Origin of the sequence: Dyadobacter sp. CY261, assembly GCF_021440085.1 — a bacterium.
Classification (GTDB): domain Bacteria; phylum Bacteroidota; class Bacteroidia; order Cytophagales; family Spirosomataceae; genus Dyadobacter.
The window spans coordinates 288,358-346,028 of record NZ_JAKCPW010000001.1; the positions used below are offsets into that span (position 1 = coordinate 288,358).

43 protein-coding genes (1 of these 43 running past the window's edge) are annotated in these 57,671 nt (G+C 50.4%); 24 read left to right on the plus strand and 19 right to left on the minus strand.

The window, feature by feature from the left end:
* The 7 genes from LZD49_RS01220 to LZD49_RS01250 all read left to right on the plus strand — a co-directional run.
* On the plus strand, positions 1–339 hold the end of the coding sequence (locus LZD49_RS01220) for a TonB-dependent receptor (protein WP_234665485.1). It extends 2,892 nt beyond the left edge of the window; the window shows 339 of its 3,231 coding nt (coding positions 2,893–3,231); its start codon lies beyond the left edge, outside the window; its stop codon occupies positions 337–339.
* 10 nt (positions 340–349) lie between these two features.
* Entirely contained in the window at positions 350–2,230 is a 1,881-nt protein-coding gene (locus LZD49_RS01225) for a RagB/SusD family nutrient uptake outer membrane protein (protein WP_234665486.1), read from the plus strand.
* 243 nt (positions 2,231–2,473) lie between these two features.
* Positions 2,474–2,812, plus strand: a complete 339-nt coding sequence (locus LZD49_RS01230; RefSeq protein ID WP_234665487.1) for a hypothetical protein — start codon at positions 2,474–2,476, stop codon at positions 2,810–2,812.
* 114 nt (positions 2,813–2,926) lie between these two features.
* Positions 2,927–4,648 (plus strand): PQQ-dependent sugar dehydrogenase, encoded by a 1,722-nt coding sequence (locus tag LZD49_RS01235; protein ID WP_234665488.1) that lies wholly within the window; start codon positions 2,927–2,929, stop codon positions 4,646–4,648.
* A 106-nt stretch (positions 4,649–4,754) separates the two neighbouring features.
* Positions 4,755–5,117: a hypothetical protein gene (locus LZD49_RS01240; RefSeq protein ID WP_234665489.1), complete on the plus strand. Its 363-nt coding sequence runs from the start codon at positions 4,755–4,757 to the stop codon at positions 5,115–5,117.
* 43 nt (positions 5,118–5,160) lie between these two features.
* A complete protein-coding gene (locus tag LZD49_RS01245) occupies positions 5,161–5,865 on the plus strand; it encodes a hypothetical protein (protein ID WP_234665490.1) in 705 nt (234 codons plus the stop codon).
* A gap of 11 nt (positions 5,866–5,876) precedes the next feature.
* The gene (locus LZD49_RS01250) at positions 5,877–6,767 is read left to right on the plus strand and encodes a hypothetical protein (RefSeq protein ID WP_234665491.1); all 891 of its coding nucleotides are present in this window, start codon (positions 5,877–5,879) and stop codon (positions 6,765–6,767) included.
* A 3-nt stretch (positions 6,768–6,770) separates the two neighbouring features.
* Here the strand turns inward: LZD49_RS01250 and LZD49_RS01255 are convergent, their stop codons facing one another.
* Both LZD49_RS01255 and LZD49_RS01260 read right to left on the minus strand, forming a co-directional pair.
* Positions 6,771–7,496: an esterase family protein gene (locus LZD49_RS01255; protein ID WP_234665492.1), complete on the minus strand. Its 726-nt coding sequence runs from the start codon at positions 7,494–7,496 to the stop codon at positions 6,771–6,773.
* Positions 7,497–7,510: 14 nt separating this feature from the next.
* On the minus strand, positions 7,511–8,128 hold the full coding sequence (locus tag LZD49_RS01260; RefSeq protein WP_234665493.1) for a GDSL-type esterase/lipase family protein: 618 nt from the start codon (positions 8,126–8,128) through the stop codon (positions 7,511–7,513).
* A gap of 231 nt (positions 8,129–8,359) precedes the next feature.
* Between LZD49_RS01260 and LZD49_RS01265 the strand changes: the two genes are divergently transcribed.
* The gene (locus tag LZD49_RS01265) at positions 8,360–8,785 is read left to right on the plus strand and encodes a hypothetical protein (RefSeq protein WP_234665494.1); all 426 of its coding nucleotides are present in this window, start codon (positions 8,360–8,362) and stop codon (positions 8,783–8,785) included.
* A 136-nt stretch (positions 8,786–8,921) separates the two neighbouring features.
* Positions 8,922–9,854 (plus strand): aldo/keto reductase, encoded by a 933-nt coding sequence (locus tag LZD49_RS01270; protein ID WP_234665495.1) that lies wholly within the window; start codon positions 8,922–8,924, stop codon positions 9,852–9,854.
* Here the strand turns inward: LZD49_RS01270 and LZD49_RS01275 are convergent, their stop codons facing one another.
* Together LZD49_RS01275 and LZD49_RS01280 are read right to left on the minus strand one after the other, a co-directional pair.
* Positions 9,855–11,999: a PQQ-binding-like beta-propeller repeat protein gene (locus LZD49_RS01275; protein WP_234665496.1), complete on the minus strand. Its 2,145-nt coding sequence runs from the start codon at positions 11,997–11,999 to the stop codon at positions 9,855–9,857.
* 30 nt (positions 12,000–12,029) lie between these two features.
* Entirely contained in the window at positions 12,030–13,985 is a 1,956-nt protein-coding gene (locus LZD49_RS01280) for a sialate O-acetylesterase (protein ID WP_234665497.1), read from the minus strand.
* A gap of 126 nt (positions 13,986–14,111) precedes the next feature.
* On the opposite strand from LZD49_RS01280, the gene LZD49_RS01285 reads away from it, so the two are divergent.
* Positions 14,112–15,026 carry a glycosyltransferase gene (locus LZD49_RS01285; RefSeq protein ID WP_234665498.1) on the plus strand — a complete coding sequence of 305 codons (915 nt, stop codon included), beginning with the start codon at positions 14,112–14,114 and terminating at the stop codon, positions 15,024–15,026.
* Here LZD49_RS01285 and LZD49_RS01290 read toward each other — a convergent pair.
* The 3 genes from LZD49_RS01290 to LZD49_RS01300 are packed head-to-tail and all read right to left on the minus strand — an operon-like array spanning position 14,956 to position 18,758.
* Positions 14,956–16,002 carry a glycosyltransferase family 2 protein gene (locus tag LZD49_RS01290; protein ID WP_234665499.1) on the minus strand — a complete coding sequence of 349 codons (1,047 nt, stop codon included), beginning with the start codon at positions 16,000–16,002 and terminating at the stop codon, positions 14,956–14,958. The two genes, LZD49_RS01285 and LZD49_RS01290, sit on opposite strands and share 71 nt — an antisense overlap.
* A complete protein-coding gene (locus LZD49_RS01295; protein WP_234665500.1) occupies positions 15,999–16,934 on the minus strand; it encodes a glycosyltransferase family 2 protein in 936 nt (311 codons plus the stop codon). Before LZD49_RS01295 ends, LZD49_RS01290 begins: the two co-directional genes overlap by 4 nt.
* Positions 16,935–18,758: an ABC transporter ATP-binding protein gene (locus LZD49_RS01300; RefSeq protein WP_234665501.1), complete on the minus strand. Its 1,824-nt coding sequence runs from the start codon at positions 18,756–18,758 to the stop codon at positions 16,935–16,937.
* A 262-nt stretch (positions 18,759–19,020) separates the two neighbouring features.
* Here LZD49_RS01300 and LZD49_RS01305 point away from each other — a divergent pair, with 262 nt between their 5' ends.
* A complete protein-coding gene (locus LZD49_RS01305) occupies positions 19,021–20,205 on the plus strand; it encodes a putative sensor domain DACNV-containing protein (protein WP_234665502.1) in 1,185 nt (394 codons plus the stop codon).
* Here the strand turns inward: LZD49_RS01305 and dinB are convergent.
* On the minus strand, positions 20,200–21,318 hold the full coding sequence (gene dinB / locus LZD49_RS01310; protein WP_234666666.1) for a DNA polymerase IV: 1,119 nt from the start codon (positions 21,316–21,318) through the stop codon (positions 20,200–20,202). The two genes, LZD49_RS01305 and dinB, sit on opposite strands and share 6 nt — an antisense overlap.
* A 168-nt stretch (positions 21,319–21,486) precedes the next feature.
* Between dinB and LZD49_RS01315 the strand changes: the two genes are divergently transcribed.
* The gene (locus tag LZD49_RS01315) at positions 21,487–23,628 is read left to right on the plus strand and encodes a M43 family zinc metalloprotease (protein WP_234665503.1); all 2,142 of its coding nucleotides are present in this window, start codon (positions 21,487–21,489) and stop codon (positions 23,626–23,628) included.
* Positions 23,629–23,760: 132 nt separating this feature from the next.
* On the opposite strand, the gene LZD49_RS01320 is transcribed toward LZD49_RS01315, so the two are convergent.
* Positions 23,761–24,156, minus strand: a complete 396-nt coding sequence (locus LZD49_RS01320; protein ID WP_234665504.1) for a hypothetical protein — start codon at positions 24,154–24,156, stop codon at positions 23,761–23,763.
* 364 nt (positions 24,157–24,520) lie between these two features.
* Here LZD49_RS01320 and LZD49_RS01325 point away from each other — a divergent pair, with 364 nt between their 5' ends.
* The 4 genes from LZD49_RS01325 to LZD49_RS01340 are packed head-to-tail and all read left to right on the plus strand — an operon-like array spanning position 24,521 to position 31,472.
* On the plus strand, positions 24,521–28,120 hold the full coding sequence (locus LZD49_RS01325; protein WP_234665505.1) for a SusC/RagA family TonB-linked outer membrane protein: 3,600 nt from the start codon (positions 24,521–24,523) through the stop codon (positions 28,118–28,120).
* Between the two features lie 20 nt (positions 28,121–28,140).
* A complete protein-coding gene (locus LZD49_RS01330; protein WP_234665506.1) occupies positions 28,141–29,730 on the plus strand; it encodes a RagB/SusD family nutrient uptake outer membrane protein in 1,590 nt (529 codons plus the stop codon).
* A gap of 49 nt (positions 29,731–29,779) precedes the next feature.
* Positions 29,780–30,538 (plus strand): 5'-nucleotidase C-terminal domain-containing protein, encoded by a 759-nt coding sequence (locus LZD49_RS01335; protein WP_234665507.1) that lies wholly within the window; start codon positions 29,780–29,782, stop codon positions 30,536–30,538.
* On the plus strand, positions 30,513–31,472 hold the full coding sequence (locus tag LZD49_RS01340; RefSeq protein ID WP_234665508.1) for a metallophosphoesterase: 960 nt from the start codon (positions 30,513–30,515) through the stop codon (positions 31,470–31,472). The genes LZD49_RS01335 and LZD49_RS01340 overlap by 26 nt, the downstream gene beginning before the upstream one ends.
* 30 nt (positions 31,473–31,502) lie before the next feature.
* Here the strand turns inward: LZD49_RS01340 and LZD49_RS01345 are convergent, their stop codons facing one another.
* The 3 genes from LZD49_RS01345 to LZD49_RS01355 form a co-directional block, all read right to left on the minus strand.
* A complete protein-coding gene (locus LZD49_RS01345; RefSeq protein WP_234665509.1) occupies positions 31,503–33,116 on the minus strand; it encodes a Na+/H+ antiporter in 1,614 nt (537 codons plus the stop codon).
* 21 nt (positions 33,117–33,137) lie between these two features.
* Complete coding sequence (locus LZD49_RS01350; RefSeq protein WP_234665510.1) at positions 33,138–34,463, minus strand: cytochrome P450; 1,326 nt, start codon at positions 34,461–34,463, stop codon at positions 33,138–33,140.
* 110 nt (positions 34,464–34,573) lie between these two features.
* Positions 34,574–35,053 carry a Dps family protein gene (locus tag LZD49_RS01355; RefSeq protein ID WP_234665511.1) on the minus strand — a complete coding sequence of 160 codons (480 nt, stop codon included), beginning with the start codon at positions 35,051–35,053 and terminating at the stop codon, positions 34,574–34,576.
* Between the two features lie 213 nt (positions 35,054–35,266).
* On the opposite strand from LZD49_RS01355, the gene LZD49_RS01360 reads away from it, so the two are divergent.
* Positions 35,267–35,944 carry a lipid-binding SYLF domain-containing protein gene (locus LZD49_RS01360; protein WP_234665512.1) on the plus strand — a complete coding sequence of 226 codons (678 nt, stop codon included), beginning with the start codon at positions 35,267–35,269 and terminating at the stop codon, positions 35,942–35,944.
* Positions 35,945–35,953: 9 nt separating this feature from the next.
* On the plus strand, positions 35,954–36,151 hold the full coding sequence (locus tag LZD49_RS01365; protein ID WP_234665513.1) for a KTSC domain-containing protein: 198 nt from the start codon (positions 35,954–35,956) through the stop codon (positions 36,149–36,151).
* Between the two features lie 22 nt (positions 36,152–36,173).
* On the opposite strand, the gene LZD49_RS01370 is transcribed toward LZD49_RS01365, so the two are convergent.
* The 3 genes from LZD49_RS01370 to LZD49_RS01380 all read right to left on the minus strand — a co-directional run bounded on the left by LZD49_RS01370 (position 36,174) and on the right by LZD49_RS01380 (position 40,176).
* Complete coding sequence (locus LZD49_RS01370; RefSeq protein WP_234665514.1) at positions 36,174–37,886, minus strand: GMC oxidoreductase; 1,713 nt, start codon at positions 37,884–37,886, stop codon at positions 36,174–36,176.
* 26 nt (positions 37,887–37,912) lie between these two features.
* Positions 37,913–39,097, minus strand: a complete 1,185-nt coding sequence (locus LZD49_RS01375) for an esterase (RefSeq protein WP_234665515.1) — start codon at positions 39,095–39,097, stop codon at positions 37,913–37,915.
* A gap of 68 nt (positions 39,098–39,165) precedes the next feature.
* Positions 39,166–40,176: a LacI family DNA-binding transcriptional regulator gene (locus LZD49_RS01380; RefSeq protein WP_234665516.1), complete on the minus strand. Its 1,011-nt coding sequence runs from the start codon at positions 40,174–40,176 to the stop codon at positions 39,166–39,168.
* A 335-nt stretch (positions 40,177–40,511) separates the two neighbouring features.
* Here LZD49_RS01380 and LZD49_RS01385 point away from each other — a divergent pair, with 335 nt between their 5' ends.
* From LZD49_RS01385 to LZD49_RS01405, 5 genes are all read left to right on the plus strand, one after another.
* On the plus strand, positions 40,512–43,535 hold the full coding sequence (locus LZD49_RS01385; protein ID WP_234665517.1) for a TonB-dependent receptor: 3,024 nt from the start codon (positions 40,512–40,514) through the stop codon (positions 43,533–43,535).
* Positions 43,536–43,556: 21 nt separating this feature from the next.
* Positions 43,557–45,008, plus strand: coding sequence for a RagB/SusD family nutrient uptake outer membrane protein (locus LZD49_RS01390; RefSeq protein WP_234665518.1), 1,452 nt, complete (start codon positions 43,557–43,559; stop codon positions 45,006–45,008).
* Between the two features lie 18 nt (positions 45,009–45,026).
* Positions 45,027–47,294 carry a hypothetical protein gene (locus tag LZD49_RS01395; protein ID WP_234665519.1) on the plus strand — a complete coding sequence of 756 codons (2,268 nt, stop codon included), beginning with the start codon at positions 45,027–45,029 and terminating at the stop codon, positions 47,292–47,294.
* A gap of 89 nt (positions 47,295–47,383) precedes the next feature.
* Entirely contained in the window at positions 47,384–49,255 is a 1,872-nt protein-coding gene (locus tag LZD49_RS01400) for a heparinase II/III family protein (RefSeq protein ID WP_234665520.1), read from the plus strand.
* A 16-nt stretch (positions 49,256–49,271) separates the two neighbouring features.
* The gene (locus LZD49_RS01405) at positions 49,272–51,143 is read left to right on the plus strand and encodes an esterase family protein (protein ID WP_234665521.1); all 1,872 of its coding nucleotides are present in this window, start codon (positions 49,272–49,274) and stop codon (positions 51,141–51,143) included.
* 9 nt (positions 51,144–51,152) lie between these two features.
* Here LZD49_RS01405 and LZD49_RS01410 read toward each other — a convergent pair whose 3' ends face one another.
* The 3 genes from LZD49_RS01410 to LZD49_RS35450 form a co-directional block, all read right to left on the minus strand.
* Positions 51,153–52,676, minus strand: a complete 1,524-nt coding sequence (locus LZD49_RS01410) for a DUF1501 domain-containing protein (protein WP_234665522.1) — start codon at positions 52,674–52,676, stop codon at positions 51,153–51,155.
* A 2-nt stretch (positions 52,677–52,678) separates the two neighbouring features.
* A complete protein-coding gene (locus LZD49_RS01415; protein WP_234665523.1) occupies positions 52,679–55,903 on the minus strand; it encodes a DUF1553 domain-containing protein in 3,225 nt (1,074 codons plus the stop codon).
* A gap of 141 nt (positions 55,904–56,044) precedes the next feature.
* Positions 56,045–56,176, minus strand: coding sequence for a hypothetical protein (locus tag LZD49_RS35450; RefSeq protein ID WP_255720889.1), 132 nt, complete (start codon positions 56,174–56,176; stop codon positions 56,045–56,047).
* A 395-nt stretch (positions 56,177–56,571) separates the two neighbouring features.
* Here LZD49_RS35450 and LZD49_RS01420 point away from each other — a divergent pair, with 395 nt between their 5' ends.
* Positions 56,572–57,417: a neutral zinc metallopeptidase gene (locus LZD49_RS01420; protein ID WP_234666667.1), complete on the plus strand. Its 846-nt coding sequence runs from the start codon at positions 56,572–56,574 to the stop codon at positions 57,415–57,417.
* A gap of 23 nt (positions 57,418–57,440) precedes the next feature.
* On the opposite strand, the gene LZD49_RS01425 is transcribed toward LZD49_RS01420, so the two are convergent.
* Positions 57,441–57,671 (minus strand): DUF4287 domain-containing protein, encoded by a 231-nt coding sequence (locus LZD49_RS01425; RefSeq protein ID WP_234665524.1) that lies wholly within the window; start codon positions 57,669–57,671, stop codon positions 57,441–57,443.

Below are 57,671 nucleotides of genomic sequence, written 5' to 3' on the forward strand. Positions count from 1 at the left end.
TACGACCACCGTTGGACGATCGACAATCCAAGCTCGACTGATCCTCGTCTGGCTAACCGTAACAACACCTATTATACCAACTTTGATAATGCAGGTGCCAACACTTACTATCTCAAAAACAATAATTATCTGCGTCTGAAAAATATTGAATTGGGCTACAACCTGCCTTCGGAAATCGGTTCGAAGATCGGTTTGGGCAACCTGCGCGTGTATGTGAACGGGTTGAACCTGTTTACCCTGGACAAAATAAAGATCTGGGATCCGGAAGCGACTTCTTCCAATGGACAATACTATCCGCAGTCGCGAGTTCTTAATGCAGGTGTACGTGTAACTTTCTAAGACTAAAAAAATGAAACTGAGTTATAAAAATTGGATTTTTCTAGCGGCGCTGGCTACAACCGGGCTGGTGTCTTGCGACACTGACTTTCTGGATGTAACGCCACCCACCGAAATTCCGACGGAAGAGGTCTGGAAGGAGGGTGCATTGGCCGAAGGTTTTGTGACAGGTATTTACCAGGGACTTCAACAAGGCGGTTTCAGCGAGCAGATGTTGGCGTCGCTGACCGATGAAGCGGTATTTACCCACACAGGCCGTAACATCAATACCGTGAATGAAGGTAGTTTGAGCCCTTCCAACCTGGGTTGGGTGGACGATACTTATGGCTGGGGACCTATGTACACCCGTATCCGTGCCGCCAACCAGGCGATTCAGGAGCTGCCGAAGTCTACTTTCACAGATCAGACTTTGAAAGACCGTCTCAAAGGCGAGGCGCACTTCCTGCGTGCTTATTATTACCAGCAATTGGTGCGTTACTACGGTTCGGCACCTATTATTACAAAAGTGTATGCGTTGAACGAAGATTACTCGGTAACACGGAACACTTATGAAGAATGCGTGAATTTCATCGTTGCGGATCTAGACAGCGCTGCTGCCTTGCTAAAAGGAAAAGCGGAACAAAAAGGCCGTGCAACCGAAGTGGCCGCTTTGGCGCTGAAATCACGGGTGTTGCTGTACGCTGCGAGTGACCTGCACGACATTCCAACCGCAAAAGCGAAATCGGCATTGATCGCGGCTTATCCAAACCCTGAGTTCCTGGGTTACACTTCGGGCGACCGCAAGGCTCGCTGGCAAGCTGCCCAAGCTGCCGCAAAAGCAGCTTTGGACGCGAAGCCAGGTTACAAGCTGAATCTCACTGCACCTGTCACCGGCGAGCAAGGTAAGATCAATTATATTTCTATCGCAATGGCTGGGTACAGCGCAGACAAATCCCTGGATGCAAGTGGTGGCGATGATATTATCTTCGGCCGCTATTTTACTGCCAGCCAGACTTCGGATGGTGCCCGTCAGACAGGTTTGAACAACGGTCCTAACGGCTATCACAACTGGGCAGGTAACACGCCGATCGGTTTGCTTGTGGATGACTATCAAATGATGGACGGAACTTCGTTCTCATGGACGAACCCGACTCACAAGGCAAGTCCCTACGTGAACCGTGATCCGCGTTTCTACGCCACGGTGATGTACGACGGCGCAACGTGGAAACCACGTCCTTCGGATGCGAAAGATCCCGCCAACCAGATCCAGACTGGTGCTTACGACTTGCTGGATGAAAAAGGCGCATTGTTCAACCGTAAAGGTCTGGACACCCGTAGCAGCAGCATCGAAGACTGGAATGGAAGCCGCACCGGTTATTACATGCGTAAGTTCATCGATCCAAACCCTGGATTGTACGACAACACCGATCGCCAGAATATCCCCTGGCCATTCATCCGCGTAACCGAGGCCGCATTCAACTACATCGAAGCAAGTATCGAGCTTGGTCAGGATGCGGTAGCGCTGGAATTGCTGAACAAAATCCGTTTTCGTGCCGGTATGCCTGCATTGAAAGCGTCGGGGGCAGCTTTGAGAGACGCATACCGTCATGAAAAACGCATTGAAATGGCTTTCGAAGAGCAACGTTACCACGATGCACGTCGCTGGATGATCGCCCCTACGACACTCGGCCGTTCTTTGCAGTTCATTACCGTGATTGGGAAGTTCAAAGCGGGTAAGTCGATGAAGGAGCCATATCACTACGATCCGACGGTGTACGATTACACTTATACGCCTACTGAGGACAAATCTCATGAAAACCGTACTTGGGTTGATAAGATGTATTTCCGTCCGTTCAGCCGCGATGAGATGAACCGTAATGCCAAACTCATCCAGAACCCTGGCTACGACAAGTAACAAGTTGAAAATGATATGACGAACGCCCGGGCTCTCAGAGTTCGGGCGTTCATTGTTTCGTGGGTTTTTGAAGACAATTCCTACAAATCGGGGAGCTCGGGAAACACTACTAGATGAATAGAATATATCTAATTGGTTGATTGTCAGATTATTGTAGTTTTTGGCACAATCCTGTTATAATAAAAGGCAACAGTGCGAATGCACGAGATCAAAACATTAATAGTTGTCTAAAAAACAAGGATTATGAAAAAGCTAATAGTATCGGCATTGGCCCTGACGCTTATCTCGTTTGCTTCTGTACAGGCTCAAACGGCCAATCAGACTACCGAGAAGCATGCGGAACATCAGCAGGCCCAGAAGGCTGCGAGTGAAGATAAGGAGGACAAAGTAGCCGTAAAACCGGAAGACTTGCCTGAGGGCATTAAAAAAACGATCAAAAGTGAAGAATTTAGCGGTTGGACCGTGAAGAAAGCATTTTTGGTGACAGAGACTGATAAAACACAATATTACGAGTTACAAGTAGCAAACGGCAAAGAAAGTGCACGTGTTAAACTTGATAAAGACGGAAGAAATGTAGGATAACCATAGTATTCCTTCATTGTTCAGTGATTGAAGCCGGAGCGATCCGGCTTTTTTTGTTTCCGGGTCGCTTGTTAACTTTAACGTCTCTTTTGATAATTCCTAACCCAACATTGAATGATCCTTATTCTACGTTCTTTATGCTGCATTGTGGCGGCATCATTTCTCTTATTTAACTGCGTCGGAAGAAAACAATTCACACCGACCGGAGGCCAGATGGCATTAGCCGATCCCCAAGGCAAAGAGCTGTTTACCACTCATTGTGTTTCCTGCCATGCGATGGAGCAGGAGGAAATCGGGCCGCGGCTCGGCGGAGTAACCAGCCTGCTTTCAGAAAAAGAACTGATCGCATTTATCAAAAATCCCAATCACGCAATAGAATCAGGTAATGTGCGGGCAGTAAGTCTCTCAAGGCGATACAAGATGATCATGCCGCCGTTTGACTTTTTGAAAGAGGAGGAAATGCGCTCGATCCTCGGTTACATTGCCTCCGAAACCAAACTACACAATATTGAACCGCTGGAGGTGAAGCCCGATACCGAGGCCTCCAATGCGCGGCTAGGCCAGCCAGTCATAAAAACCGACCTGAAAATCGAGTTAGAAGACTTTGTGACGATCCCGCCTTCCAGTGACAAAATGCCCCGGACCCGCATCGCGAACATGCGCCCGGGCCCGTCGCACGATGGCACGCTTTACGTGAGCGACCAGCGCGGACTTATTTATCAGGTTAGCGGCAAGGAGGTAACGACTTTCCTCGATCTGAGAAGCCAGGTGGAGAATTTTGTGAACGAGCCTGGCCTTGGTACCGGTCTAGGCAGTTTCGCGTTCCACCCGGAATACCTTCAAAATGGATTGATTTACATTACCCATACCGAGTCGGTTAAGGGAAAGCCTGCCGACTATTTCTACAATGATTCCATCAAAGTCGCATTGCAATGGGTAGTTTCTGAATGGAAGATAGACAATGTGAAAAGTGCCGTTTTCAAAGGAAGGAAAAGGGAATTGCTACGGATTAATGTGCCTAACGTCGTGCATGGAACGCAGGATATCGGTTTTAATCCGGAGGCCGTAAAAGGCGACAAAGATTACGGGCTGCTGTACATCGGTACCGGCGATGGCGGTTCCACGATCAGCAAACATCCCGAGCTTTGCCATAGCCTGCATTCATTGCTTGGCACTATCATCCGCATTGACCCGCTTGGGAATAACAGCAAAAATGGAAGCTACGGCATTCCGGCCGACAACCCATTTTTCAAAGAAACCGGCCATGTTTACAAAGAGATATATGCGTACGGTTTCCGTAATCCACATCGCCTGGCATGGCATAACGGAAAACTGTTCAGCGCCGAAGTAGGGGAATCAAATTTTGAGGAAGTGAATGTGATCGTAAAAGGCGGTGATTACGGCTGGAATGTACGCGAGGGAAATTTTGCGATTTCGTCCAAAGATCTTAAAAATGTATATCCGGTCCCCGAAATGGCGGACGGAAAATTTGAAAAGCCATTCCTGCAATATGACCACGTAGATGGCAATGCGATCAGCGGTGGCTACGTGTACGAGGGCGCGATCGAGGCTTTGAAGGACAAATACCTATTCGGGGACATTGTCAATGGTCGTATTTTTTATGCAAATATCGATGCAAAAATGAGTGACCAGTCAATTTATGAGTTAATGATCTCGCGCGGGGGTAAAGCTACCAACCTGATCGAAATGTCAGGATCAAAACGGGTCGATATCCGGATCGAATATGACCGCTATACAAAACAGATGTACATCATGACCAAAAGCGACGGCAAGATCCGCCGCATCACCAAGGCTTATACGGTAAATCAACCGTAAAGTCGCTAAATAGTTTTCGATAGCCGCTAAATAATTGAATTGTCCTGATTTTCAATGGGTGCCGTTTCTTTGCGACCCAATCAAAACGAAAATCAGGACAATCATTATGGCCAATGTCAAAACCATTCTCGACCAGTGGTCGGTAAAAGACCTGGAAGACAACTCCAACATCAACGTACTCGTAGAAAGCTGCACCGAACTGGGTAATAATGCGAAGCCCGGCATACAAATCATGTGTATGGGACATTTCATTACCTACGAACCCAACATTGTAGAGCAATGGGCTTATAAGGCTGGTAAACAGGGCGTTTCGGAATATCTGCTCGAGGACAAATCATGGACCTACCACGAAGATCAGTACGTAAAGTATTTTCTGGTACTCGATAGCCCGCTTAAAGCGCGCATTACAGTGAAAACGCGCAGCTCTAAGCCGAACACCAAAGATTACGAACTGCCTTTCGAAGTATAACCGGGTGCCGGAAACCAGAAACACTCATACACACCTATATCCCATGATTAAGCTTACCTACTTCGCCCTGCTGGGCATTTTTTCTATCATTCTTCTGATAGCGGCGGTCTACTATCTCGTGAAACCCGCGCCGACCGGTGATAGCTCGGTCGGGTGGGCGATCGGGATATTTTATCTGGCCGGTCTCCTCGGCATAATACTGCTCGCCTCTTTGTTCTGGAAAAACAAAACCATTGGTATCATCATTCTCTGTATTCCTGTGGGGTTCATTCTCTTTCCGATACTCAAAAGTAAGGCGAGAGATCTCTATGCCTGGCTACCTATGCAACGCAGCGCGGAACTTACATTACACATTGCCAACAATACACGGGCATTGGTAAATGTCAAACTGGAATGCTGGTTCGGTAATAAGGATGGGGAGCAGATGACACTATATAAAACACTGGAATTTACATCTAAGCCGCTTGCGGTTAATCAGCACTTGCTTTCCGACTACGATGCGCAGCTCCTTTCTGCCAAATCCGCTTTTGTCCGTCTTGTTTTCTATGAGTGCCTGCAAGAATCCGGAAATGGCTATTCCTACGTCCGCGAAATTCAGCCCTGTATGCAGTCTCAAGAAATACCAATTGAAGATTTCCTGGTAAAAGATTACCTCATTGCCATTGACGGCGAGAAAAATTCAGAAGCTTTTAAATCCGAGGTAAATCGGTTGAAACAGAGTGAAATGTATAAGAGTGGGGTATTTTAAAATCATTTATTATGCAGTTGACATTATCTCAAATTCTACCATCGCAATTAGGCAATCATTTAAGATTTATTTATGAACTCGAGAGTCAAAGTGCTTTCCTGCTCGGTGATAGTAACAAAGTAGTACTATTGAGAGCTGACGGTTCACTGGAACTTATCGCCAATCTGGACGGGGAGGATTATCAGTGGGAGGGTATTGGCGCCGATTTCCGCAGCGAAATAATGCAGAAAAGAGTTGATGGTTTCAAACAGCTTAGCAGAGACGAGCAAGTCCGGTTCACACAATCTGAAATTTACAGGTCGACACGGGATATACCAGTCGCTAACTATGCACATGACGGTGCCTTACTTTTCTTTTCCGGTAAAAGCATTGCGTTACTAAAATGGGAGGAAGAGCGGCTCGTCGAGTTGAAAAGAATCAAAACAAAAGGTCGAGACCCTATCAGAAGAGCATTGTCTCCGCAACAAAACCTGCTTCTTTACGGCACTAATTATGGCGAATTATATAGCCAGACATTTGACCGGGACCGTTTCCTTAAATCGAGTAAAATTGATCAACTACCGAATACCTGCTACCAGATCACTTTCTCGGCTGACGGCGGGCGGTTATTCGTAGGCGGTCTTGGCTTTATTAAATTTTATGATTTTGATGGTAAAACATTCAGCCCTGTTGTGTCCTTCACCACGGCCATGAGGTCATTCGAACTTGTTGAGGATTACCTCTTTGTCAACAAGGGCATGCACGGGCTGGATGTGATCCGAATGAGCGATAAGCCAGAAAGGGTAACTTCGCTTGACCTGCCGTTTACGATTGATAAAATGTATTATCTAGCGCCGCAAAAAACCTTCCTGTTGATCTCCGGCTCCACAAATGAGTGGGCTCTGTTAAAATGGACAGAATAATATTTATAAATAAATCTTCACCATTTCCCGCCAGTATCGTGGCCGGTGCGCCTCTTCTTCCCAGATAAAAAACTGATGCGGCACACTGATCTGATGGAGCGAATCGCTTAAATGGCGGTTGTTATCCAGAAATGTGTCTTCACGGCCGATGACGAGCGTGATTTCCAGATCACGGAGCTTTTTTAGAAGTTCAGGGTCCGAAATGCCGGGTACGAAATGGTTCGGCATGTTGAAGTAGATGTCCTCGTCGAAATACCCATCGAAAAGATCCGCGAAAAAGGGGAGAGGTTGTGTAAGATCGTAGCGGGCGCTCATCCCCACCACTTTGGTGAATAGCTGCGGATGCTTGAATGCAATATTCACCGCATGATACCCACCCAGGCTGCACCCCGCCGCTACCAGCTCCCGCTTTTTATTTTTACCACGGATAAACGGGATAACTTCTTCAAGAATGTACTTTTCATACTGAATATGGCGGGCAATGCGGCACGGCGGCGGCGCATCCGAGTAAAAACTCTCGCTATCGATACTATCGACGCAGTACACCTGAATTTCACCTGCTTCGATCTTACCCTTCATCGCATCGATGATCCGCCAGTTCTCAAAATCATAGAAATGGGCCGATCGGGTAGGGAAGAAAATCACCGGTGTGCCCGTGTGACCGAACACGAGCATTTCCATAAACTTGCCCAAACTCGGACTAAACCACTTGTGATACGTCCTTTCCATGACCAACAGGATTGTTAAGAGGTTTTTTGAACCGTTTCAAGAACATCGTGTATGCTATCATTGATCAATTTCTTCCAGATGGCATACCCGCCCGCACTCAAATGCAGGCCATCTTCCTCAAAAAGAGATTTTCTGGGGTAGCCCTGGTAGTTAACCATCATTGGAAAAACATCGATATAATGTTGCTGTGCGTCTTTTTCAATCTCCTCCAGAATCAGATCATTCGCCATTCTGATGGACCCGATGATTTCCCACCGCTGTATGCTTGGCTTGATAGAGACGAAAAAGCAGGGAACATCACCAAAACGTGCCCGGATCAGGCTTATCAGCTGGCGATAGAACAGCAATACTTCTGTGGGATGCCGGCCGTCGCCGAGGTCGTTGTCTCCCGCGTAGATCACAAATCGCCGGGGGGAGGTCACGGAAGTCATGATACGTTCAAAAAACCAGACGCAGGCCGCAAGCGTAGAACCGCCAAAACCGAGGTTGATAGGTTTAAGATCTTCGAAATCCTGGTACAGACCGGTCCACAATGTAAAGGTCGAACTTCCGTAAAAGATAGTTTCGGGTTCATAGTTTAATGTAGATCGTTCTTTTTCGACTCTCTGTACTTCCTCTTCGTACCAGACCATATTTCCTGATTTGCTGTACCCTGCTGATTAAGGTGTTCGACTGTAAAAGTAAGTATGCCAAATTAACATACCGTTAAATTACGGTCATTGGAATAAGAATAATTGTGATTTTCAGGGACTTTCTGGCTGGCATTACAGAAATACACCAATAAGTCTAATTTTTTATAGACTGGTTACAACCAATGTCTGCCATTCAGTTTCTCTGCATTATTATTCAAATATACAATTAGCATGAAAAAGACGATTTTACTCGCATTTCTCTGTATCGCAGCAATTGCCTGCGACAAAAAGGAAGACAGCACACCACAGCCGGAACTCAATTCGATCAGCGTCCCCTATCGCCAGGCCACCAAGGTTTCAGCTTCGGGAACCGATCTGAAGGTTGAACTGAAAGAAGTGAACGACAGCCGGTGCCCAGCTAACGCAACCTGCATTTCTATGGGAAGTGCGAAACTGGTACTTGCCGTTTCTGACACTTCAAATCAGGTGGATGTGAATCTGGAATTCAAGGGTGATTCGAAAGACAATGCACAGGAGTTTAAGCTCGGCGGTGTTACGTATTTGCTATCAGTCAGTGAAGTGCTTCCTTATCCAGAACTTCCAAAATCACCCAAGCTGGAAGATTACAAAATCGGAGTATCCATCGAAAAAAAGTAATAGATTCAGATTTGGTGTGAAGTGCAGCAAAAGGAGTCAGGGTTTATCCTGGCTCCTTTTCTCATTTTTGCCTCTTCCCATTCCTTCAACTCATTTTTGTTGTATCTTAATCGCCTTAAAACCCATTAATCAGGCAATGAAGCATATTTTTTCAAGACGGGAGGCATTAGCCGGTATGGCTGCTGCAGGTGCCGCTTTGGCATTGGATCCGTTAACTTCCTCGGCACAGGGCGACCTCAAAATGATATTGGAACGAAAAATCCCGTCAACAGGCGAGCGACTGCCGGTGATAGGCCTGGGTTCCTGGCAGCAGTTCGATATTGGAACAGGGGCTGCGGAACGGACGCCATTAAAAGAAGTTTTGCAAAAAATGCAGGAAATGGGCAGCAAAGTAATCGACGCCTCGCCTATGTATGGGCGCGCTGAGCAGGTAATTGGCGATCTGACCACCGAATTAAAACTCAACGACCGCTTCTTCTTCGCAACGAAAGTCTGGACTACCGGCAAACAGGAGGGGATTAATCAAATGAATGCTTCATTGCAGAAAATGAAGCGGAAAAAGATCGACCTGATGCAGGTTCATAACTTGCAGGATTGGGAAACGCACCTGAAAACGCTGAAAGACTGGAAAGCCGAAGGGAAGATCCGCCATATTGGTATAACCCATTACACCGACGCCTCCCATTCAAGATTGGAACAGATCGTGAAGTCGGAAAATATCGATTTTGTACAATTTAACTATTCCGTCCGTTCGCGGAATGCTGAAAAAAGTCTGCTGAAAGCTGCGAAGGACAAAGGAGTTGCCGTCATCATCAACGAACCCTTCGAGCAAGGCGCGTTGTTCAGGGCGGTGAAGGGCAAGGAATTGCCGGCCTGGGCGGGAGATTACGATATCAAAAGCTGGGCGCAGCTTTTTCTGAAATACATCATCAGCAACGACGCCGTCACCTGTGTGATACCAGGCACTTCGGATGTGAAGCACCTGGTCGATAACCTGGGGGCCGGAGAAGGGCGGTTGCCCGACGAGGCCGGCCGGAAAAAAATCCGCGAGTGGATCTCGGGTGTTTAGTTATTCCAACGCAAATGCAACATACTGGTTGCCCTTTTTCGTACCCAGCTTGGTTCCGCCGCAGGCGATCACCACGTATTGTTTCCCATTGGCTTCATAAGTAGCGGGCGTAGCGAACCCGGCAGCCGGCAATTGCGTTTCCCACAGCAATTTGCCGGTTTTTTTGTCAAACACTCTGAACTTCCCGTCTTTGGTAGCAGCGATAAAAAGCAATCCGCTTGCAGTGACCACCGGTCCGCCGTAATTTTCAGTGCCGGTAGTAGGTACACCTTTGGCTTTCAGCGATTCGACTTCGCCAAATGGTATTTTCCATAAAAACTGGCCTGTGTTCAGGTTAATGGCATTAAGCGTTCCCCACGGTGGTGAAATGGCGGGTAAGCCGTTAGCATCGAGGAATTTATTGTAACCGGTGCTTTGGTAAGGCAAATATACTTTCTTGGAAACGGGCGTTTCCGAAACCGCCTCCACTTTTTCATCACCAAACAGGAATGCAACCAACGCCTGCTTTTCAACGGCGGTCAACATCGTGAAACCAGGCATCATACCCTTGCCGGTTGTCAGCAACTGGTTTACAAATGGCCTATCGCGGCGCGCTCCAATGTCGATCAATGACGGGTAACCGCTTTTGGCGTTCCCTTTCCGCTGCGGGCCGTGGCAGGTAACGCAGTAAGCGGTGTAAACTTTTTCGCCCGGGCTGAGGCTCGAAAGCTCGCTTTCCTTCGGCGTATCCTTCATCGTCAGTATCCAGGCCATTTCGTTGCTGTTCACATACATAATGCCCTCGTCCGGGTCGGCAGCCGCACCGCCCCATTCTGCGCCGCCGTCGAAGCCGGGCAGGATCACAGTGCCTTCCTTGCTGGGGGCAGCGAAAAGTGCCTTTTTATAAGTTTTAAATTTGATTTTTAAGGAGTCCCTGTCCGGCGCGTGGACGCTGATGTCATTGTCGGTCAGGGGGTAGGCTTGCCGCGCAAATGGGGCCGGTTTGCTAGGAACCGGTTGCGTAGGCCAGGGATGTTCGCCCGGAAGCGCGGTCTGCGGTGCGGTCACTTCTTTAATCGGGAACAGCGGTTTGCCGGTAACGCGATCAAAAACAAATACATAACCCTGTTTGCTGACCTGGGCCACGGCATCCACCTTCCTCGGTTTGCCGTCAGGGCCATTCTGGGTAATAGTAATCAGGTTGGGAGGGGCGGGAAGGTCGCGGTCCCACATATCGTGGTGCATGGTCTGGTAATGCCAGAGACGCTTGCCGGTTCGGGCATCAAGTGCAAGCAGGCAGTTTGAAAATAGATTGGCACCCTTGCGTTTGCCACCATAAAAGTCATATCCTGCCGATCCGGTAGGGACGTACAAAATGCCACGTTTGCGATCGATGGCGGTACCGGCCCAATTGTTCGCAGCACCGGTATAGGTGTTTTTGTAGGCATCGGAAGGGAAAGTTTCGTAGCCGAATTCGCCCGGATATGGAATGGTATGAAACGTCCATACCAGCTTGCCGGTGCGCACATTGAATGCCCGCAAATCGCCAGGAGCAGCATCCGAATCCTCGGAGAGCCGCAGCGGCATGATTATCAAATCCTCGAAGATCGTTCCCGGTGTATTGGAAACCATGTATTTGTTTTTGGCGATCTCCGGCAGACCGGTATGCAAATCAATGCGCCCATTGTCTCCAAAGCTCTCAATGATTTTGCCTGTGCGTGCATCGAGCGCATACAGATATGCGCCCATGGCGTGCAGGATGCGCTTGTCGTCGCCATCCTCCCAGTAAGTAAGCCCGCGACTGGTATTCGATCCGTTTTTGGATTTATCACCGAATATCCAAAGCTGCTTGCCGGTAGCCGCATCGAGGGCAAATGCCTGCACGGTAGCCGTTACCCCATACAGCACGCCATTCACTACAATGGGATTCACCTGCGTTTGTCCCGAGTCGGGCATGGACCAGGTCCAGGCTACTTTTAGGTTTTTTACATTCTCCTTGTTGATTTGGGTCAAAGGAGAATAATGGTTTCGGTCGGGGCCGCCGAGGTACTCGCGCCATTCGCTGCCCGGGCCCGGGTTATTTTTATCTTTTTTGTCGGAAACACTCTGTGCACCTGCCAGTAGCATTGCAGCGCTGCCGATACACCATATGATGGGTTTTAGCATAAAAATCTAAACTCAAATGACGGAAGGAATTTATTCAAAACGGGCGTTGACGGTCATGCCCGGCCAGGAGTCGGTCCTGAATGCACTGGCGGGAAAACCGTCGGTACTGTACAGATTGGCATCTTCCGGCGCATCCGACCAGGCGTAACGCACAGCTACCGGTTTGCTCACTTTAGGGCTGGACACGATCACCTTATTACCCTGGATTTCTGCTTTGGCATAATGGAAAACTTTATCGTCACCTGCTACTTCGAAGCCTTTCAGGTAACCGTACCGGTCTTTGATCATCAATCCGTTTTCCGCGTTTTTAAAGGAAATCACAGCCTTGCTGCCATCGACCTGCATCTGATCGTAAAGCGGGGAGGCATAAGGGATATTCTGTCCATAATCTAATTTCAACGCATTGGTAGCCAGGCGGTGGGCCACATCCTGCTTGTTGGTGGGGTGGATGTCGTTGGGGTTGCCCACGTCGGTGCTCACAGCCATACCGGTTTTGGGTAGGCTCAATGTAAGGTTCTGCGCCTCGCGAAGCTCCGCCCAGTTGCTGCCTTTATTACTGTCGCGATCGGTGCCGTAGCTGGATAGTTGTACCCAGTAAAATGAAAACTCGTCGTTCCAAAGCTTGCGCCAGTCATTGATCATGAGCGGGAACGATTGACGGTACTGGTAAGCCCGGCCTGCATTGCTCTCGCCCTGGTACCAAAGCATGCCGCGAACGGCGAACGGGAGCAACGGAACGATCATCGCATTGTAAATCGTTGTGCCTACATTGTTCATCAAATGAGCATACTCGTGCTTTTCGGCAAATGCGGGCATAAGGAACCAGTCTTTCGATAGGTCGATCTTCCGGGTACCGTCGGCAATGTAGAGGTCACTGGCTGAACCCATCATTCCGGGACCAAACCAGGATGCGCCCACCATATTGCCCGTCTTGACGATCAGCACGTTCTTACCTTCTTTCCAAGTGTTGGCTGGCACATCGATTTTTCGCGGACCTTTGCTGGTGCCTTCATGAACCAGTTTGCCATTAATATAAACTTCAATCTGCCCATCGTTTTCGGCGAGCGATAGCATAGTCTGTTTGGAGACCAAATCTGCCGGGAAATTCACTTCTCTGGCCATATATCCTTTGCCACGGAAGCCCATCAGCCCTTTCCAATCCCACTGCCCGATCGGATCGGCGGTTTTTTGCCAGGCTGTAAAATCTACGTCAGGTGAAAGGTATTTCTTCTCATCCTCCCAGGTAGGATCGTAAGATGCTTTTTTGAAAAGTTGCTTTTTTAATTTTTTATCCATCACCAAATCTGCCTCTTCCCAGGTTTTAGGCATGTTTTGAGCATAGGAACGTAATTCATCGTTGCCAAGCATGGCTTCCTTACTGATCCAGCCTTCAATCTGAGATCCTCCCCAAGACGAATGCAGGATGCCGATAGGTACGTTCAATTTTTTATAAATTTCGCGGGCAAAGAAAAAACCAATTGCGGTAAATCCGCCAACCGTTTCGGCATTTGCTACTTTCCATTCGCCAGCTTTCAAATCCTGCTGAGGCTGCAATTCCACAACGTGGTCGACGCGGAAATGCCGGATCTGCGGATAATCCGCATTTTTTCGCTCTTCTTCGTAGTTTTTGGCGGCCGAAACGGGCCATTCCATATTCGATTGGCCTGAGCAAAGCCATACTTCGCCGATCAGGACGTCATTGGCCGTGGCATTGCCCGATTTGGCCGTAGCCGTCAGGATATGAGGGCCGCCTGCTTCCAGCGGTTTAAAACTAACTTTCCATTTGCCCTCTGCATCTGCTTTTACATCCAACGACTGCCCGGCAAGGGTAACCTTCACTTTTTCACCCGGCTTAGCCCAGCCCCACACAGGAACCGGTTTCTGACGTTGCAGCACGACATGGTCGGAAAAAAGACGGGCAAATTTGACTTGCGCGAATGCGGACGTTGCGCAGGTGAGGAGCAGCAGGATAAGTACTCGTTTCATGGAAAGGCAAATTGTTTTTGGTTACCTATAAATGCCGGAAGTGGCCATATTCTACTGGAATAATAGGTAAACGCATCCGGATTAGTGATTTTGGCGTTATTTTTAGCCCCAATTCAAGTATATGCCATGATCTCCATTATTATTTGCTCGGCTAACCAGGCTGAGCTGTCCAAAGTTTCTGAAAATATCCGCAATACAGTTGGTATACCCCACGAAATTATTGCCATTGATAATCGCATAGCGCGCCGGGGAATTTGTGAGGTTTACAATGAAGGTGCAAAGAGGGCCCGGTTCGATCTGGTGTGCTTCATGCACGAGGATGTTGAAATCAGAACAGGGAATTGGGGCAGTGTCGTTGCGGAAATTTTTGAGCGCGATCCGGAAATGGGTATTGTAGGCGTGGCAGGGGGCGGATACAAGTCGCTCTCGCCCTCTGGCTGGTACCAGCTGGAATTCCATTCGGAAGAAAGATCTTACCAGAATGTGCTCCAGGGCTACAAGTTTAACGAGAAGGATGAAATCCATGCCTATCATAACCCGCGTAACGAACGTCTTAGCCGGGTGGTGTGTGTGGATGGCCTCTGGTTTTGTACCCGGAGGGAGATAGCAGTCCGTTTTCCGTTCGATAGTAAAGTGCTGACAGCTTTCCACGGCTACGATCTCGATTTCTGTCTGAGCGTATTCCCGCACTACAAAATCGTGGTAACTTACGATGTGCTGATGACGCATGCTTCCGAAGGAAATTTCAATAAGCAATGGCTCGACCAAATCCTGAAACTGCACAAAAAGTGGAGTTACGCATTGCCGCTGACAACGTCGGAGATGACAGAAAGTGAAATTTACTTTACTGAAAAGAGGTCATTCAAAAAGCTCGTCGAGCAAATGATGCGCTGGAATTACAGCTACTGGCAAATCCAGACGATGCTCTGGCATAGCGCCAAAACGAAGCAAATGTCGACGCATGTGGTTTTCAAGGGTTTTCTGCATCTTTTAAAACTACATCTACATATTCTTCCTTTTCCGGACGAGCAAAGAGCCTAGCCCACAGCAGTTTGGCACGTAAACCCCAGATCTGCCTATACACGAAGCTCATTTTCTTAGACTTTTTATAGACAGGGATGTAGTACAACGTTTCGTAATTATCCCGGATCAGGCTGGCATACTCAAATGAAAAGAAGGTATCAAGCCTGTGTTCAAAAAGGCTCCTGAGTTGGTCAAGGAACGGCTGGTCTCGGTTTTTCTTGAACGAAGCGCATTGCTGAACCCATTTAAGGTCTTTTCTTAGCTTCTTGATATCCCGGTTTTCGTGATAGTTTTTCCGGATCTTCTTCCGTTTGTTGAGAATGTCGGTGGAAGTGCTGGTATGCTGCCGGTACCGAACAAGTGTTTCGGGAATGACCTCAATGGATCCAAGATTGGTCGCCACGTAAGCAATCCAGTGGTCGTGGAAGTGATCCGGATTGAATGGCAGGAATTCGTCACGCAGGTCGCGCTTGAACAGGATGCTATGCCCGGAAACGCAATTGAAATACAAGAAAATTTTCGGATCACTGCCGCTATACAGGTGAATGATGTCCGACATTTTCCGTTTCCAGGTCATCTGCCTACCTTGCTCATCCATGAAAGCCGAGTCGTGGTAAATGAGCAGATTGTCTCCAATGCCCCTCACTTGTTTTGAGATTTTTTCCAGGTCCCAAATGTCGTCCTGGTCGCATAGCGCTATAAACTGGCCTTCGCAAAGTGTGATCGCTTTTTCGAAGTTCTTCACATAGCCCAGGTTTACTTCGTTTTCGTAAATCCTGAAAAACGGATATTTCTCCTCGTAGCTACGCAGGATTTCGCGTGAGCGGTCCTTGCTGCCGTCGTCCACAACCACGATCTCAATGTTCGGATAAGTCTGGTTAACGAGCGTGTCAAGCTGCTCTTTGAGGTATTTTTCGCCGTTGTAAACACACAATGCAATCGAAACGAGGGGATCTTGCGTATTCTGATTTGCAGAGTCAGGTTGCTTATTCACTGTCCTATCAATTTAACTTTCGCGCCCCAGATTTTTCTGAGCGTATAAAAAAACTTGCTGGTATCCGATTTTTTCAGGATGCTGAGCAACGTGCCCCGGTTTTTCCAGATCAGCATGCCGTAAGCCATATTCAAAAAGCCGTCGTTGCGCGGGAGACTTTGCCTGTATAATGCGGTGATGAGGTTATTTGACCTGCCAGTGCATTGCCTTGCGCACAGTAAGAGCCATTCACTTTCCTTTCCCATCTCCGCTACTTTTTGAGCCGCTTTTTTCTCAACCTGTTTTGATGCCAGCAGATCGGTATTATTGGCCGAATGCTGGCGGTATTTCACCAGGGGTTCCGGAACGAAATCGATAGAGCCCAGGCACGCGGCATTGAATGCAAGCCAATGGTCGTAATGGAAACCGTGTGGGAAAGGCAGTGATTTTTGCAGCACACTCTTTTTCAAAAGAATGCTATGGCCAGATACACAGTTCAAAAACAAAAATACTTCCGGCTCATTACCGCGGTACAAGTTCAGTTTGTCGGAAATCCTCCGGTTCATGCTTTGGCCAGTGCTGTCTACGAATTCCGAATCGTGGTAAATCATTGTATGGCTGCCGATCAATGCTACCTGCTTTGCCAGTTTTTCAGGATGCCAGATATCGTCCTGATCACAAATAGCGATTAGCTCGCTTTGGCAAAGACCCAATGCTTTTTCAAAATTCTTATTATAGCCAAGGTTTCGGTGGTTATAATGCAGCGCAATGCGGGAGTCCTTTCCTGCATATTCCTGCAAAATATCCCTTGTTGAGTCCGTTGAGCAATCGTCTACCACTATTAACTCCCAGTGTGTATAACGCTGGTGGAGGATCGAATCCAGTTGCTCCCGGAGGAATGTACTGCCGTTATAAGTGCATAGGGCAATGGATATCAGCAGCCGGTTTTCCATTTAAACATCGGTAAATTGCTGCATGTCGATCAGCCGCTTGTACAGCCCGTCGTGCGCGATCAGTTTCGCATGGTTGCCTTGTTCGATGACCCTCCCGTCTTCCAACACCAGTATGATGTCCGCATTCTGGATGGTGCTCAACCGGTGGGCGATTACGAGCGACGTACGGTTTTTCATCAGGTTGTTCAATGCTTCCTGCACCAGTTTTTCCGACTCGGTATCGAGGGCGGAGGTCGCTTCATCGAGTAGCATGATCGGTGGGTTTTTCAAAACGGCGCGTGCAATGCAAATGCGCTGTTTTTGGCCTCCTGAAAGCTTCATCCCCCGGTCGCCGATGTTGCTGAAATAGCCTTCCTCGGTTTCCATGATAAACTCATGCGCATTGGCGATTCTCGCCGCAGCTTCGACTTGTTCCATAGTCGCGCCTGGACTTCCGAATGCGATATTCTGGTAAATGGAGTCGTTGAAAAGCATCGATTCCTGGTTTACGAGCCCGAACATCGACCAGAGAGATTCCTGTTTGATCTTTTTTACATTGATGCCATCGATCAGTACCTGGCCTGCTTCAGCGTCGATGAACCTGGGCAAGAGATCCATCATGGTCGATTTACCACCGCCTGATGGCCCGACCAATGCGACCGTCTTTCCTTTTGGAATAGTAATATTAATAGATTTGAGTACCGGCCGTGTCGGGTAGGAGAACGACACATTTTCCAATCGGATCGAATCGTTGAAATCTGTCATATCGATCGCATCCGGTGCATCGAGGATCTCAGGTTTTTCGTCGATCAGTTCCAGCACGCGCTCGCCGGAGGCAATACCCGCGTGAATGGAGCTAAACGAATCGGTAAGCGCTTTCGCGGGGCGCATTACCTGCGAAAATATACCGATGTAGGCGACAAACTTGGAAACATCGAGATCCGAATTGTTGTCGATGATCAGCGAGCCTCCGTACAAGACGATGATCGCGACCATAGTAACGCCAAGGAATTCGGAAACGGGCGAGCTCAACTGCTGCCGTTTCGCCATTTTCCGTCCCAAATCGGAATACCGGATATTTTCTGAATGAAACTTGGCTTTAATATTTTCGGTGGCATTAAAAGCCTTGATGATCTTAATGCCCGTCAGCGCCTCGTCGAGATAGCTGATCATCAGCCCGAAATAATGCTGGGCGAGCGCTGCCTGCTCTTTGAGCCTTTTTACGATCTTGGAAATCAGGAATGCCGAAACAGGGATTACCAGAATCGCGAAAAGCGTCAGCTTCACGGAGGTTGCAAAAAGCATGAACACATATGCGATCAATTGCAAGGGTTCCTTGAAAACTACCTGCAAAGTACTGGTTACGGAAAACTGTACGGCCTGTACGTCCGAGGCGATCTTTGCAATAATATCCCCCTTCCGCTGGTTGCTGAAATAGCCGACATGCATATTCATCACGTTGTCGAACACCCTTTTCCGAAGGTTCAGCAGCGTGTGGATCCGGAGGTTTTCCATGATCCGCTGCGAAAAGTATTTGAAAATATTGGAAAGCAATACCGACGACACGATCACTGCGCAAACAACCTGCAATGCCCCATGCGGCCCGAAGTGCAGGTTGGCCTGCTGGGCGTAGTAATTGAGCATTCCCGTAGGGTCCAGCCAGCCGTTTTCAGGTCTTGGCATCACATCGCCAGCCTGGTTATTGAACAACGTGATCAGGAGCGGCGCCAGAAGGGCCAGGTTCAACGTGTTGAAAATAACTCCCAGAACGGTGCAAAGAAGGTAAGGGATGGCAAATCGGGCAATCGGTTGTGCAAAAGATAATAATCTGAGGTACGTTTTCATTCTTTAATTATTGGCATACTCACCATATGCCGGAAGATAAAAAGCCGGAAGCCGGATTTTTGGATTAACGCGCAAATTAATGCTTATCTGGCGAAACAACTGCCGGGACCTTTAATTAATTCCCGCGCCTCCCCTGATGATACGATGCCCAGACAAACCGATTGGTTGGAAATTGAATGAGAGAAACAGGAAAAAAACAGACTGCGGGCACAAAACCCAACTTTTTGAAAGAAGTAGTTGTTCACAAAGAAACCGCCCAGAAATGATCCCGAATCCCGATATATTTTCTCTTGATACTGGCGAAGTGTCGCCTGCCATTACTTATAAGGCTGCCCGTTCGGTAGCCTCCCTGGTTGCCAGCCACTTCGAACGGCATCACGTTTCAGTTTCCCAATATTATCAGGAGGAACTTGCACCACGTCCCAATGCCCGGATCATCGAAGCCATTATCGACACGACGTTCTGGGCCAGCCTACGCCGGGAAGAAGGGCGCTCACCCAAGGTTTCAATCGCCTATCTGCCGCCGGAAGCTGCCGAGCATCCTTTGATATTTTCTGAAAAACTGGCATTGACCGCTAACACCCTTACAAAACTGGCACCCGCAGTCGAACGATCGGGCATTCACCTGGGCGTGTGGCCCGAGGACGGAGAGCTGCGGATATGGGGTACCACGCGGGTAATCCCCGGGCTTTGTTTTGTGTTGGAAGTGATCGAACCGGGAATGCTGGTGGTGAAACATCGCCGGGTGGAAGGTTTCGGCAAATTCGTGAATGTGGCTGTGTTGAAAGGGGATCAGGTAAAGATCATTAATGAAGAAAGCCGTAAAATGAAGGATTGCCCGTCGCTGATCAACTCTCTGATGGGTTTTTCTTCCACTACACTATGGAGCGATTATCCCAACCTGCTTGTCCAGTTGGCAGCCTCGATGCGGAATCATGAACGCGGTGGGATATTGTTGGTGGTGCCAAAGGGGAAAGAGCGCTGGCGGGAATCGATTATCCATCCGATCACATACGATGTGCAACCGCCTTTCTCCGAATTGGCCGACCTACACCGAAAATATGTGGAAGACCCCAACCCGATCACCTGGCAAAATCAGTTCAGCTCGGCAGTACATAATATGGCCGGGCTAACAGCCGTAGACGGTGCTACGATCATCAACGACCGCTACGAGCTGCTCGCTTTCGGCGCGAAGATCGGCCGCGCAGCCACCGGGAAGCCGGTAGAAGAGGTCCTGATCACCGAACCTATCATCGGCAACACGGCCATGGTGGTGCATCCGGTGCAAAACGGCGGCACGAGGCACTTATCGGCAGCACAATTTGTATACGATCAACGCGATTCCATTGCACTCGTAGCTTCTCAGGATGGGCGCTTTACCATATTCTCGTGGTCGAAATGTGAAAATATGGTGCAGGCGCACCGTGTGGATGCGTTGTTGCTATGATCCGAATGGAAATAGTTCGAGCTGCTCGGGGTCTTTGTATTTCCGCAGTCTGACTTCGGGTTCGTGAAAGTTGGAAAGCGAAATACCAAGGAGTCGAACAGGTTTTTCCTGCAAATCAAGCTTGTCCAGTAATTGCTTCGCTGTGTCCGTAATGGTATCGAGGTCGCCGATGGGGTGAGAAAATGAGTGGTTGCGGGTGATCTGGGTGAAGTCGCTGAATTTAACTTTCAGGGTAACGGTCCTGCCTTTTAGCTGGTTCTTTTCGAGCCGGTTAGCAACGGTTACACCAATCCGGTCCAGTTCCTTGTACATTTCGTCGGGCGTAGTGAGGTCGTAGGTAAATGTGTCTTCTGCTCCCAGGGATTTGGTTTCCCGGTGCGTTTGTACTTCTCGGTCATCGATGCCCCGCACAATCCTGTAAAAGAAATGGCCTGTTTTTCCAAAATGGACTACGAGCTCATCCTCCGACAGTTTTTTCAGATCTCCGCCGGTAAAAAGCTGCATAGCCTTCATTTTGTCGGCGGTAACCTTGCCCACGCCGTGAAATTTCTCCACGGGCAATTGGTCCATAAAGGCTTGTATTTTGGATGGACCGATGAACGTCAGGCCGTCCGGTTTGTTGAGGTCGGAGGCGATTTTGGCCACAAACTTGTTCACCGACACGCCGGCTGAGGCCGTCAGGTTCAATTCATCTTTAATGGATTTCTTGATTTGCCTTGCAATTTCCATCGCGGACCCTACACCCATTTTGTCTTCGCTGACGTCCAGGTACGCTTCGTCGAGCGAAAGCGGTTCAATAAGGTCGGTGTAGCGGGAAAAAATCTCGCGGATGCTTCTTGAAACAGCTTTGTAAACCTCAAACCGTGGATGGACGAAGATGATCTGCGGACAAAGCTGGATTGCCTGCCGCGAAGGCATCGCCGACCTTACCCCAAACTTACGGGCTTCATAACTGGCCGTTGCCACCACGCCCCGGCCTGTCGGAGAGCCACCCACGGCCAGTGGTTTACCGCGATACTCAGGGAAATCACGCTGCTCAACCGACGCGTAGAAGGCATCCATGTCAACATGGATAATCTTCCGGACGGGTTTGATATTTTGCGTTTCCTGCATGAAAATGGCGGTATTGAGACTTGTAGCTACTCCTGCCAATTAAAAACAAATTAAATGGTATTGCATTCGCATCACCAGGCACTTTTTTTTCGTAGTAGGTGAATAGATCCGCATACGGTTCATAACCAGCGGTCAAATCCTATTTACTCAGTTCCTTAGAAATATTCGATGCGACATATTATACCATCCATCAGATTCTTTGTTGCCATTTTATTAATCACTTACACCGGCTTTGCGCCCGCACATGCGCAGGACAGGTGTGCTTCGATGGAATTGCTCCAAAAAAGATTCACGGACCAGCCGGCCCTGCGCCAACTTTTTAACCAGCGTGACCTTCGGCTTAAACAGCTGGTCAATGAAAGGATTGCGTCTGGCAAAACGCTCCGGACGGCGGGCCCCGTTACAATTCCGGTAGTATTCCATGTCGTACTTAGCCGCCAGTCGATGGTGACCGACGCGCAGATCATGGCGCAGTTGGATACGATCAACAAAGATTATGCAGGGATCAATGCCGGGGCCGAAAAAATTCCTTCCTACTTCAAATCGCTTTTTGGCCAGTCGGGTATTCAGTTTTGTCTTGCGCAGCGGACACCGAACGACGCCCCCTCGACGGGAATTGAGCGCTACAATACCACGCGAAACTCATTCGACTATACGACCAACCAGGTTAAGCACGCCGAATCGGGTGGGGCGGATGCCTGGGATACGGACAAATACCTCAACATCTGGATCTGCGACCTTTCTGCAAGCACACTCGGCTATGCTACTTTTCCGGACGACGGCGTCAAAGATGAACAAGGCGTTGCCGTAGACTATGCTTCGCTACCCGGCGGAAGTGCTACCGGTTTCAACCAGGGCAAGACGCTCACGCATGAAATCGGCCACTATTTTAACCTGTACCACATTTGGGGAGACGACAATGGTGCCTGCACAGGGACCGACGAGGTGGACGATACCCCCAATCAGAGCAATAGCACTACTACATGCCAGACGGGCATCCTAACCGATCGTTGCACGACGACTTCTCCGGGCATCATGTATCAGAATTATATGGATTACACGCCCGACGCCTGCTTGTATATGTTTACCAAAATGCAGGTAGCGAGAATGGAAGCCGCATTTAGTACCTATCGTTCGCTGCTTTCACTTTCCAATGGCTGTACGCCGGTGGATGTGAAGAAAAAGGATGCATCGCTCAAAGCGATACGGCAGCCGGCGCAGCGGATTTGTGTTAACACACTCACACCACAAATAACGCTCGTGAACCGGGGTAGCGAGACGCTCATATCCGTAACCATTCACGCGGTGATCGATGATGGGACCGTACAGAACTACAACTGGACAGGCTCATTGGCCACATACGCCGAAACAACCGTGACCCTGCCGATCCTGACCACCGTGGAAGGCAATCATGTATTGAGTATTTACACATCCAATCCGAATGGAGGCACCGATGAGGATACTTCGAATGACTCGCTTAGCCTCGACTTCATCTATTATGAGCCAGTCGCCGCACCGGTGAGGGAAGGTTTCGAAGGGTTGTTCCCGCCGCAAGGCTGGGACATCGTGAACGAGGATGGTGGTTCTACATGGGAGAAAACCACTTCGGCGGCCAAAACAGGCAGTGCATCGGTAAAAATTGGCAACTTCGATAACCAGGTGGTCGGCCAGCGCGATTACCTGCGGTCACCTACCGTGAATATAGCAGGAACCGATTCGGCGTTCGTCTCCTTCCAGGTAGCGGCGGCGACTTATACCAATACATCGACCCAGGGCAATGTTTGGGATACCTTACAGGTGCTTATTAGTACAGATTGCGGACAGACTTACACAAGTGTCTACAAAAAATGGGGATCAAGCCTTATTACCCGTAGCGCGGCAACGAGGACTGCATTTACGCCGGGCGTCAATGAATGGAGAAGGGAAGAGATCAATATCGGCAGCTTTATTGGCCAGGGCGAAATATTGGTGGCATTCCTGAACACGAACGGCAACGAAAACGATATTTACCTCGATGACATTAATATCAGAACGGTCACCATCAATCCAAATCTGAAAGAAGCCGGGTTCCTTGTAACGCCTAATCCGACAAGTGGCCAGGTTTCGGTGCAGTTCTATCCGCATCCGGAAAAGCTGAAATCGGTCTCGATTTACAATGTAGCTGGACAAAAGGTAACGGAAACTGTCATTACCGGAGAAGTCAGCTCGAATATCTACAATTTCGATCTGACGACATTCCCATCCGGTTTATATGTGGTGAAAGCGGAGTTCGAAGACCAGGTACTGACGAAGAAGATTATTAAGAACTAATTGCGAATGAGTGAATGAATTTTGAATGACCGAATGATTGAATGACCGAATAGGTCGCTGTGTAATATGTATGATTAATCCTGAATTACTCGCTCATTTAAAATTCAGTCATTCAATCATTCAATCATTAAACTAAATTATCCTTTTCACAACCACCTTACTATTCGTTTGCGAGACGGCGAACTCCTTCGCGTTTTCGTTGGGTGGTGCTATGAATATCTGCCTTTTCTTTTTACCGTCGGTGTTCACCCAGTTAGCTGAATAAATTTCGGGAAACTGGCCGGCGTAAATAGGGTGGTGGTCGGAGAACATAAATACTTCTTCCAGCTCATAAGCCAATTCCAGGTCGCTTCCTTCGATCACGTCGCATATGATCTTCAAACCGCCTTTGTCATCGTCGACCAGGCCTTTGATACGGGCTTTACCATAAAAAGGGTCTTCTTCAAAATCCCATCGGATGTAGTACTCGATTACGTTTCCGATCTGAGACTCAATATAGTCGGCGGTTAGCAGTTGTTCCTGGCGCATGGTCGAAGTTGGTTTTTACACTCCTTTTAAACTAAGCAAAATTCAAACCCGCCCCTTGTGGGCGTTTTGACAAATGTAATCGGAAGCATGATGTTTCCAAAAATAATGAGATTCCTTTCATTGATATTTGACAAATTACGACTCTACGGCTGTTTGCCATCTTTTTTCTAAACTACTCGTGGAGCAGTCATATAGGTGTGTAGGTTAGTTGTGTAAATGTAGTTCGCAAAAATCCCGTCGAGCCGGTGAATAACCCGAACGCCCCAAATGTCAACGTCAGGGAACATGGCGGTATGGTTTTTGTCTGAAACAGGCTAAACAATCTTTTCTCGGGACGCTGTCCCGTCACTTAGCCAAGAATCATATGAGAAAAACTCAACGACTCGATGAGCCTGCACCGTGTTCGGTCCCGCTCATTTTCCTGAGGATCGGTTTCTTTCTGCTGCTGTTTTCGGGCCCGATTTTCCGAAGTACCGCGCAGCAGGCGAAGCCCGATTCAACCCGAAAGGCCAGGCCCGACACAATGGTAACCCCGGTTCCGAAACCCGATCCTGCATCAAACAAACCGGCCTCCGATACCCTCCCCAAGCCTCAAAATACAACCGATTCTGCATCCAAATCCTCGTCCTCACCATTGGTGAAGCCCACGCAGAACTTCGATCCCCTGGTAAAGCCAGCCCCTCAGAAAGATTCATTGAATAGCACGCCCGGAGTGGCCACGCCCGGCGCTCCTGCGGGCAACCAGGCAACGGTGCCGACCAATAAGCCCGACAGTGCCGCAACGTCGTCGCAAGCGGGCAATGCCAACGTGGCTCAGCCGGTGCAAAACGCCGCTCAGACACCGGATTCGGCGACTGCGCAAAAGCCAGCGCCGGGGGGCGCAACAGACGCCGGCCCTGATGGACGTGATATCAAAGGTATTGTGAAAGACGAAAAGGGTGTTGGAATGCCTGGTGTAGCAGTTCTGGTAAAGGGCACGCAAATCCAGTCCATTAGCGAGCCCGATGGTTCCTTCCAGATGAAAGTCCCTGCGAAAGGCGGCATTCTCGTTTTTAGCTTCATAGGTTTTGCAACCAAAGAAGTGGCTATTACCGGCATGACCAACTATGACACCCAGCTTGTCCCGGAAGCCAAATCGTTGAAGGAAGTGGTGGTGGTAGGATATGGTGCTCAAAGCAAGCGCGACCTGGCCAGCTCCACATCCAGGGTAGCTTCTCAGGATTATAAATCGGCCGTAATCAATACGATTGACCAGGCTATCCAGGGGCGCGCGACCGGCGTGCAAGTCACAGAAAGTTCCGGTGAACCCGGCGCTGCCGCAGTGGTGCGGATCAGGGGTAACAACTCGCTCAGCGGTAACAACGAGCCGCTTTACGTAATCGACGGCTTCCCGATGCCGCCCTACCGCGAGGCCGGGACCAGTTTCTATGGCTCCTCTTCGCAGAATGGACTCTACGGTGTTAACCCGAACGATATCGAAAGCATGGAAATCCTCAAAGACGCTTCCGCGACAGCCATCTACGGCTCGCGTGGCGCGAACGGCGTGATCCTGATCACCACCAAGTCGGGTAAGCGGGGTGAGGGGCGCGTGGAGCTCGTCAACAAAACCTCCTTTGGTAGCGTTGCCAACCCGATCCGGATGATGAATTCGCGGCAATATGCGGAAGTGATCAATGAAAGTTTCCGCGTCACCGACCGCAATCCACCCTTTGAAAATCTCGACAGTACCATGACTAATACCGACTGGGTCGAAGCTATAACGCAGCCCAGTTTCCGGCAGGACATTACGCTGAGTGTTTCAGGAGGTAGCCCCAAGTCATCGTACTATATTTCGGGTAATTATCTTAAAGACAAGGGCACGATCATCAATTCGAATAACGATCGGGCCAGTCTGCGCGTCAACCTGAATAACGAGGTCAACGACTGGTATACGGTCAAAGGCCAGCTTTCATTTACCCGGCAGAAAACCAACCGCGCTGTCACAGCCTCGCGCGCATGGCCGAGCTCGGGCGGGTTAATGGACGGACTGCGCGCTGCACCGACGCTGGAAATCGATTACCTGGGCAACAATAGCCTTGGCATTCCGAACTATCAGGGCTATTATTTTTCCAATCCCTACAATGAATTGACGGCAAAAACGGATGTTACTCAAAGCGATTACTCCATTCTCAATATTGAAAGTTATTTCAAAATAGCCAGTGGATTGCAACTGGTCGTGAGCCTTGCCGGTAATCAGAATCTCACGCGCCGGAAGGTGTTCCTGCCACCTTCAACAGCGGAGGGCAACCAGGTAAAAGGAAAGGGTAGCAACACGTCGGCCAATACGTATAGTTATAATTTCAACTCGTATTTGCAGTACGAAAAGACCTTCCGGAAGGATCATTACCTCAATACAACCCTGGGTGTGGAATATAACGACCAAACTGTTGAATTCCTCAGCACGAACTCATCGGGTTTCGATGTACCATTTTTCGGGGTCGATAACATTGGCAGCGCAAAGTCGCAGGTGATTGGTTCATTCAAGGAAAAACGTATTCTGCAATCGGGTTTCCTTCGTGCCAACTACTCTTTCAAAGGCAGGTACGTACTGAACGCCTCGATCCGTGCCGATGGTGCTTCGGCATTTGCCGCCAACAGGAAGTATGGGATCTTTCCCGCCGTAGCACTTGCGTGGAACCTCGATCAGGAGGAGTTTATGACAGGTGTTACTGCCATTTCAAATACGAAGTTCCGCGCGTCTTATGGTGAAACCGGCAGCCAGGCCATCGGACCATATTCGTCGCTGTCGTTATATAGCTCAGGTTTCTATGAAATGGGTCCGGGCGGTGACGGCTCGGTGATCAATACAGGCATATTCCCGAACACGATTGCCAACCCGAACCTCTCCTGGGAGCGCACCAGACAGTTTAATGTCGGGGTGGATTTCAATACGGCCAAAGACCGCATTGTATTGAGTTTCGATTATTACAACAAAGTAACTTCCGACTTGCTGCAACCCCGTAAAGTTCCTTCGCAAGCGGGTGTGGCCACGATCATCGACAACTATGGAACGATGCGAAACCGTGGCTTTGAAGTAAGTATCCAGGGGAACATTGTACAGAAAAAGAATGTGACCTACTCGACGCGCGTCAATATTTCGAGGAATATCAACACGCTCGTAGACTTGGGCGATCGTACACAGCCCGACTATGTGAATATCAATGGCAACTTACTTGGAGGCGTTTCGGGCATATTGATTCCGGGGCAGGAAGTAGGTCAGTTCTTTGGGTACCGTGTGGCCGGTTTGAGCCAAAAAAACGATTTCGATGCTGACGGCAATCCCACCTTCCCGACGTTCGAAGGCCCGCGACCTGCGGGTTCCAAAGGTACGCCGCTTTATGGTGCCTGGAAATATGCAGATACCAATGCCGACGGCATCATTACAGCCGATGACCGGGTTGTGCTCGGCAAATCTACCCCCGATTTTACCTTTGGATGGAGCCATGACCTGACCTGGAAAAACTTCTCCGTCAATGCATTATTCACTGGTTCGGTTGGAAATGATGTGCTCAACCTGACGCGCTTCTATATTACCAACGGCGTAGTCGATTACGGCGGGGTAGGGTTCAACCAGTCGGAAGATTGGTACCAGAAACGGTATACCGAGGCCAATCCGCATAACAACGTCAATTATCCCGGCGTGCAGCGTGGCATTGCGTCCGGCGATATCAACTCGGTGATGCTGGAAGACGGCAGTTTTGCGCGCCTGAAAATGCTCACCCTCTCCTACACATTCCCGAAACTCGGCCCGGTCCAAAACCCGCGCCTCTTTGTGACGGGCACCAACTTGTGGACATTGACAAACTATTCGGGCTTCGATCCGGAAGTGAGCTCCTACGGGCAGTCGCTGCTGCAACAGGGCATCGATTATGGTGCTTACCCGGCGCAACGTTCTTATACCATCGGGTTCTCCTGCAATTTTTAGTGTGACCAATGCATTCAAATATGAAAAAACATATCAAGTTATTCGTAATGCTGCTGGCAGCGCTGGCCATTACTTCCTGTAAGGATAATCTGGAAGAGTCGCCTTACTCCTCGCTGGGCAAAGACGTGGCGTTCACGGACGAGGACGGTCTCAACCAGGCGACGATCGGAGTGTATCAGGCCTGGACCACCACCGATCATTCCGATATTTATAACCGCTTTATCCTGGCCGAATCCGGGCACCGTTATGCGACGGCGGGTATTCTTGGGTCGGGCGCCGACCCTTACTATCGTTTTGCGCACACTTCCGTTTCGGGAGCCTTTGAATCGGTCTGGGCGCGGTTCTACAGAATCATATACCGAGCCAATACCGTGATCGACAATGCAAAAATGGCCGTTCCCGGTGAGGAAGAAGAGGCTGATCCCTACATTGCCGAGGCGCGTGTGCTGCGGGCTTATGCTTATTTCAACCTCGTGCGTCTGTTCGGCGGTGTGCCTTTGATTTTGAAAGAAATCAGTTCTTTCGGAGAGAAAGACCTGATTTTCGCTCCCCGCGCGACCGACACCGAAGTGTACGACGCCATTCTGGCCGACCTTGCATTTGCCGAAACCATCCTGCCCGATTCGCGGGGTGGTGCCGAGCTCGGACGTGTTTCCGCCGGAACCGTGAAGGCATTAATGGGCAAAGTTTATCTCACCATGGCAGGAAAGCCTCTAAATCGGACAGAGAATTACCAAAAGGCTGCCGAAAAGCTCAGCGAGTTGGTGGGGGCGGCCAATGAGGAGAAGTACGACATGGAACTGCTGCCCAACTTTGCCGATGTATTTGCATTGGCCAATGAGCGGAACCGCGAGATCGTGCTGTCGTTCGGCTATTTTGTCAATTCGTCCAACCAGAATGGCAACATATTGCCGTTCAATCTGTTCCCGTCCGGTTTGGTGAATGGCGATGAACAGACCAATTATGGTTTGACCTATGATTTTTACAAACTGTTTGAAAAAACCGACACCCGGCGAGACTTTACCCTGGTTTCAAAATATGTGTTTACGGGCGGTGCCAGGGCTGGGGCGGAGCCGGGGGACAGTATTATTTACGATGCTACCAGCGCCCATTACATAAACCAGCGAACGAAAGCGCCGTTTGGCCATGACGACTTCCGATATGGCATTGCCTATGGAAAGATCGCGCGTGCGGCACGTCCTGCGGGTGCGCCGGTGCAAGGTTACAGCGCTGACCTGATCGAAATGCGGTTTTCGGATGTGCTGCTGATGCTTGCAGAGGCATTGGTAGAAACCGGAAAACCGGCAGATGCATTGCCATTGCTCAACCGCGTGCGCGCCCGCGCCAAAGCGACACCTTCCAAAGCTATCGGTGCGCCTGCGTTGCGTGCGGCTATCCGCGCGGAACGCAGACTGGAACTAAGCGGGGAATTTACTACTGTGTTTGATATCCGCCGGTGGGGTACATTACAGGAGGAAATAGCTGCGATGTCCAATGATCAGATCGTCGACAATGTGCTGATTCCCTACACGCCGCGCCTGGAATTATACCCAATCCCTCAGTCGCAGCTCGACGCAAACCCCAATCTGCGGCAGAACGACGGCTGGTAGCAGGAAATCCGGAGTTTCAGATGTAATTTTAGATTTCTAAAACTACGTTATGAGAACTTCTTTCCGATCGGCTTATGGTGCGATATTGCTTGCGGGCCTTGGCCTGATGGCCTCTTGCCAGAAGCACTTCGCTGTAACCAGAAACGAATACAAACAATACGGCATCGACCAGCAGGTCGGTGCCGATTCTGCTATTATCGGGTACTATCAGCCTTATAAGGACAAAATGCAGGCTGAAATGAACCGTGTCGTCGGACAGACTGAGGTGGCACTCACGAAACCTTCCGATCCTGAGACGCTCATGGGTAACTTCTTCGCTGACGCGATGCTTAAAGAAGGAATGAAAAAGGACCCAACCATTCAATTCACACTCGCTACCAAGGGCGGTTTGCGCACCACCTTCCCGAAAGGCAATATCACAGTCTCCCAGGTATTCGAGCTTATGCCATTTGAAAATGAAATGGTTGTTTTGAAGCTGTCGGGTGAAAATGTGCAGCGGGTGATCGATTTTATTGCAAAAAAAGACGGTGAACCTGTTGCCGGTATCCGCATGAAAATCAGGGATAACAAAGCCTATGACATTACCATTGCCGGGCAGCCCTTTAACATAAACAAAACTTATAACCTGCTTACTTACGACTATCTGGCCGATGGTGGCGACGAGCTCGAATGCCTGCGCAACCCGCTCGAACGCCGGGAGATCAATCAGAAAGTAAGGGAAGCATTATTTGAAAATATCAGTGACCTGACCCGCCAGGGTAAAAAAATAACCGCTCAGCTCGATGGAAGAATTGTTTCAGATAAATAGAAGGGATTTCCTAAAAAAAGGCGGAATGGTTACCGCCGCATTAGGTCTGAGCCCGCTTTCGGCATTCGCGAAGCGCGATTCGGTGGTGCAACTGACGATCCTGCACACCAACGACGTCCATAGCCGCATCGATCCGTTCCCGATGGACGGATCGCGAAATCAGGGGTTAGGAGGCGTCGCACGTCGGGCCGCATTGGTGAAAAAAATCCGAGCAGAGCAGCCAAATGTGCTGCTGCTGGATGCAGGCGATGTTTTCCAGGGTACACCGTATTTCAACCTGTACGGTGGCGAACTCGAATTCACGATCATGAGCCAGATGGGCTATGACGCATCGACGATGGGAAATCACGATTTCGACAACAGCATTGCCGGTTTTGTAAAGCAACTCCCGCATGCCAATTTCCCTTTTCTCGTCAGCAATTACGATTTCAGTAACACCGAGCTGAAAGGCCAAACGCAGCCCTACAAAATCTTCAAGAAACAAGGTATTAAGATTGGAGTATTTGGGATTTGTATTGAACTGGAAGGTTTGGTCAATAAGAAAAATTACCTCGAAACAGTCTATCTGGATCCCATTGCCAAAGCCAATGAAATGGCCTCATTGCTCAAAAACGAGCAGCATTGCGACTTTGTGATCTGCCTGTCGCATTTGGGATATAAATACAAGGAAAACAAGGTCTCTGACCAGGTCCTGGCTAAATCGACGCGTAACATCGACCTCATCATCGGCGGGCACACGCATACTTTTATGAAAGAGCCCGAAAACATCCTGAACCTCGATGGCAGGCTGACCACGATAAACCAGGTCGGATTTGCAGGCATCAATCTCGGCCGCCTCGACTATTTTTTCGATCGCGAAATCGGCAAGCAGAAAATGATGTCCGCCGTGTTGCCGGTGGATGCGGAGCAGTTGGCATGGGGAGTGAGCGAATGAGCCGCCGCGGAACGGGGAGTCATTCAATCATCACTCCATATGCAAAAATTGCTGCCTTACTTTTTCTTCTTCGAGATCGATCTGGGCGAGGTGCTGGCGGATGACATCTTCATCGTAAGTTTCCTTTTTATTGAATTGATGAAGTATGCTTCGCTTATGTTCCAGCAGTTCTTTGCTAATGTGCTGGTAACGTGCGATAAACTTATGGCTTGCTTCGTGGGCCTCGAATCCCTGTACATGGTCGAGAAACCCGATATCGCTTTCAAGCTTGAATTTCAAGCTTCGAAGCAGTTCGTGGCTGTCAATTTCCTCCGCATATTTTTTGTTGATGAAGTCCAGTGAGGCCCTGGCGAGCTCTCTTCGGATGATCACATCCTGCTCCTGCACAGGTAAGTCGTAATCATGGTCTTCGGCATGTGCCCACCGCGCGATGACTGGCAAAGTAAGTCCTTGAAAAACAAGGGTTACCAATATCACAATAAAGGTGATAAACAGGATCATATTCCGCTGCGGAAAAGGCAGGCCATTATCAAGCAAGATCGGAATGGACAATGCAGATGCCAGTGAAACCACCCCGCGCATGCCGGCCCAGCCAAAGATCAGCGGCATCCGGTAGCCCGGACTGCTATCGGCTGTGGTAATAAAACGGCTGATGAACACCGTGAAAACGGACGCGCCCAACGTGCTGGCAATGCGGGTGATAACGACCACCAGTGAAATAATCAGTCCGTATTTAATCGCTTCCCAAATCGAAGTCTCACCAAAGCCCTGTACAATCACCGGCAGTTCGAGGCCGATGAGCATGAACACAATGCCGTTCAGGACAAATCCAACTGTCGACCACACATTAATGCCCTGTATCCGGCTCAAATGGCTGAGGATGCTATGTTGATTGCGCGAAAGAAAAAGTCCGCCGGAAACGACCGCGATTACACCTGAAAAATGGAATTCTTCCGCGGTGATATACATCGCATAAGGCGCTACGAACGTCAGAATGGTATCAATGCTGGGCGTAGTGGGAAACCATCGGTGAATGGCGTAAAAAATCAGCGCAATGCCGATCCCCACCACAAAGCCCATCGTAATGACCAGGAAAAAGCTTCCTACCGCATCAGTAAGCACAAAACTGCCCGACGAAACGGCTACCAATGCAAACCGGAAGACGATCAGCGAGGAGGCGTCATTGAGCAGACTTTCGCCTTCGGTAATGGTAACTAGGCGTTTGGGGACCTTTACATTCTTTAAAATTGAAGTGGTGGCCACGGCATCGGGTGGCGAGATAATCCCGCCCAGCAGGAAACCCAACGCAAGGGTGAAGCCCGGAATGACCGCCTGCGAAACATAGGCGATGACGCAGGAGGTGAAAATCACGATAATGAAAGCAAACGAGCCGATAACCCGTCGCCACTTCCAAAAATCTTTCCACGACGTTTGCCACGCAGCTTCATACAGCAACGGCGGCAGGAATATCAGGAAAATAAGTTGCGGATCGATTTCGACGGATGGCAGGCCTGGGACGACACTGAGAGCCAGCCCGCCGAGTACTAGCACAATCGGGTAAGCAATTTTGATTCGCTGCGCCAGCATGACCAGGAACATGATGATCATGACCAGTGCGAGGTACAGGATAATGTTTTCGTGCATAGAATTCGTTCAGTATCGGCTTTATCGAAGATATAATTTAATACCGTTAGTGGATTTCAGAACAATCTGCGGGTGCAGTCCAACGAGGTATCCCGGCTCGCGGACGAAATCGAAGCGCTTGACGAGCGCTGCCAATACCAATTGCATTTCCATTAATGCGAACTGCTGCCCGATGCAAATCCTTGGTCCCGCCCCGAAAGGCAGGTAATTGAATTTCGCCCGGTTTTTCACCGTGTCCGCCTGGAAGTTTTCAGGATTGAATGCGTAGGGATTATCCCAAAGGCTCGGGTTCCGGTGCAGTTCAAAAATTGACATAAATACCGAACTGCCCTTTGGAATAGGATAACCTTCTATCTCCTGATCGACCGTGCTCTCGCGGGTCATCGTCCAGGCGGGCGGATACAGGCGAAGGCCTTCCTCCACCACCTGCCGCGTGTAAGGCATTTGAATGAGTTGTTCAAAGCCCGGTGTTTTCTCGAAAACATTCGCTTCCGCACGAATACGGGCCACGATCTCCGGTTGTGCCGAAAGCTCCCAAAGCAGCCAGCTCAGGCCGGTTGCGGAAGTTTCGTGCCCTGCGGCGAACATCGTAATGGCCTCGTCGCGGATCTGCTCGTCGTTCATCTGCTCGCCGGTTTCCTCGTCCGTGCTGTCGAGCAGGAGTTGGAGCAGGTCGTTGGGCGTTTCACCGGAGAGGCGACGCTTGCGGATGAAATCATAGACGAGGCTATTAAAATAGGTGAGATCAGATTTGAAACGGCGGTCTTCACCATTGATCGCCATCAGTGGAAGGCGGTATGGCTTACGTACGCGTGTAACGAGGTAGGTTTGTGTGCGGCTTACTTGTTTATAAATCTGCTCCTTATCTTCGGTATTCATGTTCCCGAAAAGTGTTTTGAGTGCGATATCGGAGGTGATGCCCATCATTTTAGCATCCACATCAATCGCCGCTTTGCCGCGGAATGATTCCAGTTCGTCCAGAAATGCAGCCGTAAGGTCGCCCATTGTTAGGTAAAGCTCCTGCAAGCGCTCGCGGTGAAATGCAGGCTGCACGAGTCTTCTTTGTCGTAACCAAAAATCGCCATCGCTGATCACCAGCCCATTACCTAGCACGGGACGCAGCATTTTGACCGAATTACCTTTCTTGAAATTCTTGTGATGCTGTTGTAGCACGTGGCGGAAAAAAGCAGGATCACGGGTAACGATGAATTCCCGGAACAGCCGGATTTTGAACGTATCCCCACATTCGTCGAATCCTTGCCGCAGAAAACGCAGCGGGTCGCGGGCAAAACGGATCGGAGCGAAAAGGGGAACTCGGCCGATTTTGAATTCGGGAATGGCGTGCATGGTTCAGGGGAACGGTAAGAATCAATGCAAATAAACCATTCCGGCCTAATAATAAAAAGGCCGCGCCTTTCGGACGGGGCGCGGCAACAGGTGTGCATAGCTTTTCTTTTCTATTTTTTTCCGGCAAACGACCGCAGCATCCAGGTATTTTTTTCCTTGAACTGCATGAAACGGTTCACCATATCATTGGTACCGTCGTCGCTGGCCTGTTCGGTGGCTTCCAGCAACTCGCGTTCCAGGCTGATGAGCTTGCTGAAATCGTCGAGCACGGCATCTACCATGTCGAGGTCCTTCATGCCAATGGTGTTAATCTCTTTGATCTCTGATTCGTTGATATAATCCGCAAAACGGCTGTGTGGCGGCTTGCCTAGCGTTAGCACCCGCTCGGCGATTTCGTCGATCGTTTCCTGCGCATTGGTGTACAATTCTTCGAATTTGACGTGGAGCGTAAAAAAGTTTTGTCCCTTGATGTTCCAGTGGCAGCCTCTCAGCTTCTGATAATGAATGTGATAGTTGGCGAGGTAGTCATTCAGCAGATCCACAACAGGTTTTACGTCGGTTTCGCTTAGACTGATTGCTTTGGCATCCATAGTAAGATTTGATTGGGGGTTGACATTGTTTCATGTAAATCTGTCATCAAAATCATACCAACTAATCAGAAATGTGCTTCTACTGCGTTAAAAGTTGCGGAACGGGTCTATCGGATGTCGATAGTTGGGTTCTTATTGTAAGAATGCGGCTTTCGGCAGCTGACAGGCACGATCCTTGAAGTACTTTTTTATACCTATTAATTTCAATATCCTATGTTCCTCGACAATTTGAAAACAGTGAAAATGCAGGCCATTCTTTTTTTGGGGCTTGCATTTTCGGCCCCTTCTTTCGCACAAAATAAAGAAGAAGATAAGATCAACGCCGCCACAGCAGTGCTTAGCGATTTTAACGGGATGGAAATCCCGCCGCAACTGGTGCAATCCGCAAAGGGTATCATTATCATTCCAAGAATGATCAACGGCGGTCTGATCGTAGGTGGAAAGCATGGCAGGGGTCTCGCGATGCTAAAAAGAGAAGACGGGAAATGGAGCGATCCTGTGTTTGTGACCATCACCGGTGGTAGCGTGGGTGCGCAAATAGGCGTGCAGGCGGTAGACCTGGTTCTGTTGTTTAAAAGCGACAAAACGCTGATGAACATTCAAAAAGGCGATTACACCCTCGGCAGCGATCTTTCGGTGGCAGCAGGCCCGGTGAGTAAAAACGCTTCTGTTACAACCGATTACAAATTGGAAGCTGAAGTGTATTCTTATTCGCGCTCAAAAGGCCTTTTCGCAGGAGTGACCGTTAACGGAGCTATACTGGATGTGGACGTCCGTGCTAACACAGGTCTATACGGCAGCAAAGCCACCGTCCAATCGATCTTCACGGATTCAAATATATCATCCAAGGCCGTCGACGAGCTGCGTGATACGCTGGATGATTTTAACTAAAAGCAGCATATGCCATCCACCGTCGTTGCGAAGATGATCTACAACGAAGAGAAACATACATTACGTATCGTATATGTTTCCGGGATGGTGTACGACTACAAAAACGTCCCCTGGGAACTGTATGAAGCCATGAAGGCATCAGGTTCCAAGGGGACGTTTTTGAATAAGCACATTAAGGGGAATTTCGAGTTTGAGAAGGTTGAGTGAGCATTGTTACCCTATTCACTCATTAAATATTTCCTTTCCGCATCGCGCCCACCGCATAATCCACCGCCCGTGCCGTCAGTGCCATGTAGGTCAGCGACGGGTTTTGTGTGGCCGTAGAGGTCATGCAGGCACCATCTGTTACGAATACATTCGGCACGTGGTGCATCTGGTTCCATTTGTTGAGTAACGAGGTTTTCGGGTCCTTACCCATGCGGGCACCGCCCATTTCGTGGTTTTCGCTACCGGGATTCCGCTGGGTGTCGCCTGTTTTGATGTTTTTAAAACCGGCCTTGTCGAGCATTTCGCTGAGTTCGGTGTAAAAATCCTTCACCATTTTCATGTCATTGTCGTCGAACGACACATTCATGCGCAATTGCGGAATACCCCAGTCGTCTTTCAGGTTCGGGTCGAGCGATATGAAGTTGGATTCTTTGGTTAACACTTCACCCATCATTTGCGCGCCGAGCGACCAGCCGCTTTCGTCGGCGGCAAACAGGTTTTCTTTCAGTGATTCGCCGAGACCTTCATTCGGATTTCCGACTTTCGAAGCCGAGAAAGATGTCGCATACCCACGCAAAAAGTCGGTTTCCTGTTTGAATACATTGCGGAAACGAGGGATGTAAGCGCCATTGGGGCGTCGGCCGTCGGTCGTGCGGTCATGATAACCATCAAAATCGGCGGTTACGCGGCCGCGGTAGTTGTGGAAACCGATGAATTTGCCCAGCACTCCGCTGTCATTGCCGAGGCCGTTGGGGAAACGGCTGGATTTGGAGTTCAGTAAAATCAAGTTTGAATTAATGGCCGAAGCATTGATGAATATGATTTTGGCATAATACTCCGTCATCTGCTTCGTAAGCGCATCCACGACGCGCACGCCTGTCGCACGCTTCTTTTTTTCGTCATAAATAACCGAATGAACGACTGAATGCGGCCGTAAGGTCAGGTTGCCGGTCTTTTCAGCCCAGGGCAGTGTCGCCGCATTCGTACTGAAATACCCGCCAAACGGACATCCGCGCTGGCACATATTACGGTGCTGGCATTTGGCACGTCCCTGCTGGGTATGAATGGGTTGCGGATCGGTAATATGCGCCGCCCGACCGATGATCACCGGACGCGTACCCTTATAGTTTTTGGCCGTCTGGTCACTGAAATGCTTTTCGACGCAGCTCATCTCGTGTGGCGGTAAAAACTCGCCGTCGGGAAGCTGCGGGAGTCCATCCTTATTCCCCGAAATTCCTGCAAATTTCTCCACGTAACTGTACCAGGGCGCAATATCCTTGTAGCGGATCGGCCAGTCGGTGGCGAAACCGTCCCGCGCCGGGCCTTCGAAATCGTAATCCGACCACCGCTGCGTTTGCCGCGCCCAGAGCAGCGATCGTCCGCCGACCTGGTAACCCCGCATCCAGCTGAACGGCTTGTCCTGCACATAAGGATGCTCATAATCTTTGACCACGAAATGCATCGCATCCTCCCTGAAAATATAATGCTTGCTGGCCATGGGGCTCGCCTCGCGAACGGCCAGGGGAGGTAATCCGCGGTGCTCGAATTCCCAGGGCATCATGTTTGTGGTGGGGTAATCGACGATGTGCTTCACATCCCGTCCGCGTTCGAGGACGAGCGTTTTCAATCCTTTTTCTGTTAGTTCTTTCGCAGCCCAGCCGCCGCTGATACCCGTCCCCACAACGATCGCGTCGAATGTCTGGGCTTTTGCTGCGTCAATATTGAAATAGCTCATGGGTGTGGTGTTCAATCATTCAAAATTCATTTAAAGAGATTCGGTAATAATTTCTCGTGCAGCAGCAACCGCCACGTGCCCCAGTCGTGGGCGCCGTCGCCGCCGATGAAGTATTCGTGTTTAACTCCGATCTTCTCTAATGCGGCGTGTATAGCGGCGGATCTTTTTCCGATCGCTTCCTGCTGCTCGTTGCCGCCCAGGCCCACAAGCAGATAATCGACTTTATCTTTGCTTTTAGGATTGCTGAAAAATGCCGGGTTGAGCTTCTCGGGTTCCAGGTCACCCGCGCTCAATATCCCGAACGAACTGAATAGATCGATCGCATTAAAGCCCACGGCTTCGGTATGCCTGCCACCCATCGAAAGCCCCGAAATAGCCCTGCCTTTTCGGTCTTTCACCGTGCTGTAATGCGCATCCACGAACGGCACGATCTGTTTCCGCAGCTCTTCTTCAAACAATTTATAGGTTTTTTGCAAATGATCGGGGTCATTACGGTGAACCACTTGGTTATTCGGCATGGCGATGATCATCGGCACTATTTTCCGCTCGGCCAGCAGATTGTCCGCGATATAGTTGGCCCGTCCATCCAGCATCCACCCCGAAGCCAGCTCGCCGCTGCCGCCTAGTAAATACAGCACCGGATATTTCTTTTTGGGATCATAACCGGGCGGGGTGTATACAAAAATTTCCCGCTCGCCATTCAGCACGTCGGAATGGTAAATATGCCTGGTAATGCTCCCATGCGGCACATTTTGGGCGTCATAGTACGCCGGTTTTTTGTCGTGGACTACCACATTGCTATATCCGGGTTGATTGGAAACGCCCGTCAACGTATTGTTGGGATCAGCTACCGCCACCCCGTCGATCAGGAGCCGGTACACATAGATGTCCGGCTTCACCGGGCCGACCGCCAGCGTCCAGGTGCCATCGGCCTCCTTAGTGAACGGAATATTGGTTTTACTCTTCAATGCCAACAGTATCGGCCCGCCCGTCAGCTCCACCTTGTGTGCATCCGGCGCTTTCACCCGAAACGTGATCGTATGATCGTCCTTCACCTCCGGGGAAATGACATTTCCGCCATAAGGCACCAATTGTTCGGTGTTTTTCTGCGGTGCCCAGTCGAGGTTCACATTGGCTTGCTGGGCGAGGGAGAATAGTGGGGTTATCGCTAGCAATGAGAATATGATGAGCTGGTTTTTCAAAGACTGCATTTGTAATGACCGTTTCCGAAACAAAGACGAGGAAACGGGCGGGATACCTATTATGGAATTGAAATAAATTACATTATCTCACTCGACCCCCTCAGCACCAGCGAACTCTCCAAAACCACCCGTTCGAATGCGAACCGCGTGCTGTTCAGTTCTTTAAAGACAAGCTCCATCGCTTTGACGCCCATTTCGTAGGCGGGTTGAGAGACGGAGCTAAGGGGTGGGTCGAGGAGCTCGTTGGTGGGCTCGTTGTAGAAGCCGATAATGGCGAGCTCTTGCGGGATGCGTATGCCGCGTTGTTTGGCGAGCACGAGCGCCCATTGAGCGATCTGATCGCTGTATGCGAGGATGGCATCGAAATGAACACCGGAATCGAATAGTTCGTTGATGGCGGCGATCATGGATTCCTTCTCCTGGTCGGCTACTTTGATAATGTGCTGGTCGAGCAGGATGCCGTGGTCCGAAAGGGCCTGAGAATAACCTTCGAAACGTTTCTGACTGATCTGCAGATGCTTTGGGCCGCGGAAGAAGGCGATCTTCTTCCTGCCCTGGACTATAAGCACCGATGTGGCTTCGTAGGCAGCACCATGATTGTCGATCAGCACTTTGGAGCAGGTTATTTCTTCACAATCGCGGTTGAAGAGCACCAGCGGCACGTTTTTGCGCTGAATTTTTAGCAAATGATCGTAATTGGTGGTGTTGGCCGACATCGAGAGCACCACGCCCGACGTCCGGGAGCTCAGCAGACTGTGGATTTGGCGTACTTCTTTTTCGTAACTGTCGTCGGTTTGGCAGATCAGTAGCTGATAACCGTGCCGCTCGGCCACTTCGGCCATGCCTGGAATGGCTTGCAGGTACAATGCATAACTGATTTTGGGTACCACCACACCGATGGTGTTACTTCGCCGGTTCAGCAGTTGAAATGCGAGCTGATTAGGCTCGTAGTCAAGCTGTTCGGCCAGTTCGTACACGGCTTTGCGTGTCGTTTCCTTAATGTCCGGGTGGTTTTTTAATGCCCTTGAAACGGTGGAAATGGAAATCCCGAGTTTCGTGGCGATGGTTTTCAGCGTGATATCCTCCATAGCGTTGTTGCGTGGCCGACTTGAAAAAATCTAAACGGCATTATTTCCTAAAAAAGCAGAAGAAATCCTTCTGAACCAAAAGATTACAGCCTCCAATTTTCCTGAAATTTTCCGCAAAGGTTTGCGGAAAGGTTTGCGGAAATTTTTTAAGCCTTTTGTTTGCAGGCACTTGGAGAAATTTCTTCCTTACCCGCAGATAGTGTTTTCCTGACACAATTAAGCTATTGTAAATCATGGTAAAATGCAACTTTTCCTAAACCCAAACTTATTTCTTGCTTTTGTTCCATTCCTAACCCGGCTTCTGCACCTGCAGAAGCCCATTCCCGTTTCACGCTATGAAGAAAAACTACAAACTGACAGGCAAGCTGCGGCTCTGCCTGTTGCTCGCCGGCTTGCTCCTTTGGCAAGCCAGCGCATGGGCCGCCTCCGTCCGCGGCCGGGTCATGTCCGAAAAGAACGACCCGCTTGTTGGGGTGAATGTGATTGTGAAGGGTACTTCCACAGGTACCAGCACTGATGGCGAGGGCCGTTTCAGCCTCAATGTACCCGATGGCGGCAGTACGCTCATTTTCTCGTTCATCGGTTATGTTTCAAAAGAGGTGCCTATCGGTAACGAGTCCGAAATCAATGTGCAGCTCGTAGCGGATACGAAAATCCTGAGCGAGGTGGTGGTGGTAGGCTATGGCACACAGCGTAAAAGCGATATTACAGGCTCGCTGAGCTCCATTTCTGCTGACCAGTTCAAAGAACAGCCCGTCAACCGCCTGGATCAGGTACTCCAAGGCCGGGCTGCGGGTGTGCAGGTAACCAACGCGTCGGGCTCGCCGGGCGGCGATGTGCGTATACGCATCAGAGGGGCGAACTCTATTAATGGCGATAACAGCCCGCTTTACGTGGTGGATGGCTTTGTGGGTGCAGATTTCAACAATATCAATCCCGACGATATTGCTTCGCTGGAAGTGCTGAAGGATGCTTCGGCAACGGCCATTTATGGCAGTCGCGGCTCCAATGGCGTCATTATTATTACCACCAAGACTGGTAAAAAAGGCTCGATGCAGGTCAATTTTGGAGCACGCTTCTCGTCTTCGGAAATATTAAAAAGAATGGATTTGCTCAATGCCGGGGACTATGCCGAGATGGTGAATGCCCGCGCAGCCGCAACCAATTCCAACCCGGTTTTCACGCAGGCGCAAGTTGATGACTACCGCCGTACGGGCGGTACCGACTGGCAGGATGAAATTTTGCGCAAAGCGGGAGGGCAGGAGTACCAGCTCGGGGTTTCAGGTGGTAATGATAAAACCACTTACCTGATTTCGGCCAACTATCTCAAACAAGATGGCATTATCAACAACTCCGATTTTCGCCGCTATTCCATTCGTTCGAATATCAGCTCGCAGGTTTCCGACAAGTTTTCGGTGCGGCTGAACTTCACGGGCACGCGCCGCGAGAACCACAATACCAGCGGCACAGGCGCACGTGGCAGCGCGCTCGGGCAGGCATTCGCATGGGCACCCACCACGCCTGTGTACGACGCCACCGGCAATTATACCTACCGTGACCCCACGGGCTCGATCTTCGAAAACCCGCTCGCATTGACGACCGACGCCGATTACCGCACCAACCGGAGCATTGTGAACCTGATTGGCGGATTGCGCTACGAATTTATTCCCGGGCTCGCCCTGGATGTGCAGTATGGGGTAAATTATATCAACCAGCAGGACAAGTCTTATGCCGGTCCGCTTATTTCTTCTTATTTGCCACGCGCAGGCCGCAGCTCGGGTGAGCAAGTTACGCTGCAAAATACCAACTCGTTGAACTACAAAAAGATATTCGGAAAGCACAGTCTCGACATTATCGGCGTTTTTGAAACCCAAAAACAGATTGGAGAATCGTTTTACGCGAACGCGACCAACCTGACTTACCCGGCGCAATCCTACAATAACCTGGCACTGGCGGCGTCCAATCTCATTGGCTCGGGGTATTCCAAATGGAGTCTGATGTCGTACCTCGGCCGCATTAACTATGCTTTCAACGACCGCTACCTGCTCTCTGCGACGATCCGCCGAGACGGGTCTTCCAAATTCCAGGGCGATAACAAGTGGAGCGTGTTCCCGTCGGTGGCTGCGGGCTGGAAGGTTACTGAGGAGGCCTTCATGAAAAGCCAGAACGTGTTCAGCAACCTGAAACTACGTGGGAGCTGGGGGCTTACCGGCAACCAGGCCATTAACCCTTACGGAACGCTTTCCAGCTACATTACCAATGTCGACGACGCGGGTGTGGCATTCACTTCCGGCTATTTTACCAATGGCATTACCAACGGAATCGTTCTTGGCAACCCGGGCAATCCCGATCTGAAATGGGAAACCACGGAGCAGGTGAATGTAGGGATGGATGCAGAAATCCTGCGCGGCAGGGTGTCGCTTTCGGTGGATTACTTTGTCAAAAACACGCGTGATCTGCTTTTGAGCCAGCCGCTGCCTGCTTATATCGGCGGTAATAATATTCTTAAAAACATCGGAGAGGTGCAAAATAGAGGATGGGAATTTTCGGTGGATGCGGATATTATCGAGTCGAAAGGATTCCGCTGGAACAGCAGTATCAATGCTACTTTTATCAAAAACAAAGTGGTAAAACTGGCTTCGGCAAGTGATACAATCTTTGCGGCCACTGAATTTGTCATGATCCCGGGCCAGCAAATGGCCGCATTCTGGGGCCTCAATTACCTCGGAACGTGGAAAGCTAACGAGGCCGACGAGGCAGCCATTTACAAGCAGAAACCCGGCGATGCGCATTATCAGGATCTCAACAATGATAAAGTCGTGGATTCCAAAGATTACCAGGTGATCGGCAACGGCATGCCTAAAACGACTTTGGGTTGGAACAACACATTTACCTATAAGGGTTTGTCGCTCAATGTGTTCTTTCAAGGGGTATTTGGTTTTGATAAACTGAATTACACCTACGCGAACGGCATAGTGGGCAGTACCGACGTGCGGCAGCCTACGTTCGCCGCGATCAAGGACCGCTACATTCCGGGTGTGAATGAGACCTCGGACATCCCGGCATTCAGCAGCGCGAAGGAGAATTTCTATACACAATCGACACGCTTTCTTGAAAGAGGAGATTTCCTGAGAATGAAGAACATCAGCCTGGGCTACGACATCCCGAAAGCGCTTGTGAAGAACGTCGCGGCGATCCGGGTATTCGTAAGTGGTACCAACCTTTTGACGTTCTCGAAATACAAGGGGATCGACCCAGAATCGACTTCCAACGGCGTGGGCGACATTGTTCAGAACATCGACCACGCTTCCTACCCCAACTCCAAAACCTACACTTTGGGCCTTAATGTGACATTCTAACCCATTTAGATACAAAATATCATGAAAAAGTTAGCTATCATTTTTCTCCTGATCGCGACTGCCGGCTGCAAGGATTTTCTGGAAGAAGATCCCAAAGGACAGGTGGTCGGCACCAATGCCATTTCCGATATTGCCGGGCTGGAATCGGCCCTAACCGGAAGCTATAAAGGATTGCTCAGAACCTGGGCGCGCGGTTTTCTCACCTCGGCCATTCAGGGTTATGGAATGGGCGCGGACGATATTTCGACCATTTCGGGCGGTAATAAGGCCGATTTCCGGGAGATAGACCAGTTAAATGTGACTTCGGCGAACCCGCGGCTGTTCCAGATCTGGAGCGGTTGCTACAAAACCATCCAGGGTGCCAACAATATCATTAATAACTATCAAAATGTGGCGGGCGATCCGGCGCGCATTAACGCGATCGTCGGCGAAGCGCATTTTCTGAGGGCGCTAGGTTACTATTGGCTAGTGCGGGGTTATGGCAATATTCCGCTCATTACCACAGCCGACTTTTCGGAGGATTTATTGACTATTCAAAAAAGTGCCCCGGCGGAGGTTTACAAGCTCATCGAAGCAGATTTGCAAAAAGCGGAAACCCTGCTGCCCGACAAAAAACGCGATCCGGGCCGGCCCAACAAAGGTTCTGCCAAAGCAATGCTTGCCGACGTGTATCTCACGGAAGGCGGCTGGCCGATGAAGGATGTTTCCAAATATCCGCTGGCAGCGGCCAAAGCCAAAGAAGTGATCGATAATAAGGATTTGTATGGTTTCGACCTCGTGCCTGACCTGGCCACATTATGGTCGGGCAGCGCGTCAGCGACTGGCACCAAAGAGGAGGTTTTTGCATTTCAGACTTCGGAAAACTTCGGCGGTTCTACCAACTCGTTTTATGGCCTGCCCGCCGTCCCGGGCGATGAAAATGGCTGGGACGATTACCTCGCCGAGATCACATTTTTTAACAATTTTCCGGCCGGGAAACGCAAGGATGTGACATTCCATACTGTTTTCACCAAACCCGACGGAAAGAAGGTTCCCTGGCAGCAAAGCCTTGCCAAGCACCCGTATTATGCCAAATTCAGGCTGGCCGACAATACTAAATTCACTTCATCCATGCCCGTACACATGATCCGTTACGCACACCTGCTGCTCGTATATGCAGAGGCGCAGGCCCGTACGGATGCAGCACCCAATGCGCAGGCATATGCGGCCGTGAATGCAGTGCGTAAGCGCGCTGGGTTGGCAGATTTAAGTGGTTTGTCCAAAACAGCATTCATCGACGCCATCGTGGACGAGCGTGCGTGGGAATTTGCCGGTGAATGGAACCGCTGGTTCGACTTGCTGCGCCTCGAAAAAGTGGCAGAAGCCAATGCAAACAAAGCCGCCGACGACCTCAAACCGATCGGTGACATTTCGAAGAGCAATTACTGGTACCCTGCCCCGATCGGCGATGCCAATATCAATCCTAATTTATAGTTCACTGTTCACCGTTCTATGATCCGCATTTTTAAAACGTTTCAGTTTTTATTAATCTTTTTATGTGTTTCAAATGCCGTTTCCACGGCGGCCGTCTCCACGGCGGCCGTCTCCGCCCGAGGTAATGCGGATGCACTGACGTGGGAATACTCCCGTGGCGGGCTGGTCCTGAAATGGGACCTGGCCAAAGATAAGGCTGTCCTGTCGCATCGGACCAAAGGTTCGGTGGTGTGGCAGGGCAGCCTGTTGCCTTCATTTTGGTATGAGAATGCGCAAAAACAAAGGAAGTATTCCAAAGCGGTGGCGCAATCGGCGGTCAATGAGGGCGGTAAGCTGGTGTTCTCGCTGCAATGGCCGGGCCTGGGTAAGGGACGGCTGGTAGTCGACAGGAATGCGACCGGCTGGCAGTTTACCGAGCTTTCGGTTGACTGGGCGGCATTTACCCCGAAAATCATTGAAATGTACCTCGGCACGTCAACCGTAGCGAACGGTGCCAATGTGCAGCCTACCTGGGACCGGCCGTTTATGCCCGACTGGCAGTCGTTTGGTTACTGCGTGCCGGGAGCGAAAGGCGGTACTGTTCAAAGCTACTTTCGGAGCTGGGATTTCGGGCATACTACCATTGCATTGGGCAATTTCGGGCCGTCGATGGGGACACCTTACGGCGCCGCATTTCCGAGACCGGTGCTTTTCGCAGGAATGGGTTCGGACGACGGCTGGCTCACGGTGGGCGCGGGGAGTGTGCCGGATGGCGCCATGTCGCTGAAAATCCAATCGACGCGGGGATGCTTGCAGTTTTTGTACCGCGAGGATCTTTGGGGTGCGCCAAAAGGCAAAGCCCGCATTTGGAAGGACCTGGCGCGGTTTGCGATCGACACGACCGCGCGAGAGAGTTTTGCGCAGTACTATGCGTCATTTCCGGAAGTTGCAAAGTCGGCGAGCGGTGAATCGCTGCGGCGGCAAACGGTGTCGATCTGGAACACCTGGGGCATGTGGCGTTTAAAAAAATACCCGATCCGGCCGATCGCCGATTTCATGGAGAAAATGCACAACGAGGTAATGGTGCTCGACGATCCCTGGGAATCCTCGCAAGGCTCAGGAGTGCCCGATTTGAAGCGGTTTCCTGATTTTTACAAAGACATTGAATACATCCGCAAAAAGGGCGTCGAGGTGGGCGTGTGGGAAACCATCGGGTGGATCAAGGACACGGCTGCGTGTGGTTTAAGTAAAAAAGATCTGATACTCGACAAAACCGGCAAGCCCTGCATGGCCAACTGGAATTTCGATCCGCAAGGCGATGCCTATTACTGCATGGATTTCAGTTCGGAGAAAACCCGAAAGTTTCTCTGGGACCGGACTGTCCGCATTATGAAGGAGATTAAACCACGGGTGATCAAGCTGGATTTCGGCTATGGCTTGCCCAGTCCGGATATGGGCACGCCGCGTGATCCGGCATTGCGGGGTGAGAAACACACATTTGCCTTGATGCAGCAAATCGTGAAGGCAGCCAAAAGCGTCGATCCCGATGTGGTGATCATGGGATACGCCATTAGCCCGCTCTGGGTGCCGCTTACCGATCTGGTTTCGCTCGACGATCAGGGTGATCTGTGGTTTGATCTGCACCGCGGGCACCAGGAATGGAGCGTCTGGGCATCGCTGCTGGCACCATATGGCGTGGCGATCAGTGGATCGTCCTGCTATGACTGGAAACTGGACGACGGCATACTGCTTAACTCGGCAATCCTGGGCTCACCCGGCGCAGTGCTACCCAGCGAAATGCAAGAGCCGGAACGGTCGACAGCCGGGTTTCAACCCGGCTTGCCCCCCCAACCCCGGTTTTTAAACCGGCGGCTGGCCATCAATCTCTGGCACCGACGCACGGCCAAGTGGCAGCCGCGCTGGTATAACAGCAACACGGGCAATATGCAAGGCCCGCCACAGCTGAAATGCTGGGGCAGAGATGAAGAGGGGACCCTCACCGCATTGGTACTTCGAGAACCCGACAATGCTGATCAAACCGTTGAAAACATCCGCTGGACCGGTAAATGGGCATTGATTTCACAAGATAATGCCCCCATTACGGCCCCGCGCACAGTGGCGGTGATCCCGTTCGCGCCGGGGCAGATCATTATTCCTATCCAAAACAGACCCAAACAAATCCTGCGACGGAATATCGAAGGTGAGGCTGCTACCGATCGATGGCAATGGCGGGACGGAAAGTTGTCGATTACGGTTAGCGAGGAAGAGTTTGAGAACATTGCAGGATTTTTAGTTCAAACACAATGATTTACTCAACGAAGCATTTACTAACGTTCGCAATTGTACTGTTCTTAGCTACGTCCGGTGCGTCGGCACAACCATTCAACCGGAATTTTATGGCGAAGTTCAGCCAGGGCGACATTGCCGCATCATTGATTCCGAGAGACCAATGGAGGCCATTTCCCAGAGCAAAAGCGGAATGGGAGCGGACGGTCCCCGAAGCCACCCGACAATTGTTGCTCGCAGAGGCGGAGCAGTATTTGAACAAGCCGTTCGCAGCATTGCCTGCATCCCTGATTCTCGAATACCAGCGCAGCGGCAATCGCACAGCTTATGAAGACGTTTCGTTTGCCAAGCGCGAGCAACTTTTTGCATTGGTGCTCGGGGAGACGCTCGAACAGAAAGGCCGGTTTTTGCCCGACATCGTGAACGGCATCTGGTCGACCTGTGAGGAAAGTTACTGGGGCATCCCCGCGCACTTGTATATGCAACGCGCCGGTGCGGGTATGCCCGATGTGCAGGACCCGTCAGTGGATATTTTTGCCGTGGAGGCATCGACGTTGCTTGCATTGACCGATTATTTCCTTGGTGAAAAGCTCGACAGCATTTCGCCATTGCTGCGAAAGCGCATTTACCACGAAGTCGACCGCCGCATTCTTACGCCGATGGAAAGTAGCAGCGCAGGTTACTGGTATATGCAAAAAGGCAGCAAAGCAGCACCCGTCAATAACTGGAATCCGTGGGTAGTGAGCTGCTGGATGGCCTCGCTGCTGCTCGTAGAGCCCGATCAGCAGCGACGCGTGCGGGAATTGCAGCATGCCATGCTAACCCTCGATAACTATTTGAACTGGCTGGGCGAAGACGGTGCCATCGACGAAGGCCCGAGCTACTGGTCGGGCGCGATAGGGCGCCTTTTCGATGCGTTGAATGTGCTGGAAAGCGCGTCGGGCGGGAAGTTGCAGATCTATGACCAGCCACTGGTGCAAATGGCCGAATCTTACATTTACAAGGTACATATTGCCGGTAACTACTTTATCAATACCGCGGATGCTTCGCCGACGATCAATCAGGATGGTCTGTTGCTCTACCGCATTGGCCGCTCGGTAAATGATACGACGATGCGGCAATTCGGGAGCTGGGCTTATCACTATCTCAATAAGGCCGAAAGGAATCCTGTACAAAAGGATTTTTCCAAAACCCGCCGGTTATGGAACCTGCTGGCGATCCGGGATTGCGCCGCAGAGAAGGGCGAATCTGCAGAACCCGCCGAGGTATGGCTCCCCGGCATTCAACTAATGGCCTCACGAACGCCAGAGGGGCTATTTGTGGCTTCGCACGGTGGGCATAATGCCGAAAGCCATAATCATAACGACGTGGGCGATGTCGTGCTGTATGCCGGTGGCGAGCCGGTCGTGATCGATGTAGGTTTTGGGACTTATACTGCGAAGACGTTCTCCAAAGAGCGTTACACGCTATGGTATAATAATTCAGCTTATCACAACCTGCCCGTTATCAATGGGTTTGCGCAGGAAGCAGGAGCGCATTATGAAGCGAGGGAAGTCGCATACCGCAAGTCTGCCAAGGTTAGCAGTCTGGAAATGGATATCGCAGCCGCCTATCCGGCAGAAGCCGGTATTTTGGCCTGGAAGCGGAATGTCAGTTTAGATAAATCCAGCAACAAACTCATCATCAATGATCAATACAATATTCAAGAAGTGACCAAACCGCTGACGCAGACTTTTATGACAGTCTGTAATGCACAGATCGATCAACCCGGCCGGGTGACGTTTGAAATACCCAACCAGAAACCCGTGACGCTGCATTACGACCCGGCCTTCTGGCAACTAACCAAGGAACAAATGCCCACCGATGCTCCCGACGAGAAGCGCTTGGCCGACAACTGGGGGCACAGGCCGGTGTGGCGCATCTTGCTGACAGCCCGAAACCGCAAGAAATCCGGCACGATCCGGTACATTTTTCAACAGTAGCATCACTCCAATCACCATGAACGCATCAAACCTGACAAAATTCCTTAAACTCCTCATTTACATCATGCTTGCGGGCACGACGCGCGTCTTTTCGCAGGCACCTTACCAGGATCTTACCCACGACAGCAAGGTTTTCGGGCATCAAAAGTATTACCGCTTGTATTTGCCGGAAGGTTACGCGCAGTCGGGTAAGCGGTACCCTGTGATCTACTTTTTTCACGGCTGGGGAGGGCGGCATTTCATGGATGACAATGCAAAGCTGGAATATGCCTTGCTGCAAAAGCTGGTGGACAAATATCAGACGATTCTGGTGATGTGGGACGGAAATGTCGACGAGAAAGAGCCGCGTCCGTATAATGTTGGAAATCATGAAGATGTGAAGTTCCAGGTGCAGATGAAGGATTACTTTCCGGAACTCGTGAGCTACATCGATCAGACTTACCGGACACTGCCCGATCGTGACAACCGGGGCATTATCGGGTTCAGTATGGGTGGTTTTATGTCGCTGTTTTTGTCGGGTAAATATCCCGATAGGGTTTGCGCGGGCGTGAGCATGATGGGTAGTCCCGAGTTTTTTGTGGGAACTCCTGAAAACCATACGCTCTACCCGGTGCGGTACACGTTCGAAAATTTGCAGGATGTGAAAATGCGCATTCATACCAGCCCGACTGACATTTTATATTTTCTCAATCAGGAGGTGAAAGCAGGCGCGGCCTGGGAAGGTAAGGAGGTTGAGATGGAGGAATTTCCCGGCGGGCATATGGTCGACGATCCGGGGCAGACATGGCGGTTTGAAAAAGCGATGGCTTTCGTCGCCAGTGAATTTGGTAAGAAGCGTCCCGCACCCCAAAAATGGTCACATTACGATGTGTACGGCGATTTCAGCCTTTGGGGATATGAGGTAACAAGTGGTAAAAATCAGCCGGGATTTATTTATCTGAAAGGCGTGACACCGCAGGGTTTAGGAGTTTATACACAAAAATGGCTGCCGCACGGACCGGTAGTGCCGATCTCGTATATCAAAGTAAAAACTGCCCCGGTTTATAAGGCGGGCGGAAATTATAAACGTGTTAGCTATTCTTTTAAAACACACAAAACCGAGATATCAGATGTTAAGGCCGATTCTACGGGCAGCATTACCCTTGATTTTGACGCCAATGGAAATGAAACGGGTGTTTACGCACCAGGTGAGAAACCGGCCTGGGGTTTCCTGGACTTCAATGTGAATGGAAAGAAGTGGTTGAAAAACAATAGTAATGCTTTGCAAATCAGGCTTTTCAATCGCGGTAGTGAGGGTGGCGGAAGTCTGAGAGTCGTCATCAGCTCGCCGGATAAGGATTTGGTGATCAAGGATTCTGTCAGGACGATGCAGGTGAAGGCGAGAGAAAGGATAGTGCAAGTCCCTGATATTGAAATGATCTGTAATAAAAAACCGTTGTTTCACGCTGAGCCTTCGGATATCAAATTAAAAATCACGGTTTACAATGGCAATGCGATGAATAGCACGGTTATGAATGTGCCGGTCGATTTCGATGTGCCCTATTTTACCAATATCAAAATCGATGACGGCAAACTGGTTCGGCAGGCCGCATTGGGTAAGGGAAATGGCGATGGAAAGGTGAATGCAGGCGAGGATGTCGTTTTATATGAGGGGGATAAAAGGTTGAAAATCAATCTTAGCAATGCTGGCATCGACGCAGCACGCGAGCAGCTTACCGATGAAATGATCCCCGCCCGCTGGCCGGATGGCTTTACGCAGCAATCCATCATCCACATCGCTCCCGGAGCGACAGAAATAGAATGCCTCGCGAGCTACGAGACCAAGAGCTTCAATCCCATCGAACGCAAGGTTATCTGGGGAAGGGTTAAATTAAGAGTCGAAAAATAAAGTGACTGACTAAGTTAACAGATCCTTTACCAGATTACCGTGTACGTCTGTCAACCTAAAACGCCTGCCCTGGAATTTGTAGGTCAGTCGCTCATGGTCGACGCCCATTAGATGCATTAACGTGGCGTGGAAATCGTGGACGTGGACAGGGTCTTTGATGATATTGTAGCTGAAATCGTCCGTTTCACCATAACTCATACCGGATTTGACACCCGCACCAGCCATCCACATCGTGAAACATCTTGGGTGGTGGTCGCGGCCATAGTCGGTGGCCGTAAGTTTTCCTTGTGAATACACCGTACGTCCGAATTCACCGCCCCAGATCACGAGCGTGTCGTCGAGCAAACCGCGGCGTTTCAGGTCCATGATCAAAGCGCCGGTGGCCTGGTCCGTGGCTTTGCATTGCTGGGCGATGGCCTTCGGTAAGCCGCCGTGCTGGTCCCAGCCCTGGTGGTAAAGCTGCACGAACTTGACGTCTTTTTCAAGCAGTTTGCGGGCCAGAAGGCAGTTAGCAGCATAAGTGCCGGGGTCACGACTGTCGGGGCCGTAGAGTTCGAAAACATCGTCGGGTTCGGTGGAGGTGTCCATTACATCGGGGACGGAAGTCTGCATCCGAAATGCCATTTCGTATTGCGCAATGCGGTTATTGATCTCCGGGTCGCCGTATGTCCCGTTTTGCAGTTGGTTGAGTTTGGACAAATAATCCAGCATCTCCTTCCGGTCGTGGCCGTCGTAGCCTTCGGGGTTGTTCAGGAAAAGCACCGGGTCTTTGCCCGAGCGGAACTGCACGCCCTGGTGCCGCGATTCGAGAAAGCCATTTCCCCACAAGCGGGCGTATAACGGCTGATCTTTCGGGGCATTCTTAGAAACCAGGACAATGAATGTCGGCAGGTTGTTATTATCCGAACCCAATCCGTAACTCACCCAGGATCCGATCGAAGGCCTGCCGGGAAGCTGGTTGCCGGTTTGGAAAAATGTAATGGCCGGGTCGTGGTTAATGGCCTCGGAGTAGATGGATTTAACAATGCAGAGGTCGTCGACTACCTTGGCTGTGTAAGGCAACAGCTCGCTCACCCAGGTTTTGTTTTTGCCATGCTGGTTGAATCCATAAATGGACGGAGCCATGGGCAGCACGCTCTGGCTCGCGCTCATACCTGTCAGCCGCTGGCCCTTCCTGACCGAATCGGGCAGGTTTTGGCCGGCCATTTGGATCAGTTTGGGCTTGTAATCGAATGTCTCGAACTGCGACGGGCCGCCAGCCATGAAAAGGTAAACCACGCGCTTGGCTTTCGGCGCAATATGCGGCAATGCCTTCAAAATTTCCGCTTCGAGGTCGGCAGCCGATGCTGAGGGCGTCGCAACAGATCGCGATGCGGATCCGTAAAGTTTATCAATCCCAAAAAGTGACCCTACGGCCAGCGCGCCGATCCCGAGCGATGTCTGGGTGAGGAACCGTCGCCGGTCCAGTTTCCGATGCAGTTCGTTGAACTCGGGCGTATGCATGCGGAACTCTTCGTCGTGATGGTGCTGCATGATTATCTCTTGGTTAAGCTGGCGTCTGAGTTGAGAATGGTGCTGGCTACAACAGTATTGGCGGCGAGTAATGCAGGATCGAGCATTTTATCGGGCTTGTGCTGGCCGGTATGCAGCCATCCCGCCGTCTTTTTCGGGTCTTTCCGGAATTTGTCTTCTTCCGTTTTCCGCAATGCGAGCAGCAGGTCGACTTCTGTTACCGGCGGTTTGCGGCCCGTAAGTTTGCGGTAGGCCGTAGTAACCGACTGCCGCTCGTCGGGTATGCGGGTCATTTGTTCGCCCAGCACGGCCATGGCCTCTACAAATGTCGGGTCATTGAGCGTCACGAGGGCTTGCAATGGTGTATTTGTTTTTTGTCGGCGCACCACACAAAAGCTGCGTGAGGTGGCGTCGAATGTCGAGAGCGTCGGGTTTGGTACCGAGCGTTTTACGATCACATAAAGGCTCCGGCGATATACCGCAATACCCGAATCAGGCGTGTAATTGGTATTGTTAATCGACCACAATCCTTCTGGCTGGTAGGGTTTTACACTCACGCCACCGATTTTTTTATTCATTAACCCACTTGCTAGCAATGCATTATCGCGGATCATTTCGGCAGACATCCGGTTAGCTGGCCCACGCGCATACAGCCGGTTCTCCGGATCGCGCTCACGCACGTCGCGGTTTGTGCGGGAATCCTGCCGGTAGGTGGCCGACATTACGATCACCTTGTTCAGTTTTTTGATATCCCAACCGGATTCGCGGAAAGTGACAGCTAGCCAGTCGAGAAGCTCCGGGTGGGTTGGTAACTCGCCCTGGTTACCAAAATCTTCGGTTGTTTTTACAAGGCCGGTGCCGAAAAAGTTTTGCCAGAAGCGGTTTGCCGCCACGCGCGCTGTGAGCGGGTTGTCGGGGTGAGTTAGCCATTGAGCCAATCCATAGCGGTTTTTAGGTAAATTTTTGGAAAATGCAAGGATGGAGGCGGGTGTCGATGGGAATACTTTTTCGCCCAGCGCATCATAGTTGCCACGGATCAGCACGTGTGCCTGTTTTGGTTTGGGCATTTCCTGCATGACCATCAGCTCACGAATATGTTCGGTCGAGTCCGCCAGTTGCGTGCGCGTTGTTTGCAATGCATACCGTGCTTTTGCGGACGACGGATCAATGGCGGAAATATAGTAGCTTTTCAATGCGGCCGTTTCGGCAGATGAGAGTTGAGCCCCGTTTTTAGAAGCGACATTTGACCAGGATGATTTTCCAGCTAAAATACCGGTTTCAAATGGCGTCAGTTCACGATTATAAACCACAATGTCATCGACTTTCGCATTCTTTAATCCAAAACCCCGCCACCAGGCACCGACCTGTAAACCGGGCTGCACGGACGACTTGAAGAGAATATCCTTCGTCAACTGATCCATCGTAGTCTCCATTTCAGCCTGTTGTCCATTGACGTACAAGTTGAAGCCGGCAGCTTTGGAAGAACCGTCATAGGTAACAGTCAATTGGACCCATTGATCTTTTGGCACCGTCCGCTTGCTGGTCCGCGTGATCGCGTCCGACGGTGCCGTATGCGCCATATTGAGTTCCAGGTGATCGTTTTTAAGGTATAAATGATAGCCGCGGAAATTATAGAGCCGTTCCGCCTGGCTTTTGTGCAGGATGACGCCCTCTTTCAGCTCTTTTGGAATATTTACCCAGATCCCCACGCTAAATGGCTCCGATTTACGGAAAACGCCGTTCTGGCCCAGGTCTAGAAATACATCACCATCTAGTGCCAAAGCTTTGCCGCCTGCTTTTTCGGCAAATACCGGATCACCACCCGGACCGCCCGATTCGCGCTTCATGACACCCGTTTCCTTCGGATTGACCGTATTGCGCAGCATGCTATTTTCGAAGTTGTAGAATGCCTGCAAGCCTGTTTTCGGAAGCGGTTCTGTAGCCAGATTCCGGTAGCCGCCTCTGCTCATCCACTGGTGAAAACCAGCTTCCGCATTGCGCTGGCTGGCTGCAAGCTGTTCTTCTTCGGTTTTAATTTTCGTTTGAATAAAACGTAATGTTTGTTCCTGTGCGGGCGTGGGAAGGAGCATTGTCGGGGTGGGTAGGGCGTCGTCCCAGGATATCTGTCCGGCCTCTTTTACATTATTGAAAAAGCTGTATAGCTCGTAATAGTTCTTTTGGGAAACGGGATCATACTTATGGTCATGGCATTTGGCGCAGCCTACGGAAAGGCCCAGAAAAGCATCTCCAAAAGTGTTGGTGCGGTCTACGACATACTCGGTCTGAAATTCTTCCTCGATCACGCCGCCTTCCATATTTTGCTGATGATTGCGGTTGAATGCGGTCGCGATACGCATTTCTTTGGTCGGATTGGGCATCAGGTCGCCCGCCAGCTGCCAGTGTACGAACTGGTCGTAGCGCATGTTTTTGTTGAATGCATTGATCACCCAGTCGCGGTAGGGCGACATATCCCTGAGCCTGTCTACGGTGTAGCCGTGCGAGTCCGCAAAACGCGCCAGGTCCAACCAGTCGACCGCCATTTTCTCGCCGTAATGTGGCGATGCAAGCAGCCTGTCGACTTGCTTTTCGTAGGCATTAGCTGAATTATCTTTTAAAAATGCATCGGTTTCGGCCAGGGTAGGGGGTAGGCCGGTGAGATCAAGGGACACGCGCCGCAGCAAAATTTCTTTTTCAGCTTGTGCCGAAGGTTGCAGCTTTTCTTCTTCAAGTTTTTTAAATACAAAATGGTCGATCGCATTGACAGCCAGTTCTTCGTGTCGGGTATCGGGTACTTCCGGTTTTTCGGGTTTTACAAATGCCCAATGCGGCTTGTACTCAGCGCCATCCTCAACCCATTTAATGAGAATCGCCTTTTCCCGGGCCGACAGGCTCAGATGCGACTCGGGTGTAGGCATTACAAAATCGGGATCGGAGGAGACTATACGATGGAAAAATTCGCTGTCGGCCAGGTCACCTGGATCGATCGCCGTTCTGCCCGAGTTTTTAGAAATCTTATGAAATGCGGATTCGGCCATGTCCAGCCTCAGGCCACCTTTTTGCTTCGCTTTGTCGGGGCCGTGGCATGCAAAACACTTGTCGGAAAGCACCGGTTTGACGTGCTGGTTATAATCGAGCTTCTCGGGGAGCTCCTTCATCGCAACCTCCACATCTTCTGGCAATTCGGGCGAACAGGAAAAGAAATGCCCGGCAACCAACACCCACAGAAAAAAAACTTTAACTTGTTTCATACCACCCGAAAAGCCCGCCCTGGTGAAAATATAATTAAAAATAATGCAAAAAGGCGGTAAAGCCGAGCGCGCGGCTGGATTTCGGTGATAATCAATAAAATGAGAGGAACGTGAGAGATTGGGGTGGCAGCTACTGGTTTACTACTGCCAGGAAGGCGAATCGTTGTTTCTGATGGAAACGCGGATGTCCTCGATCTTGTGGTGGTTGAGCCAGCGCTGAAAATCCAGTGCGTGTTCAGGCTGGTGGTGGATAATCGCTCCGTTCGTCAACATGAGTGTGAACGTACTGTACGTCTGTAGAAATTTGCAGACTTCTGTGGAGTGATAATCAAATCCTGCGAAATAAGATGTTGTGAGAGGCATAGGCTGATGATACTTTAATTAACTTCAGTTGCCTGAATTTAGTACATCATGGATTTGCCGAAGAATTTATTGAGCGATGTTTCTGAATTACTTATTTAACGGTTTTAAAAGTTATTGTATGGAATTAATCCTTTACCGTGTTTACAAATGTAGAGCACCTCTACATTATTTGTACTCCCGGCATGCGGTTGTAAAATTATCACCGCAGCCCTGGTTTGATGCTTGTCATTATTTCTATATTTGAAGGCGGCAGGTTCGAACGGGCTGCCGCATTAACTTTTATCATTAACCTAAAATACATCAACATGCGCTGGCAGGATTTACGCAGAAGCAGTAACGTCGAAGACCGTCGCGGAATGTCCGGTGGCGGTAAGGTTGCGCTCGGAGGAATTGGGGTGATCATTGTCGTTGCGATCGGGTTGCTGACAGGGCAGGATCCGCAGGAGATCCTCTCCAATATACAGGGCACACAAACGGGACAGGCCGAAACCCGGCCGGCGGGACCTCGCCCCGACGATAAAACGGCAGAATTCGTATCGGCGGTGCTGGGCAGTACGGAGGATGTGTGGACGAAGATATATACGCAAAACGACGCTGAGTACGAAAAGCCGGTGTTACAGATGTTCTCCGATGCTACGCAGAGCGGCTGCGGAGGTGCTTCATCCGCAATGGGGCCATTCTATTGCCCGGCGGATCACAAAGTGTATATAGACCTTTCCTTCTGCAACGAGCTTCGAGACCGTTTCAAGGCGCCGGGCGAATTTGCCATCGCATACGTGGTGGCACATGAAGTAGGGCATCATGTACAGAACCTGATGGGTATTTCGCAGCAGGTTCAGGATCAACGTGGCAAGCTGAGCGAGGCCGAATACAATAAACTGTCGGTGAAGCTGGAACTGCAGGCCGACTTTCTGGCCGGGGTATGGGCCAATCATGCCAACCAAATGGAAAATATCCTTGAACCGGGTGACCTGGAAGCCGCATTGACGGCCGCCAATGCCATCGGCGACGACAAGCTGCAGAAAGAATCGCAGGGACATGTCGTTCCCGATGCGTTCACCCACGGCACCTCGCAGCAGCGGATGTACTGGTTCAAGAAAGGTTTTGAAACCGGCGATCTGAATCAGGGCCGTTACGAGGACATCCGCTAGCCAAGCCGGACTGCCGGGGGTTTCTAATCGCTGTTCTCGTCCTTAATACCTTTCAGCAGAGCATAAATAGCCATGGCGTGTCCCTGGCCCAGATCGTAGTCGGTTTTTAACCACTGAACAATATCGCCAGCCTTCGTGCTCGCTTTTAATTGACCCCCAGTGGTGAAGCCCTGGGCCTCGGCGAGCTTCCTGAAATCGTCGGGGCCCTTGCCTGTTTTGGCCAGAATGGTTTTGAGGTATCCCTGAAAAGACAT

What these genes read in the sequence shown, in the direction of transcription:
- LZD49_RS01225 (WP_234665486.1), top strand. Translation starts at nt 350, where the DNA reads ATGAAACTGAGTTATAAAAATTGGATTTTTCTAGCGGCGCTGGCTACA.
- LZD49_RS01230 (WP_234665487.1), top strand. Translation starts at nt 2,474, where the DNA reads ATGAAAAAGCTAATAGTATCGGCATTGGCCCTGACGCTTATCTCGTTT.
- LZD49_RS01235 (WP_234665488.1), top strand. Translation starts at nt 2,927, where the DNA reads ATGATCCTTATTCTACGTTCTTTATGCTGCATTGTGGCGGCATCATTT.
- LZD49_RS01240 (WP_234665489.1), top strand. Translation starts at nt 4,755, where the DNA reads ATGGCCAATGTCAAAACCATTCTCGACCAGTGGTCGGTAAAAGACCTG.
- LZD49_RS01245 (WP_234665490.1), top strand. Translation starts at nt 5,161, where the DNA reads ATGATTAAGCTTACCTACTTCGCCCTGCTGGGCATTTTTTCTATCATT.
- LZD49_RS01250 (WP_234665491.1), top strand. Translation starts at nt 5,877, where the DNA reads ATGCAGTTGACATTATCTCAAATTCTACCATCGCAATTAGGCAATCAT.
- LZD49_RS01255 (WP_234665492.1), bottom strand. Translation starts at nt 7,496, where the DNA reads ATGGAAAGGACGTATCACAAGTGGTTTAGTCCGAGTTTGGGCAAGTTT.
- LZD49_RS01260 (WP_234665493.1), bottom strand. Translation starts at nt 8,128, where the DNA reads ATGGTCTGGTACGAAGAGGAAGTACAGAGAGTCGAAAAAGAACGATCT.
- LZD49_RS01265 (WP_234665494.1), top strand. Translation starts at nt 8,360, where the DNA reads ATGAAAAAGACGATTTTACTCGCATTTCTCTGTATCGCAGCAATTGCC.
- LZD49_RS01270 (WP_234665495.1), top strand. Translation starts at nt 8,922, where the DNA reads ATGAAGCATATTTTTTCAAGACGGGAGGCATTAGCCGGTATGGCTGCT.
- LZD49_RS01275 (WP_234665496.1), bottom strand. Translation starts at nt 11,999, where the DNA reads ATGCTAAAACCCATCATATGGTGTATCGGCAGCGCTGCAATGCTACTG.
- LZD49_RS01280 (WP_234665497.1), bottom strand. Translation starts at nt 13,985, where the DNA reads ATGAAACGAGTACTTATCCTGCTGCTCCTCACCTGCGCAACGTCCGCA.
- LZD49_RS01285 (WP_234665498.1), top strand. Translation starts at nt 14,112, where the DNA reads ATGATCTCCATTATTATTTGCTCGGCTAACCAGGCTGAGCTGTCCAAA.
- LZD49_RS01295 (WP_234665500.1), bottom strand. Translation starts at nt 16,934, where the DNA reads ATGGAAAACCGGCTGCTGATATCCATTGCCCTATGCACTTATAACGGC.
- LZD49_RS01300 (WP_234665501.1), bottom strand. Translation starts at nt 18,758, where the DNA reads ATGAAAACGTACCTCAGATTATTATCTTTTGCACAACCGATTGCCCGA.
- LZD49_RS01305 (WP_234665502.1), top strand. Translation starts at nt 19,021, where the DNA reads ATGATCCCGAATCCCGATATATTTTCTCTTGATACTGGCGAAGTGTCG.
- dinB (WP_234666666.1), bottom strand. Translation starts at nt 21,318, where the DNA reads ATGCAGGAAACGCAAAATATCAAACCCGTCCGGAAGATTATCCATGTT.
- LZD49_RS01315 (WP_234665503.1), top strand. Translation starts at nt 21,487, where the DNA reads ATGCGACATATTATACCATCCATCAGATTCTTTGTTGCCATTTTATTA.
- LZD49_RS01320 (WP_234665504.1), bottom strand. Translation starts at nt 24,156, where the DNA reads ATGCGCCAGGAACAACTGCTAACCGCCGACTATATTGAGTCTCAGATC.
- LZD49_RS01325 (WP_234665505.1), top strand. Translation starts at nt 24,521, where the DNA reads ATGAGAAAAACTCAACGACTCGATGAGCCTGCACCGTGTTCGGTCCCG.
- LZD49_RS01330 (WP_234665506.1), top strand. Translation starts at nt 28,141, where the DNA reads ATGAAAAAACATATCAAGTTATTCGTAATGCTGCTGGCAGCGCTGGCC.
- LZD49_RS01335 (WP_234665507.1), top strand. Translation starts at nt 29,780, where the DNA reads ATGAGAACTTCTTTCCGATCGGCTTATGGTGCGATATTGCTTGCGGGC.
- LZD49_RS01340 (WP_234665508.1), top strand. Translation starts at nt 30,513, where the DNA reads ATGGAAGAATTGTTTCAGATAAATAGAAGGGATTTCCTAAAAAAAGGC.
- LZD49_RS01345 (WP_234665509.1), bottom strand. Translation starts at nt 33,116, where the DNA reads ATGCACGAAAACATTATCCTGTACCTCGCACTGGTCATGATCATCATG.
- LZD49_RS01350 (WP_234665510.1), bottom strand. Translation starts at nt 34,463, where the DNA reads ATGCACGCCATTCCCGAATTCAAAATCGGCCGAGTTCCCCTTTTCGCT.
- LZD49_RS01355 (WP_234665511.1), bottom strand. Translation starts at nt 35,053, where the DNA reads ATGGATGCCAAAGCAATCAGTCTAAGCGAAACCGACGTAAAACCTGTT.
- LZD49_RS01360 (WP_234665512.1), top strand. Translation starts at nt 35,267, where the DNA reads ATGTTCCTCGACAATTTGAAAACAGTGAAAATGCAGGCCATTCTTTTT.
- LZD49_RS01365 (WP_234665513.1), top strand. Translation starts at nt 35,954, where the DNA reads ATGCCATCCACCGTCGTTGCGAAGATGATCTACAACGAAGAGAAACAT.
- LZD49_RS01370 (WP_234665514.1), bottom strand. Translation starts at nt 37,886, where the DNA reads ATGAGCTATTTCAATATTGACGCAGCAAAAGCCCAGACATTCGACGCG.
- LZD49_RS01375 (WP_234665515.1), bottom strand. Translation starts at nt 39,097, where the DNA reads ATGCAGTCTTTGAAAAACCAGCTCATCATATTCTCATTGCTAGCGATA.
- LZD49_RS01380 (WP_234665516.1), bottom strand. Translation starts at nt 40,176, where the DNA reads ATGGAGGATATCACGCTGAAAACCATCGCCACGAAACTCGGGATTTCC.
- LZD49_RS01385 (WP_234665517.1), top strand. Translation starts at nt 40,512, where the DNA reads ATGAAGAAAAACTACAAACTGACAGGCAAGCTGCGGCTCTGCCTGTTG.
- LZD49_RS01390 (WP_234665518.1), top strand. Translation starts at nt 43,557, where the DNA reads ATGAAAAAGTTAGCTATCATTTTTCTCCTGATCGCGACTGCCGGCTGC.
- LZD49_RS01395 (WP_234665519.1), top strand. Translation starts at nt 45,027, where the DNA reads ATGATCCGCATTTTTAAAACGTTTCAGTTTTTATTAATCTTTTTATGT.
- LZD49_RS01400 (WP_234665520.1), top strand. Translation starts at nt 47,384, where the DNA reads ATGGCGAAGTTCAGCCAGGGCGACATTGCCGCATCATTGATTCCGAGA.
- LZD49_RS01405 (WP_234665521.1), top strand. Translation starts at nt 49,272, where the DNA reads ATGAACGCATCAAACCTGACAAAATTCCTTAAACTCCTCATTTACATC.
- LZD49_RS01410 (WP_234665522.1), bottom strand. Translation starts at nt 52,676, where the DNA reads ATGCAGCACCATCACGACGAAGAGTTCCGCATGCATACGCCCGAGTTC.
- LZD49_RS01415 (WP_234665523.1), bottom strand. Translation starts at nt 55,903, where the DNA reads ATGAAACAAGTTAAAGTTTTTTTTCTGTGGGTGTTGGTTGCCGGGCAT.
- LZD49_RS35450 (WP_255720889.1), bottom strand. Translation starts at nt 56,176, where the DNA reads ATGTTGACGAACGGAGCGATTATCCACCACCAGCCTGAACACGCACTG.
- LZD49_RS01420 (WP_234666667.1), top strand. Translation starts at nt 56,572, where the DNA reads ATGCGCTGGCAGGATTTACGCAGAAGCAGTAACGTCGAAGACCGTCGC.
- LZD49_RS01425 (WP_234665524.1), bottom strand. Translation starts at nt 57,671, where the DNA reads ATGTCTTTTCAGGGATACCTCAAAACCATTCTGGCCAAAACAGGCAAG.